The organism is Alterirhizorhabdus solaris, from assembly GCF_007785815.1.
In the GTDB taxonomy this organism is placed as follows: Bacteria; Pseudomonadota; Alphaproteobacteria; order Sphingomonadales; family Sphingomonadaceae; genus Alterirhizorhabdus; species Alterirhizorhabdus solaris.
Window position 1 is genome coordinate 1 of the sequence record NZ_VNIM01000002.1, and the last position, 55,654, is coordinate 55,654.

The 55,654-nt window shown below is 64.8% G+C and carries 53 protein-coding genes, 1 tRNA gene and 3 pseudogenes (1 of these 57 cut by a window edge); 26 read left to right on the forward strand and 31 right to left on the reverse strand.

Annotation, left to right across the window (positions count from 1 at the left end; genetic code table 11):
• Nucleotides 1-333: 333 nt before the first annotated feature.
• A complete protein-coding gene (locus tag FOY91_RS00695; protein ID WP_145147102.1) occupies nucleotides 334-1,878 on the forward strand; it encodes a 2-isopropylmalate synthase in 1,545 nt (514 codons plus the stop codon).
• Nucleotides 1,879-2,018: 140 nt separating this feature from the next.
• Nucleotides 2,019-2,675: an energy transducer TonB gene (locus FOY91_RS00700; RefSeq protein ID WP_162527089.1), complete on the forward strand. Its 657-nt coding sequence runs from the start codon at nucleotides 2,019-2,021 to the stop codon at nucleotides 2,673-2,675.
• A 127-nt stretch (nucleotides 2,676-2,802) separates the two neighbouring features.
• Here the strand turns inward: FOY91_RS00700 and FOY91_RS00705 are convergent, their stop codons facing one another.
• Complete coding sequence (locus tag FOY91_RS00705) at nucleotides 2,803-3,087, reverse strand: hypothetical protein (RefSeq protein WP_145147106.1); 285 nt, start codon at nucleotides 3,085-3,087, stop codon at nucleotides 2,803-2,805.
• A gap of 168 nt (nucleotides 3,088-3,255) precedes the next feature.
• Here FOY91_RS00705 and FOY91_RS00710 point away from each other — a divergent pair, with 168 nt between their 5' ends.
• The gene (locus FOY91_RS00710) at nucleotides 3,256-3,780 is read left to right on the forward strand and encodes a hypothetical protein (protein ID WP_145147108.1); all 525 of its coding nucleotides are present in this window, start codon (nucleotides 3,256-3,258) and stop codon (nucleotides 3,778-3,780) included.
• A gap of 67 nt (nucleotides 3,781-3,847) precedes the next feature.
• Here FOY91_RS00710 and mutL read toward each other — a convergent pair whose 3' ends face one another.
• Nucleotides 3,848-5,638 carry a DNA mismatch repair endonuclease MutL gene (gene mutL, locus FOY91_RS00715; RefSeq protein WP_145147110.1) on the reverse strand — a complete coding sequence of 597 codons (1,791 nt, stop codon included), beginning with the start codon at nucleotides 5,636-5,638 and terminating at the stop codon, nucleotides 3,848-3,850.
• Between the two features lie 110 nt (nucleotides 5,639-5,748).
• Between mutL and FOY91_RS00720 the strand changes: the two genes are divergently transcribed.
• The 6 genes from FOY91_RS00720 (at nucleotide 5,749) to FOY91_RS00745 (ending at nucleotide 11,522) form a co-directional block, all read left to right on the forward strand.
• Nucleotides 5,749-6,789, forward strand: a complete 1,041-nt coding sequence (locus FOY91_RS00720; protein WP_145147295.1) for a rod shape-determining protein — start codon at nucleotides 5,749-5,751, stop codon at nucleotides 6,787-6,789.
• Between the two features lie 20 nt (nucleotides 6,790-6,809).
• A complete protein-coding gene (locus tag FOY91_RS00725) occupies nucleotides 6,810-7,688 on the forward strand; it encodes a rod shape-determining protein MreC (RefSeq protein WP_145147111.1) in 879 nt (292 codons plus the stop codon).
• Nucleotides 7,685-8,194, forward strand: a complete 510-nt coding sequence (locus FOY91_RS00730; RefSeq protein ID WP_145147113.1) for a rod shape-determining protein MreD — start codon at nucleotides 7,685-7,687, stop codon at nucleotides 8,192-8,194. The genes FOY91_RS00725 and FOY91_RS00730 overlap by 4 nt, the downstream gene beginning before the upstream one ends.
• A 10-nt stretch (nucleotides 8,195-8,204) precedes the next feature.
• The gene (gene mrdA / locus FOY91_RS00735) at nucleotides 8,205-10,247 is read left to right on the forward strand and encodes a penicillin-binding protein 2 (RefSeq protein ID WP_145147115.1); all 2,043 of its coding nucleotides are present in this window, start codon (nucleotides 8,205-8,207) and stop codon (nucleotides 10,245-10,247) included.
• Nucleotides 10,247-11,350, forward strand: coding sequence for a rod shape-determining protein RodA (gene rodA / locus FOY91_RS00740; protein WP_203234449.1), 1,104 nt, complete (start codon nucleotides 10,247-10,249; stop codon nucleotides 11,348-11,350). The genes mrdA and rodA overlap by 1 nt, the downstream gene beginning before the upstream one ends.
• A gap of 96 nt (nucleotides 11,351-11,446) precedes the next feature.
• A tRNA-Lys gene (locus FOY91_RS00745) sits at nucleotides 11,447-11,522 on the forward strand.
• 616 nt (nucleotides 11,523-12,138) lie between these two features.
• Here the strand turns inward: FOY91_RS00745 and FOY91_RS00750 are convergent.
• A pseudogene (locus FOY91_RS00750) lies at nucleotides 12,139-12,456 on the reverse strand (integrase core domain-containing protein); the annotation flags it as partial.
• A 154-nt stretch (nucleotides 12,457-12,610) separates the two neighbouring features.
• On the opposite strand from FOY91_RS00750, the pseudogene FOY91_RS00755 reads away from it, so the two are divergent.
• Nucleotides 12,611-13,907 (forward strand): annotated as a pseudogene (locus FOY91_RS00755) (IS110 family RNA-guided transposase).
• A gap of 213 nt (nucleotides 13,908-14,120) precedes the next feature.
• On the opposite strand, the pseudogene FOY91_RS00760 reads toward FOY91_RS00755, so the two are convergent.
• Nucleotides 14,121-14,932, reverse strand: a pseudogene (locus FOY91_RS00760) (IS3 family transposase); the annotation flags it as partial.
• 146 nt (nucleotides 14,933-15,078) lie between these two features.
• The gene (locus FOY91_RS00765; protein WP_145147119.1) at nucleotides 15,079-16,338 is read right to left on the reverse strand and encodes a cation:proton antiporter; all 1,260 of its coding nucleotides are present in this window, start codon (nucleotides 16,336-16,338) and stop codon (nucleotides 15,079-15,081) included.
• 200 nt (nucleotides 16,339-16,538) lie between these two features.
• Here FOY91_RS00765 and FOY91_RS00770 point away from each other — a divergent pair, with 200 nt between their 5' ends.
• Nucleotides 16,539-17,294, forward strand: coding sequence for an alpha/beta hydrolase family protein (locus tag FOY91_RS00770; protein ID WP_145147121.1), 756 nt, complete (start codon nucleotides 16,539-16,541; stop codon nucleotides 17,292-17,294).
• Nucleotides 17,295-17,298: 4 nt separating this feature from the next.
• On the opposite strand, the gene FOY91_RS00775 is transcribed toward FOY91_RS00770, so the two are convergent.
• Genes FOY91_RS00775 through coxB form a run of 6 tightly spaced genes read right to left on the reverse strand, consistent with a single transcriptional unit; the run spans nucleotide 17,299 to nucleotide 24,190 of the window.
• The gene (locus FOY91_RS00775; protein ID WP_238995151.1) at nucleotides 17,299-18,714 is read right to left on the reverse strand and encodes a mechanosensitive ion channel domain-containing protein; all 1,416 of its coding nucleotides are present in this window, start codon (nucleotides 18,712-18,714) and stop codon (nucleotides 17,299-17,301) included.
• Nucleotides 18,711-19,763, reverse strand: a complete 1,053-nt coding sequence (locus tag FOY91_RS00780; RefSeq protein ID WP_145147123.1) for a c-type cytochrome — start codon at nucleotides 19,761-19,763, stop codon at nucleotides 18,711-18,713. The genes FOY91_RS00775 and FOY91_RS00780 overlap by 4 nt, the downstream gene beginning before the upstream one ends.
• Complete coding sequence (locus FOY91_RS00785) at nucleotides 19,760-20,356, reverse strand: cytochrome c oxidase assembly protein (RefSeq protein WP_145147125.1); 597 nt, start codon at nucleotides 20,354-20,356, stop codon at nucleotides 19,760-19,762. Before FOY91_RS00785 ends, FOY91_RS00780 begins: the two co-directional genes overlap by 4 nt.
• On the reverse strand, nucleotides 20,353-20,733 hold the full coding sequence (locus tag FOY91_RS00790; RefSeq protein WP_203234450.1) for a hypothetical protein: 381 nt from the start codon (nucleotides 20,731-20,733) through the stop codon (nucleotides 20,353-20,355). The genes FOY91_RS00785 and FOY91_RS00790 overlap by 4 nt, the downstream gene beginning before the upstream one ends.
• The gene (locus FOY91_RS00795) at nucleotides 20,730-23,246 is read right to left on the reverse strand and encodes a cbb3-type cytochrome c oxidase subunit I (RefSeq protein WP_145147303.1); all 2,517 of its coding nucleotides are present in this window, start codon (nucleotides 23,244-23,246) and stop codon (nucleotides 20,730-20,732) included. The genes FOY91_RS00790 and FOY91_RS00795 overlap by 4 nt, the downstream gene beginning before the upstream one ends.
• Nucleotides 23,243-24,190 (reverse strand): cytochrome c oxidase subunit II, encoded by a 948-nt coding sequence (gene coxB, locus FOY91_RS00800; protein ID WP_145147127.1) that lies wholly within the window; start codon nucleotides 24,188-24,190, stop codon nucleotides 23,243-23,245. Before coxB ends, FOY91_RS00795 begins: the two co-directional genes overlap by 4 nt.
• Before the next feature lie 553 nt (nucleotides 24,191-24,743).
• On the opposite strand from coxB, the gene FOY91_RS00805 reads away from it, so the two are divergent.
• A complete protein-coding gene (locus FOY91_RS00805) occupies nucleotides 24,744-25,556 on the forward strand; it encodes a YihY/virulence factor BrkB family protein (protein ID WP_162527090.1) in 813 nt (270 codons plus the stop codon).
• 4 nt (nucleotides 25,557-25,560) lie between these two features.
• Complete coding sequence (locus tag FOY91_RS00810; RefSeq protein WP_145147132.1) at nucleotides 25,561-26,574, forward strand: AI-2E family transporter; 1,014 nt, start codon at nucleotides 25,561-25,563, stop codon at nucleotides 26,572-26,574.
• A gap of 7 nt (nucleotides 26,575-26,581) precedes the next feature.
• Here the strand turns inward: FOY91_RS00810 and FOY91_RS00815 are convergent, their stop codons facing one another.
• From FOY91_RS00815 to FOY91_RS00870, 12 genes are all read right to left on the reverse strand, one after another.
• Nucleotides 26,582-27,865: a carbohydrate porin gene (locus FOY91_RS00815; RefSeq protein WP_145147134.1), complete on the reverse strand. Its 1,284-nt coding sequence runs from the start codon at nucleotides 27,863-27,865 to the stop codon at nucleotides 26,582-26,584.
• Nucleotides 27,862-30,303, reverse strand: coding sequence for a membrane-bound PQQ-dependent dehydrogenase, glucose/quinate/shikimate family (locus FOY91_RS00820; protein ID WP_145147136.1), 2,442 nt, complete (start codon nucleotides 30,301-30,303; stop codon nucleotides 27,862-27,864). Before FOY91_RS00820 ends, FOY91_RS00815 begins: the two co-directional genes overlap by 4 nt.
• Before the next feature lie 57 nt (nucleotides 30,304-30,360).
• Nucleotides 30,361-30,909, reverse strand: coding sequence for a hypothetical protein (locus tag FOY91_RS00825; RefSeq protein WP_145147138.1), 549 nt, complete (start codon nucleotides 30,907-30,909; stop codon nucleotides 30,361-30,363).
• A 114-nt stretch (nucleotides 30,910-31,023) separates the two neighbouring features.
• A complete protein-coding gene (locus FOY91_RS00830; protein ID WP_238995152.1) occupies nucleotides 31,024-32,535 on the reverse strand; it encodes a L,D-transpeptidase family protein in 1,512 nt (503 codons plus the stop codon).
• Nucleotides 32,536-32,655: 120 nt separating this feature from the next.
• Nucleotides 32,656-33,843, reverse strand: a complete 1,188-nt coding sequence (locus FOY91_RS00835; RefSeq protein WP_145147140.1) for a zinc metalloprotease — start codon at nucleotides 33,841-33,843, stop codon at nucleotides 32,656-32,658.
• 100 nt (nucleotides 33,844-33,943) lie between these two features.
• Nucleotides 33,944-34,207, reverse strand: coding sequence for a hypothetical protein (locus FOY91_RS00840; protein WP_145147142.1), 264 nt, complete (start codon nucleotides 34,205-34,207; stop codon nucleotides 33,944-33,946).
• 150 nt (nucleotides 34,208-34,357) lie between these two features.
• Nucleotides 34,358-34,861 (reverse strand): YciE/YciF ferroxidase family protein, encoded by a 504-nt coding sequence (locus tag FOY91_RS00845; RefSeq protein ID WP_145147144.1) that lies wholly within the window; start codon nucleotides 34,859-34,861, stop codon nucleotides 34,358-34,360.
• Nucleotides 34,862-34,949: 88 nt separating this feature from the next.
• Nucleotides 34,950-35,477, reverse strand: coding sequence for a DUF421 domain-containing protein (locus FOY91_RS00850; protein WP_145147146.1), 528 nt, complete (start codon nucleotides 35,475-35,477; stop codon nucleotides 34,950-34,952).
• Nucleotides 35,478-36,539: an endonuclease/exonuclease/phosphatase family protein gene (locus FOY91_RS00855; RefSeq protein WP_145147148.1), complete on the reverse strand. Its 1,062-nt coding sequence runs from the start codon at nucleotides 36,537-36,539 to the stop codon at nucleotides 35,478-35,480.
• A gap of 30 nt (nucleotides 36,540-36,569) precedes the next feature.
• Complete coding sequence (locus FOY91_RS00860; RefSeq protein WP_145147150.1) at nucleotides 36,570-36,989, reverse strand: YsnF/AvaK domain-containing protein; 420 nt, start codon at nucleotides 36,987-36,989, stop codon at nucleotides 36,570-36,572.
• 69 nt (nucleotides 36,990-37,058) lie between these two features.
• Nucleotides 37,059-37,721: a PRC and DUF2382 domain-containing protein gene (locus FOY91_RS00865; protein WP_162527091.1), complete on the reverse strand. Its 663-nt coding sequence runs from the start codon at nucleotides 37,719-37,721 to the stop codon at nucleotides 37,059-37,061.
• 474 nt (nucleotides 37,722-38,195) lie between these two features.
• On the reverse strand, nucleotides 38,196-38,495 hold the full coding sequence (locus FOY91_RS00870) for a hypothetical protein (RefSeq protein WP_145147154.1): 300 nt from the start codon (nucleotides 38,493-38,495) through the stop codon (nucleotides 38,196-38,198).
• Nucleotides 38,496-38,676: 181 nt separating this feature from the next.
• Between FOY91_RS00870 and FOY91_RS00875 the strand changes: the two genes are divergently transcribed.
• The 6 genes from FOY91_RS00875 (at nucleotide 38,677) to FOY91_RS00900 (ending at nucleotide 41,694) form a co-directional block, all read left to right on the forward strand.
• Nucleotides 38,677-39,399 (forward strand): Crp/Fnr family transcriptional regulator, encoded by a 723-nt coding sequence (locus tag FOY91_RS00875; RefSeq protein WP_145147156.1) that lies wholly within the window; start codon nucleotides 38,677-38,679, stop codon nucleotides 39,397-39,399.
• Between the two features lie 277 nt (nucleotides 39,400-39,676).
• Complete coding sequence (locus tag FOY91_RS00880) at nucleotides 39,677-40,084, forward strand: glycine zipper 2TM domain-containing protein (protein WP_145147158.1); 408 nt, start codon at nucleotides 39,677-39,679, stop codon at nucleotides 40,082-40,084.
• Nucleotides 40,085-40,317: 233 nt separating this feature from the next.
• Nucleotides 40,318-40,464: a lmo0937 family membrane protein gene (locus FOY91_RS00885; RefSeq protein WP_145147160.1), complete on the forward strand. Its 147-nt coding sequence runs from the start codon at nucleotides 40,318-40,320 to the stop codon at nucleotides 40,462-40,464.
• An 84-nt stretch (nucleotides 40,465-40,548) separates the two neighbouring features.
• Nucleotides 40,549-40,752: a hypothetical protein gene (locus FOY91_RS00890; RefSeq protein WP_145147162.1), complete on the forward strand. Its 204-nt coding sequence runs from the start codon at nucleotides 40,549-40,551 to the stop codon at nucleotides 40,750-40,752.
• Nucleotides 40,753-40,908: 156 nt separating this feature from the next.
• The gene (locus tag FOY91_RS00895; protein WP_145147165.1) at nucleotides 40,909-41,151 is read left to right on the forward strand and encodes a hypothetical protein; all 243 of its coding nucleotides are present in this window, start codon (nucleotides 40,909-40,911) and stop codon (nucleotides 41,149-41,151) included.
• A 147-nt stretch (nucleotides 41,152-41,298) separates the two neighbouring features.
• A complete protein-coding gene (locus FOY91_RS00900) occupies nucleotides 41,299-41,694 on the forward strand; it encodes a host attachment family protein (protein WP_145147167.1) in 396 nt (131 codons plus the stop codon).
• Nucleotides 41,695-41,963: 269 nt separating this feature from the next.
• On the opposite strand, the gene FOY91_RS00905 is transcribed toward FOY91_RS00900, so the two are convergent.
• A complete protein-coding gene (locus FOY91_RS00905; protein ID WP_145147169.1) occupies nucleotides 41,964-43,376 on the reverse strand; it encodes a DUF2254 domain-containing protein in 1,413 nt (470 codons plus the stop codon).
• Nucleotides 43,377-43,447: 71 nt separating this feature from the next.
• On the reverse strand, nucleotides 43,448-43,744 hold the full coding sequence (locus FOY91_RS00910) for a hypothetical protein (RefSeq protein WP_203234451.1): 297 nt from the start codon (nucleotides 43,742-43,744) through the stop codon (nucleotides 43,448-43,450).
• Nucleotides 43,745-43,963: 219 nt separating this feature from the next.
• On the opposite strand from FOY91_RS00910, the gene FOY91_RS00915 reads away from it, so the two are divergent.
• Nucleotides 43,964-44,179 carry a hypothetical protein gene (locus tag FOY91_RS00915; protein WP_145147171.1) on the forward strand — a complete coding sequence of 72 codons (216 nt, stop codon included), beginning with the start codon at nucleotides 43,964-43,966 and terminating at the stop codon, nucleotides 44,177-44,179.
• Nucleotides 44,180-44,262: 83 nt separating this feature from the next.
• Here the strand turns inward: FOY91_RS00915 and FOY91_RS00920 are convergent, their stop codons facing one another.
• Nucleotides 44,263-45,285 (reverse strand): zinc transporter ZntB, encoded by a 1,023-nt coding sequence (locus tag FOY91_RS00920; RefSeq protein ID WP_145147173.1) that lies wholly within the window; start codon nucleotides 45,283-45,285, stop codon nucleotides 44,263-44,265.
• Here FOY91_RS00920 and FOY91_RS00925 point away from each other — a divergent pair.
• Entirely contained in the window at nucleotides 45,284-47,296 is a 2,013-nt protein-coding gene (locus FOY91_RS00925) for a glycoside hydrolase family 97 protein (protein ID WP_238995163.1), read from the forward strand. The two genes, FOY91_RS00920 and FOY91_RS00925, sit on opposite strands and share 2 nt — an antisense overlap.
• A 35-nt stretch (nucleotides 47,297-47,331) precedes the next feature.
• Here the strand turns inward: FOY91_RS00925 and FOY91_RS00930 are convergent, their stop codons facing one another.
• The 4 genes from FOY91_RS00930 to FOY91_RS00945 all read right to left on the reverse strand — a co-directional run bounded on the left by FOY91_RS00930 (nucleotide 47,332) and on the right by FOY91_RS00945 (nucleotide 52,034).
• The gene (locus FOY91_RS00930) at nucleotides 47,332-48,225 is read right to left on the reverse strand and encodes a mechanosensitive ion channel family protein (RefSeq protein WP_145147179.1); all 894 of its coding nucleotides are present in this window, start codon (nucleotides 48,223-48,225) and stop codon (nucleotides 47,332-47,334) included.
• Nucleotides 48,226-48,374: 149 nt separating this feature from the next.
• Nucleotides 48,375-49,586, reverse strand: coding sequence for a hypothetical protein (locus tag FOY91_RS00935; protein WP_145147181.1), 1,212 nt, complete (start codon nucleotides 49,584-49,586; stop codon nucleotides 48,375-48,377).
• Nucleotides 49,587-49,807: 221 nt separating this feature from the next.
• The gene (locus FOY91_RS00940) at nucleotides 49,808-51,604 is read right to left on the reverse strand and encodes an SLC13 family permease (protein ID WP_238995153.1); all 1,797 of its coding nucleotides are present in this window, start codon (nucleotides 51,602-51,604) and stop codon (nucleotides 49,808-49,810) included.
• A gap of 49 nt (nucleotides 51,605-51,653) precedes the next feature.
• Nucleotides 51,654-52,034, reverse strand: a complete 381-nt coding sequence (locus tag FOY91_RS00945) for a YidH family protein (protein ID WP_145147183.1) — start codon at nucleotides 52,032-52,034, stop codon at nucleotides 51,654-51,656.
• A 296-nt stretch (nucleotides 52,035-52,330) separates the two neighbouring features.
• Between FOY91_RS00945 and FOY91_RS00950 the strand changes: the two genes are divergently transcribed.
• The 4 genes from FOY91_RS00950 to FOY91_RS00965 all read left to right on the forward strand — a co-directional run bounded on the left by FOY91_RS00950 (nucleotide 52,331) and on the right by FOY91_RS00965 (nucleotide 54,703).
• Nucleotides 52,331-52,696, forward strand: a complete 366-nt coding sequence (locus tag FOY91_RS00950; RefSeq protein ID WP_145147185.1) for a PRC-barrel domain-containing protein — start codon at nucleotides 52,331-52,333, stop codon at nucleotides 52,694-52,696.
• 407 nt (nucleotides 52,697-53,103) lie between these two features.
• Nucleotides 53,104-53,379 carry a hypothetical protein gene (locus tag FOY91_RS00955; protein ID WP_145147188.1) on the forward strand — a complete coding sequence of 92 codons (276 nt, stop codon included), beginning with the start codon at nucleotides 53,104-53,106 and terminating at the stop codon, nucleotides 53,377-53,379.
• Between the two features lie 59 nt (nucleotides 53,380-53,438).
• Complete coding sequence (locus FOY91_RS00960; RefSeq protein WP_238995154.1) at nucleotides 53,439-54,365, forward strand: exonuclease domain-containing protein; 927 nt, start codon at nucleotides 53,439-53,441, stop codon at nucleotides 54,363-54,365.
• Nucleotides 54,362-54,703 carry a TfoX/Sxy family protein gene (locus FOY91_RS00965; protein WP_145147190.1) on the forward strand — a complete coding sequence of 114 codons (342 nt, stop codon included), beginning with the start codon at nucleotides 54,362-54,364 and terminating at the stop codon, nucleotides 54,701-54,703. The genes FOY91_RS00960 and FOY91_RS00965 overlap by 4 nt, the downstream gene beginning before the upstream one ends.
• A 25-nt stretch (nucleotides 54,704-54,728) precedes the next feature.
• Here FOY91_RS00965 and FOY91_RS00970 read toward each other — a convergent pair whose 3' ends face one another.
• Nucleotides 54,729-54,992, reverse strand: a complete 264-nt coding sequence (locus tag FOY91_RS00970; protein ID WP_145147192.1) for a DksA/TraR family C4-type zinc finger protein — start codon at nucleotides 54,990-54,992, stop codon at nucleotides 54,729-54,731.
• A 128-nt stretch (nucleotides 54,993-55,120) separates the two neighbouring features.
• Between FOY91_RS00970 and FOY91_RS00975 the strand changes: the two genes are divergently transcribed.
• Nucleotides 55,121-55,654, forward strand: partial view of an aldo/keto reductase gene (locus tag FOY91_RS00975; protein WP_145147194.1) — the 5' portion only. It continues 297 nt past the right edge of the window; 534 of the gene's 831 nt are visible here — the first part of the coding sequence; its start codon is at nucleotides 55,121-55,123; its stop codon lies off the right edge, out of view.

Genomic DNA, 55,654 nt, shown 5'->3' on the forward strand with positions numbered 1-55,654 from the left:
ATCCCGCATCGCGACCATGCGGTCAGGGATTTCGTGCTCGCACCGCTCGGCAAGGTCGCTCCCGGCTGGCGGATACCGGGCGGGCCGACCGTGCGACAGGCGCGCTTCCGCCTCACCCGACGCCGCCCGCGCGTCGATTGACGCAAATCGGATGGACGCCGCCCCGCGATTCGCGCTATAGGCGGGGCATGACGTCGTTCCGTGGCCTTCTCCTGCTTCGACTTACGCGCCCTTAGGCGCGTACCTCCGCTCGCGGCCGTCGGCCGTTCGAGCCATGACGCCTAAGGGTCGATCCGCACAGAACAGACCACCCTGCACGGGAGCAGGCCTACCATGACCGACAATACCATTCTGATCTTCGACACCACCTTGCGCGACGGCGAGCAGTCGCCCGGCTGCTCGATGAATCTGGAAGAGAAACTCCAGGTCGCCGCCCAGCTGGAAACGCTGGGCGTCGATATCATCGAGGCCGGCTTCGCCATCGCCAGCCAAGGCGATTTCGAGGCGGTGAGCGAGGTATCGCGCCAGTGCCAGCGCGCCACCGTCGCCAGCCTGGCACGCGCGGCCATCGCCGACATCGAGCGCGCGTGGGAAGCGGTGCGCCACGCCCGCGCGCCGCGCATCCACACCTTCATCGCCACCTCGCCGCTGCACATGCGGGTAAAGCTGAACAAGACCCCCGAGGAGGTGATCGAGGCGATCGAGCGGACGGTGCGCCATGCGCGCAACCTGTGCCCGGATGTGGAATGGTCGGCCGAGGACGCGACGCGCACCGAGTCGGATTTCCTCGCCCGCGCGATCGAGACGGCGATCCGCGCCGGCGCGCGCACGATCAACCTGCCCGATACGGTCGGCTACGCCACGCCGGAGACCTACGGCGCGCTGTTCCGTGACATGATCGCGCGGGTGCCGAACGCGGATCAGGCGATCTTCTCCACCCATTGCCACAACGATCTGGGTCTCGGCGTCGCCAACACGCTGGCGGCGGTGATGGGCGGCGCGCGGCAGGTGGAATCGACGATCAACGGCATCGGCGAACGCGCCGGCAACGCCGCCGTCGAGGAGATCGCGATGGCGCTGAAGGTGCGCGGCGACGTGATGCCGTTCCGTACCAACGTCGTCTCCACCGAGATCACCCGCGCCAGCCGGCTCGTGTCCGGCATCACCGGCTTTCAGGTGCAGCCCAACAAGGCGATCGTGGGCGCCAACGCCTTCGCGCACGAAAGCGGCATCCATCAGGACGGGATGATCAAGGATTCATCCACCTACGAGATCATGACGCCCGAGAGCGTCGGCGTCGCCACCTCCAGCTTGGTGATGGGCAAGCATTCGGGGCGCGCCGCGTTCAAGGCCAAGCTGATCGAGCTTGGCTATGATCTGGGCGACAACGCGTTTCAGGATGCGTTCGTGCGGTTCAAGGCGCTGGCCGATGCCAAGAAGGCTGTGTTCGACGAGGATATCGTCGCGCTGGTGGACGACGAGGTGCTGCGCGGCCACGACTCGATCAAGGTGAAGGAGGTCGAGATCTACTGTGGCACCGGCCCGGCCCGCGCGATCCTGACGCTGGAAGTGGACGGCGCGGAGCATGTCGCCGCCACGCGCGGCAGCGGCCCGGTCGACGCGCTGTTCGCCGCCATCCGCCAGATCGTGCCGCACGATCGCTCCGTGCTGGAACGCTACGAGGTCCACGCCGTCACCGGCGGCACCGACGCGCAGGCCGAGGTGTCCGTGCTGCTCGCCGAGGACGGCCGCACCACGCGCGGGCGCGGTGCCAGCCACGATACGATGGTGGCCAGCGCGCGCGCCTATGTGAACGCGCTGAACAAGCTGATGGTGAAGCGCGGCAAGCAGCCCGTGGGCAACGCCATCGCCGGCTGACAGCGGGTGGCGGGGTGTCCCTTCCCGGGGCATTCCCGCTACTTGACGCCAAATCGGCGCAGGCGCAGCTTCCCGGTTGGAGATGCACCGGCAGACGGGTTTCCCCCGCCACCGCGATGCACCCGAACGGAGGATGCATCGTGGCCTATGCGGACAACCAGCGTCGTCTCAACCTGAAGCCGGTCGCCGGGGTGGCGATCGTCCACCTCGCGATCGGGTACGCCTTCATCAGCGGCCTTGCCTCCGATGTGATGCGGCAGGTGCCCACGGTATTCCGGCTGATCGACATTCCGGCGATCGCGCCGCCCCCGCCCGATGTTCCCCAGCCACCCGTTGCCCGGCCGGCCTCTCCCGCCACGCCGACCGTGGCACGGCAGGAGGTGGCGCTGCCACCCCGACCCGCCGTCGATCCGGTGCTGGTGTCGGAGATCCAGCCCCTGCCGGTCCCGGGCGTGGAAACCGTGCGGGTCGCGCCACCCGCGCCGCCGGCCACCACCTCGCGCGCCAGCGGGGCACGCGCGCGCGGCGACCGCGCCGGCTGGATCACCACCGATGACTATCCGGCGCGCGCGCTGCGCAACGGCGAGGAAGGCAGCGTCGGCATCAGCCTGCGCATCGGTGCGGACGGGCGGGTGAGCGACTGCGCGGTCACGGCCTCCAGCGGCTCGCCCCAGCTCGACGAGGCGACGTGCCGCCTCTACCAACGTCGCGCCCGCTTCACCCCCGCGCAGGACGAGGAAGGGCGGGTGATCGCGACGACGTACCTCGACCGCATCCGCTGGACCATTCCTCACTGACGATCGGCTTCCGCCTGCCCGATACCGTGCGCCGATGCCGCGCGGTATCGGCGAAAGCGCCGCATTCACCGCCGTTTCCCGAGTGAGAGCAGCGGCCACGCCGGCGACAAAGCCGCGCGGCAGGCACCTAGACGGGCGGGTTCAGCGCCAGCACCACCACCGAGCCGAGCAGCGCCACCAGCCCCGCCAGAAAGATCCGGTCCGCCAGTACCTCGGCCCGCCCGCCCTCCGGCGACCGGATCGCCAGATAGGAGAGCAGGCAGCTGGCGCCGAACATCAGACACGCCACCCACGCGACCTCGTCCGCCATCGTGCCGCCGGCCGTCTTGGAAATGTTCAGGCCGGTGATGATGAGCAGCGCGATGCCCAGCAGGTTGGACGAGGCGTTGAGGATATGCGGCGGACGTTCCATTCCCGCCGGTAGCGCCCAAAAGGCTGAACCGGGGCGGAACGCAGGTGTAGCTTTCGGCGATACGGGTGGGAACCGCTGCACGCTTGGCTTCGGATCGATTACTTAGGAGGCGGAAAGTGGTGGTTAGCGGACATTGACGCATGGCGTGGTGTGTCCGATCCTCTCCTCATGCGTCGCCTGATCCTTTGCCTCACGGTCATCTGTACTGCGTGTGGCGTCGCCGAGCAGCCGAAGTGGACGGAAACAATCGCTGCATACGAGGTGCCGCTATCAACCGACACGGATAAGGCACGCTTCATTCGGCTTCTGCGTGAGGAGGGTGCATCGCAGGGCTTTCATGTTGATGCGGCGTCCCGAGGCGCGTTGGCGATTCAGTCTGAGGTCTCCCCGATGACGTTCAATGCGGCGGTCTGGCGAGGAGAGGAAGACGAAGAGTTGATGGCTTCAGCTATGGACTTCGAAGATCGGATTGGGCGCGTATGGATTTCGTTTCCACTTGGCCAAGACCCAGCGCGTTCCGCTCGCTTCCGAGAAAAGCTTGTTCCTAAGATCAAGGAATTTTGGCCCGCGACGGCGTCTCTCCCGATTATGCCTAGTGGAGCCATACCGCTGACCAGAGACTTGGTGCGTACGGCTGCTGGTTATTCCGTCAATCCATCCGCAGCGGCTAAATACAACGACGCTCGCCGGTAGCATCGGGCGAATGTCCGCAATGGGCGTTAGCCGTCATCGTCATCACCGACAATTTCTCGCACCCCCCTCACTTGCGCCCGAACAGCTTCTCCACGTCCTTGAGGTCCAGATTAACCCATGTCGGGCGGCCGTGGTTGCACTGGCCGGAGTGGGGCGTCACCTCCATCTCGCGCAGCAGGGCGTTCATCTCGGCGACCGAGAGAATGCGGCCAGCGCGAACGGAGCCGTGGCAGGCCATGGTCGCGGCGACATGGTCGAGCCGTTCCTTCAGCGACAGTGCCTCGTCATAGGCGGCCAGTTCGTCGGCGAGGTCGGTGACGAGGCCTTTCGCCTCGCCGCTGCCCAGCATCGCCGGCATCGCGCGCACCAGCACCGCCTTCGGGCCGAACCGCTCCAGCTCCAGCCCGAAATCGGCCAGTTCGGCGGCGCGCGCCTCCAGCCGGTCGCAGGCCGGCTCATCCAGCTCCACCACCTCGGGCAGCAGCAGCGACTGGGCGGGCACGCCGCCGCCGGCGATGGCGCGGCGCATCCGCTCCAGCACCAGCCGCTCGTGCGCGGCGTGCTGATCGACGAGGACGAGGCCGTCCTCCGCCTCGGCGACGATGTAGGTGGCCGCCACCTGCCCGCGCGCCACGCCCAGCGGGTAGCGCCCCGGCGCGGGCGGGGCTGCGTCGGCCGGCTCGGCCCGTGCCATCGGCGGGGCGGTGAAGTCGGCGCGGTGATCGAACACGCTGCCCTGTGCGGGGCCGGGCGGCGGCGGGGCCGGGATGATCGGGCGACCGTAAGCCCCCGGCCCCGCCGCCGATGACGCCCCCGCTGAACCTCCCGGCTGCCACATCCCCAGCGCGGCGGGCGAGACGTGCCGCACGCTGCGGTGGCCGGCGGCATCGAGTGCGGCGCGCAGGCCACCGACGATCAGCCCACGCACCATGCCCGCGTCGCGGAAACGCACCTCGGTCTTGGCCGGGTGCACGTTGACGTCCACCTCGCTGCCCGGCAGATCGATGAACAGCGCCACGACCGGATGGCGATCACGCGCCAGCATGTCCTGATAGGCGCCGCGCACCGCCCCCACCAGCAGCCGATCCCGCACCGGGCGGCCGTTGACGAACAGATACTGGTGATCGGCCACGCCCCGGTTGAACGTGGGCAGCCCGGCCACCCCGCCCAGCCGCACGCCCTCGCGCTCGTGATCCAGCGGCACGCTGTTCTCGATCAGCGCGCGGTCCGTGAGCGCCGCCACCCGCTCGGCGCGATGCGCGGCCGGCTGCACGGCCATCGCGCGCCGGCCGTCATGCTCCAGCGTGAAGCCGATCTCGGGCCGCGCCATCGCCAGCCGCTTCACCACATCCACGCAGGCGGCATATTCGGCGCGGGGGGAGCGCAGGAACTTGCGCCGCGCCGGCACGCGGGCGAACAGATCCTCGATGCGGATGCGGGTGCCGGGGGGCAGCGCGGCCGGCCCCTCGCCGGCCAGCACGCCGTTGTCCACCGTGCGCTGCCAGCCGTCGTGCCCGCGCACCCGGCTTTCGATCGTCATGCGCGAGACGCTGGCGATCGAGGGCAGCGCCTCGCCGCGAAAGCCGAGCGTCTCGACCGCCTCGATCAGCTCGTCGGGCAGCTTGGAGGTGGCGTGCCGTTCCAGCGCGAGCGCGATCTCGTCGCGCGCCATGCCGCAACCGTCGTCCGCCACCGCGATGCGGGCGAGGCCGCCATCGGACAGGATGATGGCGATGCGGGTCGCCCCCGCGTCGATCGCATTCTCGACCAACTCCTTGAGCGCGCTGGCCGGCCTTTCCACCACTTCACCGGCGGCGATGCGGTTGACCAGATGCTCGGGAAGGCGGCGTATTGACATGGCGCAGGCTGTAGCCCAAGCGACGGCCTCCCGCGACCGGCATTCACCTTGTTTATAGCGCGACGCCCGGGCGTGGGGCCGCGATGCTGCTTCACAAGACGGGCGATTCGATGTTCTTCACGCGCTGGTTCAAATTCATGTCGCACGACATGGCGATCGATCTCGGCACGGCCAACACGGTGGTCTATGTGCGCGGTCGCGGCATCGTGCTGAACGAGCCGTCCGTCGTGGCGATCGAGACGATCGACGGGGTGAAGCGCGTGCGCGCGGTGGGCGCCGATGCCAAGCTGATGCTGGGCAAGACCCCCGGCTCGATCGAGGCGATCCGCCCGCTGCGTGACGGCGTGATCGCCGACATCGACGTGGCCGAACAGATGATAAAGCACTTCATCCAGAAGGTGCACGGCCAGCGCCGCTTCCCGCGCTGGCCCGAGATCGTGATCTGCGTCCCCTCCGGTTCCACCAAGGTGGAGCGCCGCGCCATCCGCGACGCCGCCAGCAACGCCGGGGCCAGCCAGGTCTGGCTGATCGAGGAGCCGATGGCCGCCGCGATCGGCGCGGGGATGCCCGTGACCGAGCCGATCGGCTCGATGGTGGTCGATATCGGCGGCGGCACCACCGAAGTGGCCGTGCTCTCGCTGCGCGGTCTGGCCTACACCACCTCCGTGCGGGTGGGCGGCGACAAGATGGACGAGGCGATCTCCTCCTACGTACGCCGCAACCACAACCTGCTGATCGGCGAGGCCACGGCCGAGCGGATCAAGAAGGAGATGGGGATCGCCAAGATGCCCGCCGACGGGCGCGGCCAGACGATCCACATCAAGGGCCGCGATCTCGTGAACGGCGTGCCCAAGGAAATCACGATCAACCAGGCGCAGGTCGCCGAGGCGCTGAGCGAGCCGGTGTCGGCGATCGTCGAGGGCGTGCGCATCGCGCTGGAGAATACCGCGCCGGAACTGGCCGCCGACATCGTCGATCAGGGCATCGTGCTGACCGGCGGCGGCGCGCTGTTGCAGGGGCTGGACGAGGTGCTACGCGAGGAGACCGGCCTGCCCGTCACCGTCGCCGACGAGCCGCTGACCTGCGTCGCGCTGGGCACCGGGCGTGCGCTGGAAGAGCCGATCTTCCGCGGCGTGCTGCAAACCGCCTGAACTGAGGCCACGCTCCACCCATGGCGCCGCCCCCCAACCGGCGTCCCGGCTTTTCACGGCGCGCCCAGCTCGGCCTGTTCACCGGCTATGTCGTGGCGGTCGCCGGCCTGCTCGCCGGGCTGGGGCTGATCCTGTCGGCCCGGCTCGACCCGCAGGGGTTCGCCGCGATCCGCGGAGTCGCCATCGACGCCACCGCGCCGGTCTCCGCCATCGGGCGTGACATGGTGCGGGGGGTCGACGTGGTGGGGGAAACCATCACCGCCTATCTCGACGCCGCCGGCCAGAACCGCGCGCTGCGGGCGGAGATGAAGGCCGCGCGCGGCCGGCTGGTGGAGGCGCGCGCGCTGGATTTCGAGAACCGGCGGCTGAAGCGCCTGCTGCACCTGATCGAGGATGCGCCCGCCACCGTGGCGGTCGCGCGGATCGTCTCGTCCACCGCCACCTCCCCGCGCCGGCTGGCCATCCTCCACGCGGGCACCAACGACGGTGTGGCCGAGGGTCAGCCGGTGCGCTCGCCCGAGGGGCTGGTCGGCACCGTCGTCGCCACCGGGCGGATCGCGGCGCAAGTGCTGCTGCTCACCGATAGCGGCAGCGCCGTGCCGGTTCGGCTCGCGCGCAGCGGCGTACCCGCGCTGGCCGCCGGCAAGGGCGACGGGCGGATCGAGTTGCGCGCACTGGTGGCCGGCGCCACCCCGTTCCGCCGGGGGGATATCGCGCTGTCCTCCGGCACCGGCGGCGTGTTCCCGCCCGATATCCCGGTGGCGGTGGTGACGGCGGTGAACGGCGACCTTGCCACTGCCTGGCCGCTGGCGGACCCGGCGCGGCTCGATTTCGCCACCGTGCTGAAGGTGTTCCAGCCCGATATTCCCCCGCCACCCCCGCCGCCGGCGAAGAAATGATCCGCACCGCAGCCGATCGCACCCGTCTGCTGCCGCCGCGCGCGCGGCTGGTGCCGGTCGCCTCCACGATGGCGGGATCGCTGTTGCATGCGCTGCCGGTGGTGGCGACCGCGCCGGTGATGCCGCCGTTCGGCCTGCTGGTGCTGCTCGGCTGGCGTCTGCTGCGACCCGAGCTGTGGCATGCCTGGGTGGCGCTGCCGCTGGGCCTGTTCGACGATCTGGCCGCCGGCCACCCGCCCGGCAGCGCGATGACGCTGTGGACCTTCGGCTTCCTGCTGCTGGACATGCTGGACGACCGGTTGCTCTGGCGCGACTACTGGATCGAGTGGCTGGTCGCCGCCGCGCTGATCGCGCTGTGCATGACCGGCACCTGGGCGGTGGCCGCCTTCACCACCGGCGAGCGCGCCATCGGCGCGATCCTGCCACAGATAATGGTGACGATTTTCTGCTTCCCCGCCGTGGTCCGCGTCTGCGCGGTCCTCGACCGCTGGCGCCTGAGGCGCTAAGGCGTCAGCCATGAGGCGGCCCACCCGCATCGTTACCGAACATGCCCAGAGCTTCACCTTCACGCGCCGCGCGCTCGTGCTCGGTGGGGCGCAATTCGCCGTGGGCGGCGTTCTGGCGGGGCGGATGGGCTGGCTGGCGATCGCACAGAACGAACGCTACCGGCTCATGGCAGAGAGCAACCGGGTGCAGTTGCTGCTGATCCCGCCGCGCCGGGGCTGGATCGTCGACCGCTACGGCAAGCCGATCGCGATCAACCGCACCGACTTCCGCGTCGACCTGATCCCGGACCAGCTCCACGACCCTGACCACGTCCTCGCCGAGCTCCAGAAGATCCTGTCGCTGCCCGACGAGGAGATGGCGCGCATCCGCGAGGAGCTGGAGAAGGCGGCGGGGTATCAGCCGGTGCCCGTCGCCGAGAAGCTGGATTACGATCGCTTCGCCGCCGTCAGCGTCCGCCTGCCCGATCTGGCCGGGGTGGCGCCGGCGCGCGGCTATTCGCGCTATTACCCCACCGGCGCGGCGGTGGGGCAGTTATGCGGCTATGTCGGCGCAGCCTCCGCCAAGGATTATGAGGAGACGCACGACCCTTTGCTCATCACCCCCGGCTTCAAGGTGGGCAAGGAGGGGCTCGAGAAGACGATGGAGCCGCTGCTGCGCGGCAAGCCCGGCGCCAAGCGCAGCGAGGTGACCGCACGCGGCCGGCTGGTGCGCGATCTGGAAACCCGCCCCGACGTCGCCGGGCGCGCGCTGCACCTGACGATCGACATCGGCCTGCAGGATTACGCCGCCCGCCGGCTCGGCCCCGAAAGCGGATCGGTGGTGGTGATGGACTGCCGCACCGGCGACCTGCTGGCGATGGCCTCGATGCCGTCCTACGATCCGAACAGCTTTTCGGACGGGATCAGCCACAGCGAGTGGGACATGCTCTCGGCCAACGATCACCACCCGCTCATCAACAAGGTGTTGAGCGGTCTGTATCCCCCGGGATCGACGGTGAAGCCGATGAACGCGCTGGCGCTGCTCAACGCCGGCATCAGTGCTGACGAGCGCGTGGTGTGCACCGGCCAGTATCGCCTCGGGAACACGGTGTTCCACTGCCACAAGCGGCGAGGGCACGGCGCGCTCGATATGAAGCACGCCATCATGCAGAGCTGCGACATCTATTTCTATACGATGATCCGCCGCATCGGCATCGATGCGCTGGCCACGATGATGCGCGACATGGGGCTGGGCGAGGAATATGCGCTGCCGGTCGCCTCGCAACGCTATGGCACCGTGCCGGACAGCGCGTGGAAGCAGCGCAAGTACAAGACCGGCTGGACGGTGGCCGACACGATCAACGCCAGCATCGGCCAGGGCTATACGCTGACCAACCCGTTGCAACTGGCGGTGATGGCGGCGCGGCTCGCCTCAGGCCGGCAGGTATCGCCCCGGCTGATCGCGGGCGGCGCGCAGGCCCCCGCCCCCCCGCTCGACATCCCGCCCGAGCATTTCGCGATCGTGCGCGATGCGATGAGCGGCGTCGTCAACGGCGGCGGCACCGGCGGCTCGGCGCGAATGTACGTGCCGGGCGTGATGCTGGCGGGCAAGACCGGCACCGCGCAGGTGCGGCGGATCAGCATGGCCGAGCGCCGGCGCGGCGTGCTGAGCGATTCGGCGACGCCGTGGCGGCTGCGCGATCACTCGCTGTTCGTCTGCTTCGCGCCGGTGGAGAACCCGCGCTACGCCTGCGCCACCATCCTCGAACACAGCGGCCACATCGTCACCGCCGCGCCGATCGCGCGCGATACGCTGACGTACCTGTTTGATCCCAAGCGGGCGATGGCGCAGCTCGCTCCGCTGGAGGAGAAATGGGGCGGCGACATCCTGACCCGCACCGCCGCGCAAGGGGTGGCGTGGCGCACGCGCAACGATCCGCCGCCGGCTGTCGTGCCGCCGGCGGCCGCGCCTGTCGCATCCTCGCCTGCTGCACCCTCGCCTGCTGCCACGCCCCCTGCCACGCCGGCCCCGGCGCCGATCGGGACGCCCCCCGCCGACGAGGAACCGGACTGATGCGCGATTCCGTCGTCCCCGCCGCGCTTGCCCGCCTGCCGTGGGTTCTGATCCTGCTCGTCGTGGCGATCGGCAGCTTCGGGCTGGTGGTGCTCTATTCGGCGGCGGGCGGCAGCATCCGGCCGTGGGCGATCTCGCAGGGGACGCGGTTCTTCGTCTTCCTTGGCGGCGCGCTGGTGCTGTCACGCGTGCGGGAGGATCAGATCAAGGCGATGGCCTTTCCCGCCTACGCCGTCCTTGTGCTGCTGCTGCTGGTGGTGGAGCTGTTCGGTTTCGTCGGCGGCGGCAGCCAGCGATGGCTCGATCTCGGCTTCATCCGGCTCCAGCCGTCCGAACTGATGAAGCCGGCGATCGTGTTGGTGCTCGCCCGCTTCTACGATCTGCTGCCGGCTGGCGAGATCCGCCGCTGGCATGCGATCTGGCCGGCGGCGCTGCTGATCGGCGTGCCGGCGGCGCTGGTGATGCTTCAGCCCGATCTGGGCACCGCGCTGATGATCGTGGCGGGTGGCCTCACCGTCACCTTCCTGGCCGGGGTGCCGTTGCGGCTGTTCATCGGCGGCGGGCTGGGCGTGGCGGCGGCCGCCCCGCTCGCGTGGTTTTTCGCGATGCACGATTATCAGCGCAACCGCGTGCTGATCTTCCTCGATCCCGAGAGCGATCCGCTGGGTACCGGCTACCACATCAGCCAGTCGAAGATTGCGATCGGATCGGGCGGGATCTTCGGCAAGGGTTTCCTCAACGGCACGCAGAGCCACCTCGATTACCTGCCCGAAGGCCACACCGATTTCGTGTTCGCCACCATGGCCGAGGAATGGGGCATGATGGGTGGGCTGTTCCTGATCGCCGCATTCCTGGCGGTAGTGAACTGGGGCATCCGCGTGGCCCTGCGGCAGGAGGGCAAGTTCGCCCGGCTGGCGGCGGCCGGGCTGGCGACGACGATCTTCTTCTACGTGGCGATCAACCTGATGATGGTGATGGGCCTGGCCCCCGTGGTGGGCATCCCGCTGCCGCTGGTGTCGTTCGGCGGCTCGGCGATGATGACGGTGCTGCTGTGCCTGGGCCTGCTGATGGCGATCGACCGAAACGCGCCCACCGCCCGCTGAGATTTTTCGCACATGCCTGTTTACACCGCGCGACCCCACTGCTAATCGCGCCGCTCGCAACGCAGCGAGGCTCTTCGGACCAAGCGGCAGCGGTGTGGACGCATAGCTCAGTTGGTAGAGCAGCTGACTCTTAATCAGCGGGTCCTTGGTTCGAGCCCAAGTGCGTCCACCATACTTTCAATAACTTAGTCCCTTCTTTCCGACCGCGGGATCGGTGCTAGGTATCGCGCTAGGTAACAGCATTCCGAAATTGCGGTGCGCAGCGCGTTTTTAACCTATGATCCGTATCGCCGCGGTCGTGTTGAGAGCGGATGCCGGCGCCGCTGGCCGCGCGGCCTGCGGTCAGCGCAATTCATCGAGCCCTCGGAAGTGAGAGGATGCTCCTGTTCGACTCGGCACTCAGGCGTGATCGCCTGGGAACCTAGTCCCGATTCGCTCGACGCAAACACTTCAACATCTCGTCGAGGAGGCTGAGCGACCGATCGCAGGCCGATCACCGCGCAACCTCAACCGTGACCTACCTTTCGAATTCGGCCCAGATGGGACCGGTGGTGAGCGCGACGGCGCTGCGCTTAAGGGAGCGCGCGAGGCACGCACGGTCGCCGAGCGATGGCCTGGCTAGACGAGTTGCGGCACGCAGAAGACGGACACCGATGTTAGGCAATGGTAGGGCAGCTCCGTCTCTGGCCTGAAAAGCGCGAGCGGAATTGGCAGGCGATGTTGAGTCCTACGGCATGCCGTAAGCTACCGAAGGAATGGCTATGACGTGCTCCCCAAAGCTCTACCAATCATAACTGGAGTCCGGGGTTGGTATGGTGCCCTTGGGGGCGGTGTTGCACAACCCGCCTGGCAACATCAGCGGGCGTCAGCCCGCCAACACCACTATGCGGGCGCACATGGTTGTAGTCGTCGCGCCAGAGCCGCAGCACCGAGCGGGCATGGCCAAGTGACACGAACAGCGTCTCGTTGAGGCACTCGTCGCGCAGGCGGCCGTTGAAGCTCTCGACGTAGCCGTTCTGCTGAGGCTTGCCCGGCGCGATATAGTGCCACTCGACAGGCCGCTCCTGCGTCCATCTCAGGATCGCAAGGCTGGTCAGCTCGGTGCCGTAGCACATTGGGAAGGGTCGGATCGGGAGCCGCCGAGGCCCTGATGGAGGCAAGGCCGCGGAGCGGCCGCAGGCTTCATCAGGGCAAGCCATGGCCGGCCAGCGGGTCTCTAAAGTGAGGTTGTCGAGACAACACTTTGGAGGCCGACCGACCATGACCAAGCTAACCTCTACGCCTGCCGGCGCCGTGCTGGTAGCCATCGATATGTCCAAAAACCGGCAGGAGGTCCTCATCGAGCGACCGGAAGGCGGCCGGCGCCGGCGAATGACCGTCATGGCGACCAGGCAGGACTATGACGGCTTTGCCGAGCAACTCGCTGCCATCGGGCGCCCCATCATCGTCGGCTTCGAGGCGACGGGTAATTACCATCGCACGCTGGCGCACCGGCTGCTGACGGCGGGGTTCGAGCTGCGGCTCATCTCATCGGTCGCCCTCGCCCGAACGCGCGAGGCGCTGCACAACGGCTGGGATAAAAACGATCCCAAGGACGCGCAGGTCATCCTGCATATGCTGCGGATCGGCGCGACGCAGCGTTACGTCGACCCGCTCGCCGCAGGCATCAATGACCTGCAGGAGCTCTCGAAGACCCACGAGACGATCTCCAGGATGAAGACGCAGACCTGGCACCGGATCCTGACACACTACCTGCCGCTGTATTTCCCCGAGATCGCTCGCTTCGCGGGTAACAGCCGGTCCGACTGGTTCCTCGCGCTCATCGAGCGGTTTCCGACACCGGTCACCATCACGGTGCTGGACCGCGACGCGTTCTCGGCCGCGGCCTGGCCGCTCATCGGCCGCAAGGTCTCCAAGGCACGGCTCATTAACGACATCTACGAGACGGCGTCCGCCTCGACGGCACTGCCGGTGCCGGAAGACTCAGCTGCCATCACCATGTTCCGCATGGTCATCGCGCAGGGCCGCAGCCTCATCCACCAGCGCGACGAGATCGAGCAGCTGGCCCATGCGCGGCTCGCCGATCACGTCGACTACCAGTTGCTGCGCAACATTCCGGGCATCGGTCCGATCAACGCGCTGACCATCTTGGCCGAGGCCGGTGATCTGCGCCGCTTCAACCATCATCGTCAGTTCCTGAAGTTCTGCGGCCTTGATCTCGCCACCTGCCAGTCGGGTACGTTCCGCGGCCGCACCAAGCTGTCTAAGTACGGCAACGCGCGTCTGCGCCGCACCTTCTGGATGGCTGCCCAGGTCGCCGCGCGTCAGCGCGACAACAGCTTCCGCGACAAGCTCGGACGGTACACCGCCGGGCACGCGGACGATGCCGACCGTCGCCGCAAGGCGATGACGGCACTCACCGCCAAGATGGCGCGTGTGGCTCACGCCGTCGTCAAGACGGGGACAGAGTACCGGCCGTTCCTCGAACGGTCGGATGCCAGGTGGAAGGACCCCTCTCTGCAAGTGCCGTGAGGGCGCTCGTCGAGCGACCCTGTAGATAATGTTCGGGCCTTCCACCTGGGTGCGTATCTCGTCTTAAGGATGGTGAGGACCACGGCCGCCTCGGCGCCGCTGGATCCTATGTTTGCTATGGCAGGGAGCGATCCCGTTGACGGTGGGAGCCATCTGGCTCAGATTGCATGCCGCGCCGATGGTTGTCGGCGCCAGGAGACCTGCGGGCCAAACCCGCCAACGCTTCCCGACATAGGACGTTGTCGCTGACAATCATCAACGGCGACACCCCGCGGGCAGCGATGATGGCGTCCAACTCGCGGGCGACCCGCGCACCTGACAGCGAGGTGTCGACCACCAGTGCCAGGCATTCCCGCGTGAAGTCGTCGACCACCGCCAGGATGCGAATGCGCCGGCCGCTGATCAGCGTGTCGCTGACGAAGTCGAGGCTCCACCGCTGGTTCGGACCCTGCGGCAGCGCCATGGGCGCTCGCGTGCCCATGGCTCGTTTGCGGCCACGCCGGCGCCTCACGCGCAGGTTCTCCTCGCGGTAGAGCCGCAGCAGCTTCTTGTGGTTCATGACCAGCCCTTCGCGGGCGAGCATGATCCCCAGCCGCCGGTAGCCGAACCGACGCCGCTCGGCCGCGATCTCGCGCAGCCGCGACCGCAGGTCGCCATCATCACTACGCCGGGGCGCGTAGCGCACCGACGTCCTGTCCACGCCGAAGATGGTACACGCCCGACGCTCGCTGATGCCGAACAGCTGCCGAGCATGTTCGACAGCCTTCCGCTGAGCGGCGGGCTTCACCAGTTTTTTCCCGCCACCTCCTTCAGCACGGCGTTGTCGAGCATTGCATCGGCCAGCAACCGTTTGAGCCGGCCGTTCTCCTCCTCGAGCACCTTCAGCTTGCGCGCCTGCGACACGTCCATGCCGCCGTACTTGGCCTTCCAGGCGTACAACGTCGCGCTGCTGATGCCGTGCTTGCGACACACGTCGGCGGTCTTCATCCCAGCCTCCTGCTCGCGCAGCACCGCGATGATCTGCTCCTCGCTGAACCTGCTCTTCTTCACGTCCGTCTCCTCACGAAGGCGGACTCTAGCTCAAACTGGCGGAGTTTCAGGGGAGCACGTCAGCTATCATCCGGTACCGTAGGCATGACGAAAGTGGCAGCGTGGTCACTTCGGTGCAGGTCGGTTGTCGTCCGATCTGGTTGGCATCAGTTCGAGGTATTGGCTTTCATCCGCTGGATTAGCCAACCCACGCTCCCGCCCTGCACGATGACGGCGAACAGGACAACGACGTAAGTTGTTGCCAAGATTAGCGTTCTGGTCGTGCTTTCCGGCAGCGAAAGAGCCAACGCGACCGAGATACCCCCTCGCAACCCTCCCCAGACAAGAATGGGGCGTGCCATTGGTCCCAGGAACAGGATCGGACGAAGTGCGATCAGCGGTATCGACACGGCAATGGTGCGCGCCAGCAGTACTAAGGGAATCACAAGCGCGCCGAGCAGCAGCATCTGAGGGTTCGGCGCGATGGCGATTACCTCAAGCCCGATCAGCAAGAAGAGTACGGCGTTCAAAATTTCGTCGATCAGTGCCCAGAATTTGAGCAAATAATCTTTGGTAAGATCGCTCATGGCGCGTGCGACGCCGGCATTGCCGATCAGCAGGCCGGCAACGGCCATCGCCACTGGGCCGCTGACATGGATCCAGTGCGCAAGGCTGTAGCCGCCCATGACGACGGCCAAACTGATCATGACCTCGACGTTATAGTCGTCGATGCTCCGCATAGCACGAAACGCGACCCAGCCGGTGATCAAGCCTAGGAACGCGCCACCAACAGCCTCCTGCAAGAACGCTGTGGCGGCATGGCCGAACGAAAGTGCCTCCGCACCGCTAGCGGCGGAAAGCAGGATCGCGAACACGACAACGCCAACACCATCGTTAAACAGGCTCTCACCCGCGACCGTCGCCTGCAATGTCGGCGGCACTGCCGCACGCTTCAGGACTCCCATGACAGCGACCGGGTCCGTAGGGCTGATCAATGCGCCAAATACGAAACACCAGATCGGCGGAACCGAGATACCGAACATGCTGGAAAGTAGCAGGAACCCCGACCCCACGATTGCCGTCGATAGCAAAACGCCGAGGGTACTGAGGACCAGGATGGGCCAGCGCCCCTTTCGCATCTCCGTCCAGTCGACGTGGAGTGCGCCTGCGAACAACAGGAACGACAGCATGCCGTCCATCAATGTGGTGTGGAAATCGATCCCCTCCAGGAAGCCTACGACGATCGCCGAAAGGCTTTCGCCCGGAAGTGTCTGATCGACCAGGATGACGAGCAGCGATGCGACCGCCCCCATGACCGTTAGGCCCACTGACGAGGGAAGCTTGAATACTCGGGTATTTAGATAGCCAAGGGCTGCAGCGATAACGATCAGGATTGCTGCAGCATCGAATGGACTGAGGCTCGTCATGGGTCAGGCGTCCTTCAGATCCACAAACTTTGAAAATACACTATAGCGACATCCTGCCCTCGCGCCCAATCAGACCGGGGCGGCAGGCAGCATCACGTTGTCCCCGTGCCCTTGCATGGACGCCCAGTTGGGGGGCATGACCGGTTGAGATCGGCACCTGCGGTTGGGGTTCGAACCGTACCTGATGGGAGACGATCTGCATGACAGAATCATTCGACTTCATCGGCGCAAGCGGCGGGCAGCTTACTGGCCGTCTCGAGCGGCCCTCCGGTGAAACGATTGGCTGGGCGATCTTTGCGCATTGCTTTACCTGCGGGAAGGACAGTCTGGCCGCGGTCCGCATCTCGCGGGCTCTTGCCCGGCGCGCGATCGGCGTCCTTCGTTTCGACTTCGCCGGCATCGGTGCCAGCGCGGGGGAGTTTGCGCGCACCACTTTCGCCGGGAACGTAGCCGACATCGCGGCGGCTGGAGAGGCGATGGCTGAGGTCGGTATTCGCCCTGCTCTGCTTGTTGGTCACAGCCTCGGCGGCGCCGCCGTGCTGTCAGCGGCAGGAGCGATGCAGAATGTGAGAGCTGTGGGCACGATCGCAGCGCCCGCCGATGTCGACCATGTGCTCAAGCACTTGGGTCCGGAGGCGCTGGCGGCGATCGAACGCGATGGCGACGGTGAAATCCGGCTGGGCAACCGATCCTTTGCGGTGCGGAAGTCGTTCATCGACGCGCTCCGCCGACAGGATCTGACCGCATGCGTAGCGTCGTTGCGAACCTCTCTTCTCTTCATGCATAGTCCACGCGACGAAACGGTAGACATTGGCAATGCGGAACGGCTGTTCCGAGTGGCAATGCACCCTAAAAGCTTCGTGTCGCTCGGCGACGCGGATCATCTGTTGACGGACAAGGATGACGCCGTTTTTGCAGCTGACCTCATCGCCTCGTGGGCACGCCGCTACTTGTAGCCCGTCACTCGATCGGACGGTCGCTGTCGAGCAGGTCGCCCTTGTCAGTCGCCGACCGCTCATCCGCCACCAGCTTCTCGATGTGCAGATCGGGACTGGTGTCTTGGTCGAGCGCAGGAGCTTGCACCGGCTTCGCAGGCTTTGCGCTTGGTTGCGGTGCCGCATCCATGCTCTTGAGGGGTAGCGGAGCGCCTTCGTCGAAACGCAAGCGGTAAATCGGCTCGGGCAACGCGAAGCCTGCATTCGTGAGAGCGCGGGCGACGGTGTTGATGGCGAGACTTCTACCCTTAAGGAAGTCGGTGTCCTTTTGGTCAAGCCATCCGAAAAACCTCAGTACGATGTTCGAGTCGCCAACGTCCTGGATGATCGCCGTCGCCTTTGGGGTATCGAGCACGAATTTGAGGGCGTTCAATGCCGCCAGCCCGACCGCCATACCCTCGATCGGATCGTCATCGGCGTCCACGCCGAGTTCGAAGACGAAGCGGCGTTCTGAATTGCGAGTGTAGTTCAGGATGACCGACTTGAAGACAATCGAGTTGGGAATGCGCAGGTGATTGCCGTCCAAGGTCATCAGCACGGTCGCACGGGAGGTCAGGCGGACGACGCGGCCCTCGTTGCCTTCGATTACGACATGATCGTTGGCGCGGAATGGCTGACGCAGGCTCAGCATCAGGCTGGAGACATAATTATCGACGGTGTCTCGCACGGCGAAGCCCAGCGCGATGCCGATCACCCCTGCCCCACCCAGCACGCCCCCCAGCAGCGCGGTCGCTCCCAGTACCTCCAGCGCCGCGATCAGCCCAAGGATGACGAATACGAACCGGACGAACGTCGCGGCGAGTTCGGCCAGGAACGGGTTGGGTGCGATCCAGCGCCACAGTCGGTCGATTGACGCGAGCATGTAGCCGAAAAAGCCGATAGTAAGGCCGATTGCCAAGGCGACCCCCAGCAGCGGGAGAGCGCGGACGAGATCGCGCAGATCACCCCCGAACTGCCCAAACGCCGGCGACAGGTTCGTGTTCACGTCGAGATCGCGGGTCAGTTCATTCTGGACGGTTACGACGCCGGCAACCCGCCCGGCGATCGCTTCCGCACGCTGGATGTCGGCTGGCGCCGGCACGGTGCCGCTCAACGTTACCACGCCCGCCGAAACTCGCACTTGAACCGCGCGCAGCGCCTGAATTTCGGAGAAGATGCTCCGAATCCGAAGAGTTATATCGGTGTTCTCGGTGGCGGCAGTCTTAGTGGCGATCGCCGCGGCAGGGGGCGCGGGATCCGCGGCCGGAGCGGCTTCCTGCGCTAACCCGGCCGGCGCGCATAACAGCAAGCACAGGGCCATCAGAACTCGCGTAAGCGAGACCATAGCTGAAAATTGTTCAGGGCGAGACGAACCACTGTAGCATTTGATCTTGGTGATCACCGCGGCACATCTCCTTCAACGCCGGCGAGGTGGCGAGCTAAACGATCGATCATGTCGTCCGGGATCCGCCGGGCGATGACCGGCATGGTCGCCTGCGATTGCCGCGCGTCTACCTGCTTGCCATCTCCGCGCATCTGCCTCAGCCGGGCCGCGATATACGACGCTTTCTGCCCGACGAGCACCGGATAAGGCTTGCCCGGGCGATGGCAGCTTAAACAGGCCGGCAGTTGTCGCTCCGGCAATCCCTGCGCCACGATGCGCTCGGCCGCCCGATCCCCTGAACCCGATAGGCCGCCCAAGCCAGTCATGCCCGCAAAACGCTCTGCCAGTACACGGATGTCGTCATCTGACAGCTGAGCGGCTGCATTGCCCATGACAGCGCTTGCCCGATCGCCGCTCCGATAGGCCCGCAGCGAGCCGAGCAGATATTCGGGCCGCTGCCCACCCAGAATCGGGATGTCGCCCGCCCCGCGTCCGCGACCGTCCGCGCCGTGACAGCCCGCGCACGCCTCGAAGCGCGGCGAACCGGCGACCCCGGCCGCCCCGCCCGTTAGCGCACGAAACTGCGCGGGCGACATGCTTGGCTGGCGGCGGACGAAGGTGACCATCCGTCGAACCTCGTCCTCGCGCCCGCGCGCCGGCCACGCCGGCATCCCGCTGAACTTCACACCGTGATCCAGAATCCAGTAGAGTTGGCGATCGGTCCAAGCTGGTGCCGTTTCCGCGAGGTTCGGTGCGGCCGGCGTCGCCGCTTGGAAGACCGGCGATGGCCGGATGCCGGGTGCGCCGTGACACGCCATGCATGACCCCGCGAAATGACCTGCCGCGCTGATCAGCCCCGTCGAGTCGGCGACTTCATCGGGGCTGTTCAGCGCGCTGCGCGTCTCGACCGAGTTGCGCATGACCCAGTGCAGGAACCATTGGGTGACCGGCCAGTGGCCACTCGACGCAGCGACGTTGATCGCACCGGACCAGCCCACTCCAAGCGCGAGCACGATGGCGCCCGCCAGCGCCAGGCCGATGCGCGACCAGGTGACCCGGGCCGTCATGTCATAGTCTCCTGCCGTAACAGCCCGCCGAGCACCGCCAGGCCTCCGACAAGATAGGCAGCACCGCCGATCAGCAGCATCACGACACCGGCCAGTTGCTGGTCCTGAAGCGCGCTCATGCCGAACGGCGACGCATGCGACATGGCTCGATAGAGCGGACGCGGGGCAAGACCGATCAAGGCGCCCAGCAGCGTCATGTGCATGGAGGTGAGGAACAGCGCGCCCACGCCGCTCGCCCGCGCGGCCTGCGGTCGCGCGAGCACCGCGGACCATAGCAGCACGCCGACGCCAAGGAAGCAGAGCTGCTCCACCATCAGCAGCGCGGGCGCGTGCCCGGCAGCAGCACGCAATGCAGGCAGGTGCCATATCCAGACCACCGCGAGTTCGATCAGGCTCATGGCGAGCGGCGTAACCATGGCCGGCCAGCGGTGCGCCGGGTCGGCACCGCTGCCGCCCAGAGCGAGCGCGAGCAGCGGAGCAGCGAGTGCTACTGCGATCATGTGCGCGGCCATGTGCCCGGTCATGCCGAGCCCCGCCAGGCCCCAGCCAATGCCGAGAAGCGCGAGCGCGGCCGGCAGGTACGTGGTCTTCACCGGCAATTGTCGATGAACAGCACGGGCAACGCCGTGAACGCCACGCCCACAACGCTCAGCCCGGCTAGCAGCAACGTCGCATAAGCGAGGAAGCGGAGCCGGTCGATTTCGGTGCCCTCGTTGTGCGGGGGATGATCGCCCGGCTTGCGCGCCTGCACGAGCGCGATCCAGCCCGAGGCGACGATGACGATGGCGGCGAGGCCGGTTCCTGTCCAGAACACGGCCGGCTCGTCCGCGAAATGCCCGGTCTTGGCGCAGTGAACGGCCGCCCAGAGATAGGAGAAGAGGAAGTGCGAAGCCCATGTGGCGGGCGGCACAATCAGCGTCCACAAGGTGACGTGGAGCGCCCGAATGCGCTGGTGCAGGCCGTCGATCACGCAACCCCCGGGAAGAAGCCAAGCGTCAGCCAGGTGACCAGCGCGGTGAACAGCAGGAAGTGCTGGTACAGCGTCACGTTACGGATGTCCGCATCATGCGTCGGCGTCGCCCGCCCGGCGAGGCTGCGCGCGAGCGCGTAAAGCTGGCCGATCGCGCCGACGGCAGCGTGCGCGGTCGTCCAGCAGGCGATGACCCAGACGATCGCGCCGTAGCTGTGAACGGCTGGATCAAGACCGGACAGCCACGGCCCCGCCAGCCCCGCCCCTATCGACACGATCGCCGACAGAGCGCCGCCGGACAGGAGCAGCCGGGCGGTCGTCACCAGTCCCCGCCGGTTCGCCGCGCGCGCGCCCACGGTCGCCGCCCAGCTCGCGGCCGTCAGCGCCAACGCTGCCATCGGCCAGTGGCTGCCCGGTCCTGTCATGCCAGGTGGCGGAAAAGCCTCGTGCACCGTCCAGAAGAAGTAATAGCCGAACACCAGCCCGGAGAACGCGGTCGCATCGGCCATCATGGTGATGAACATTGCCCACCAGCCCGGCGCCTGCGTTCCGGAAATGTAGAGCGGCAGCTCGATTCCGTGGCCGATCGGCTTGCACGGCTTTTCCGGGATCTCGGCGGTGGTCCACAGCCAGCGCAACACCAGTGCGAGCGTCAGCGCGCCGCTCGCCAACGCGGGCCAGTACAGGTGGTAGGTGGTCAGGATGAACACGCCGCCGAGCGCGAAGGCGGCGAACATCGGCAGGAACGACGGCGTCCCCAGCCGGACCACCGCGACCGGACGCGCGTCGAGCACCGTCGTGATGATCGTCTCGCGCCGCCCTTCCTCCGCATCGGGAAGGAAGAAGCGTCCCTCGTCGACCTTGCGCATGAAATCGGGCTGATCCCAGATCGGATACCGCGTTTCGATCAGCGGGATGGAGCGGATACCCCAATGCTCGCTCTCAGGCATGGCAAGCCATTCGAGCGTGCCGGCATTCCAGGGATTGCGCCGACCCTTGGGTCGAGTGGGCGAGAGAGCAAGGTCGATGCAGACGATCAGCACGCCGGCCGCGAACAGGTAGGCGCCGATGGTCGAGGCGAGGTTCAACCCACCCAGGCCAAGCTCCGCCGGATAGGTAAACACGCGACGCGGCATTCCCATCAGCCCGGACAGGTGCATCGGGAAGAAGGTGAGGTTAGCGCCTGCGAACAGCACCCAAAACGCCGTTCGACCGAGACGGTCGCTCAGCTTTTTCCCTGTGACCAGCGGCCAATAGTAATAAAGCCCTGCGAAAAGCGGCATTAGTGTGCCGCCCATCAGCACGTAGTGGAGGTGCGCGACCACGAAATAGGTGTCGTGCGCCTGCCAGTCGAACGGCACGATCGCGACCATTACGCCGGTCAGCCCGCCGATGACGAAGATGGCGAGGCTGCCGGTCGCGAACAGCAACGGCGTCGAGAAGATTACCCGGCCCGCCGCCAGCGTCGCGATGAAGGCGAAGATCTGAACGCCCGTCGGGATCACCACCGCCTGGCTTGCCGCCGAGAAGAAGGCGAGGCTGATCTTCGGCAGCCCGGTCGCGAACATGTGGTGGACCCACAGGCCGAACGACAGGAATGCCGTGCCGACCGCCGCCAGCACTATATACGGATACCCCAGCAGGTGACGCTGCGAGAATGTCGGGATCAGCATCGCGAACAGCGCGATCGACGGCAGGAAGATAATGTAGCCCTCCGGATGACCGAAGATCCAGAACAGGTGCTGCCAGAGCAGCGGATCGCCGCCGCGGCTTGCATAAAAGAACGACCAGCCGAGCAGTCGCTCCATCTCGAACAGCAGGTCGCCGGCGATCAGCGGCGGAAAGGCGAACAGGATCATCACCGCCACGACCAGAATATACCAGGCGTATAGCGGCATCAGGTTCAGGCGCATGCCGGGCGGGCGGCATTTAAGTACGCCGACGATCAGCTCCACCGCCGCAGCGACCGAGGACACCTCGATGAACGACAGGCCAAGCATCCAGATATCGGCGCCGAGCCCCGACAGGTCCGTGCGCGTGGTGAGCGGCGGGTACATGAACCAGCCGCCGTCGGGCGCCACGTTGAAGAAGATCGAGCCGAGCACGAAAACGCCGCCGAGCAGGAAGCTCCAGTAGCCAAAGGCGGACAGGCGCGGAAATGGCAGGTCGCGCGCGCCGAGCAGCTGCGGCAGGATGACGATCGACACCGCCTCGAACATCGGGACGGCGAACAGGAACATCATTGCCGAGCCGTGCAGGGTGAACAGCTGGTTGTAGGTCGATGCGGAGACCAGATCGTTGTCGGGCACCGCGAGCTGAGTGCGCATGATCAGCGCGAGCACGCCGGCAAACAGCATGAAGCAGAAGGCGGTCAGCGTGTACCAGACCCCCACGGCATCGTTGTTGACGTCGGTCCAGCGACGCAGCCAGCCGGTGGGCGAGGCCCAGGCGGCACGCAGCCGTTCCTCCTGTGCATGGCGCAGGTCGGGATCATCCTGGGCGTGCAGGCTCAGCGGAGGTCTCCCAGATAGCGGGCGATCGCATGGGCGTCGGCTTCGCTCATGTGCGGAAAAGCAGGCATCCGCACGCCTGGCTTGGTCCTCGCGGGATAACGGATGAAGTGCGCGATGGCCTCCTCTCCATTTGGCAGAGCGCCGGCCGCAATCGTCCGCCGCCCTCCGACATGGGTGAGATCGGGGCCGATCGCGCCATCTTGTCCGGTGCCGCGTACGGTGTGACAGCCACCGCATCCATAGCGGGAGAACAAGGCCGCGCCCACATGCGCCGTCGCCGGCGCCGTCGCCGCCGCCGGCTGGCGCTGGCTCGCCAGCCAGCGCTCGAATGCGTCAGGCTCCATGGCGACGACATCGAATGCCATCAGCGCATGGGACAGCCCGCAAAATTCGGTACACTGTCCGCGAAAGAGCCCCGGCCGGACCGCACGGACCACAAGCTCGTTCGTGCGGCCGGGGATCATGTCCATCTTGCCTGCGAGCCCAGGAATCCAAAAACTATGGATCACGTCGGCCCCGCGCAGTCGGAACAGTACCGTGCGCCCAACAGGAACACGGATCTCGTTCGCGGTCGTGACCGGATTTCCGCCGGGCGGCGCATAGCCGACGCGCCACCAGAACTGCTCGCCCGTGACGTCGATCCGCATGTCGGCGGGAGCCACTGCGCGCGGGCGCATGACGGGCAGGCTGTAGCCGAGCAGAACCAGCAGCAGCAGCACCGGCAGGAGTCCACCTGCGATCAGGATCAGGCGTTCGCCGCCGCGCAGGCTCAAGGCACCGGGCCGCGCGCGCATCGCCCAGATCATCAGCGCGGCGACACCGATCGCGACCGCAACCGCGCCGATGGTCATCACCAGCGCGAGATGGTCGATAGCCGCGGCTTCCTCGCCGAACGTCGCAAAGGTGGATTGGCGACGATTGCAGCCGGAAAGCGCCAAAGCCATCGCCGCTGGTAGACAGCTTGGGAGAAGAGTGCGGCCAGACGACATGGACAATGCTTATGGGCAAGGCCTGCCACCGTCCACGACAGCTTGACGAACCGGGTTGATTCTCCGGCTTCGCGGGGTCCGCGGTGCACCTACCGTCAGGGTGACCTGCCAGGCGCTGAGCTGAATGGTCCTGCCCGGTCGTTACCTGATGACAGCGGCAGATTGTACGGTAGCAACGCACCTGCGCCATAGGCATGAGCAAGCCCACAGCATCTATTGGGCAAGGACTAGGGCAGAGACTAACGTTCCCCACTCTGGAGGCTAGGCAGCCGTACTCTGATATGCGACGAGTGCCCCGGCGTAATCTCCTCGGGCGTCGTCCTGCCCGCAACTCGTTTGAATCCGACAAGGATCTCCGATCGGCATAGTGGCTGCCCTTTACAACAATCGCGCCACGCGTTGGTGGACACACGTCACGCGCGCGCCGGAAGGCCAAGATCTTTCGAAACCATGGCAGATTAGCTTGCCGGATTGGGCACGCATCTTGGCTCGCGCGGCCGACGGTGCAATGCGCGACGATTACGGGATTATGGCGAGTTCGATCGCATTCGCCGCCTTCCTATCTATCCTGCCTCTTTTGAGCCTTGTCGCTCTTGTCTACGGTATTGCGGTGCCGGCAGAGGTGGTCACCGCCAACATCGCAACGCTTGTCGACGTGCTGCCCGGTAGCGCTCAGAACCTTGTTCGCCGATGGCTCACCGAAAGCCTTGCGCGGCAAGAGGCAAGCGGACTGGCGCTTCTCCTCTCGGCCGCGATCACCCTGTTTGGGGCGCGACGGGCGGGTCGATCGTTGCTCCACGGGATCAATGTCGCCAGCGAGGTCGAGCAGGACCGTGGACCGATCATGAGTCAGCTCGTTGCGCTGGCGGTCGTCCTCGCGTCGGCGGCCATGCTGTTGACCGCGCTGGTGTCGATCTCCGCGCTGGCGCTGATCCAGGGTTGGCTGCCGCAAGACCTTCCGGCCGCAGCCCAGCTTTTCCGGCTGCTCCTGTGGGGATCACTGACATTTGGACCCGCGGCGGCGCTCCTGTTGACCTACCGATATGCCGCTGCTCGCAAGCCTGTAGCTTGGGCTTGGGCTGTTCCCGGCGCCCTCATCGGGGTGGCGTTGTGGCTTGGGGCGACGCTGGCCTTTCGCTGGTACGTCAGCAGCGTCGCGCGTTATGCTAGCACCTATGGCTCACTCGCGGCCGTGGTGGTGCTGCTGCTGTGGCTGATGCTTTCGGCGTGGATCCTGCTGTTTGGGGCTAAGGTCAACGCGGAGGCGCTACGGACCGCAGCACGGGACGATCGCCGGACGAGATTGGGCGAGCTAACGTGATCCTATGACCGGAACTCCACCTGCAGATCGCTACCGCAACCAATTGCTGACGCTGATCGCATTCGTGCTGGCTGTGGCAGCGCTTCGCGCAAGCTATTCCGTCACCATGCCCATCCTGTTCGCCGGGGTGATCGTTGCCGCGCTCTGGCCGCTCAAGCTTTGGCTGGACCGGTGGCTTCCGTCGTGGCTGAGCTACATCCTGACGATCCTCGCGCTCCTAGCGGTGCTGGGTGGCTTCGCGGCGTCGGTGTACCTGTCACTCGGCCAAGTCGTCTCGGTGGTCGGCGCGCAATGGCCGAAGTTCGAAGGCCTCTATGCTTCGATGGCGGAGCGCGCGAGCCGGTGGGGTGTTCCGATAAATGGAGTTGCCGACCGGGCGCGGGTCATCGGCTTCATCCAGATGATGGCGTCCAGCGTCTACAGCGTCGCAACATATACCGGGTTCATTGGCCTGCTCGTCATCCTGGGGCTTCCCGAGGTGCCTCGAATGCAGTCCAAGATGAAGGAGGAACTAGATGGCAGCACGCGAGGTGAGCTGCGCGCCACGGCGGTCAAGATCTCCGAACAGGTGCGTCGCTATTTTGGCACCACTCTCGCAACCAGCGTTCTGACCGGTGTCGCCTCTGCCCTGTGGGCGCTGGTGACGGGGCTCGATCTCGCGCTCGTCTGGGGATTGCTGAATTTCTTGCTGAACTTCATTCCCGTAATCGGCAATATCATCGGAATCATTCCGCCCGTGCTCTATGCCTTTGTCCAGTTCGGCGGTTGGGGCATGCCGCTGTTGGTGTTCGCCGGTTTCGCCGCATTGCAGATTGCGATCAGCAACTTCGTCTATCCGATTCTCCAAGGGCGGCAGCTGGCGCTCTCACCGCTGGCGATCATCATCGCAATGACGTTCTGGAGCTGGGTGTGGGGGATCGCCGGAGCGCTTATCGCGGTGCCGCTGACGGCAACGGCGGTGATCGTCTGCCGCCAATTCGACCGAAGCCGCTGGATCGCGAAACTGCTTTCTGCCTGAGCCTAGGCTACAGCGTGAACGCACTCTTGAGCCCCAGCACGACGGCGTCAGAGCGGTGCTTAAGTCCGCCGGGATGAAGGATATACTGGACGTTGGGACGGAGCACGAGGCCCGTAGCCGGGTGCAGGCTGTAGAAGACCTCACCCGTCCACTCGGCGCCCTGGATCGCCTCGCCCCGGATCCGCTGCGCTGCCTCGACCCGGTGGTTGACATGCGTCCGCCCTAGTGCTGCGCCGAGCACGTCGTCCGAGGCCAGGCCGGGGAGCCCCTCATAGAACAGCCCGACAGTGACCTGGCTGTCGATGCGCGCGGTGCGACGGTCGGCTTGCGTCACCCGCCCGAACAGGGTGAGGCCGCGGACCGCGCCGTCCTCGTCGGCGGCCCCCGTCACCTGTTGCCGCACGATTGCCCAGCCGCCCCAACGCCCTTCGCGCCGCAGCGGACCGAGCCCGCCCGCCGCTGCCAGCCCACCGGCGCGGTCGAGCGCCACGTCGTCTGCATGCGACGTGTCGTACCAGGCTCCGGCCCGCCAAGTTCCCGGCAGGCCGCCCACCTTCGGCTTCCAGACGCCCTCCACAGGCAAAAGCACCCCCGTCGCGCCGTGCAGATAGCCGATCGTGAATGTCTTGCGGAGATTGCGCGGGTTGACCTCATAGGCGCCGAGCTGGACGTATCCCTGTCCGATGGAGAGCTTCGCCCGCGCCATCCACTGGCTGACCGGCCAATTGTACCAATAGTCGCCCACGATGTTGCCCGGCTGCGCGCCGCAGAAGCTCAGGTTCATGAAATCGCAGGAGAAGGTGGCGAAGTCCTCGCCAACGTTGCTCCTCCCGGCCTTCAGAGCGACGGGACCCAGCGCCTGCTCGTACCAGAGCCGGGTCAGCCGCCATGTCTGACCGCGTCCGTAGACCTCCTGCGTCTGCTGCAGGGTGCCGAGGTTCGCGGTGCTGTCGAGCAGGTGGCCCCGGCGCCAGGTCACCACGGCATTAAGCGTCCCGCCCTGCAGCCCCGCAACCTGCCCCATGTCGAGCTTCGCGCCGACATCGGCCTGCCCCGTCTCGGTCACCCGCTCTGCGTCCCCACCTGCGACATTGAAGCCCAGTTCCGAGGTATAGCGCGCTGACAGCGTCACACCGGCCTTGGTTGCGCGCCCGCGCAGACGGTCAAATGGTGCGATCAAGCCGGCCGGCGGCGACTCCTGCGCGTCGGCCTCGCCCTTCTGAACGCTCTGCGCGAACGCAGGTGGCGCCGCTCCCGCCAGCGCCAGCGCGAGAAGGGCACTGCGTGTCATGACCCTTTGGGCAGCGCGAAGGCGACGATGCTGTCCCCCTGCTTGGTGCCGAGACTGCCGTGCCCACCGGCCGCGATGACGACGAACTGCCGGCCGCTGGCGTTGGACCAGTAGCTCATCGGCGTCGCCTGCCCGCCCGCGGGAAGCCTACCACGCCACAGCACGTCGCCTGTGGTCACATCATAGGCTCGCAGGTAATAATCGAGCGCCGAGCCCATGAAGGCGACCCCGCCCGCAGTAACGATCGGCCCGCCCAGCGATGGCACGCCCAGCTTGAACGGCAGCGGTATCGGCGTCTGATCGCGCGACGTGCCGTTGCGATGCTGCCAGACCACCTTGCCGGTGGTGAGGTCTAGGCCCGCGACATAGCCCCAAGGCGGCGACTGGCAGGGCAGTCCGAGCGGCGACAGGAAGGGATTGAGTGCGACCGCGAAGGGTGCGCCGTAGTTTGGATTGTAGCCTTTGGTGTCCGATCCCTTGAAGTCGGACCCACCCGCCGGGCCCTGGTCGGTATTTGGCGACTCCTGCGGACCAACCGATGGGTCATAGCGCGCGGAGGTCGGCTCACGGGGGATCAGTCGGTCGACAAAGGCCATGTAGTTGGGATGCGCGAACGCGATCTGGCGCACGGGATCGATCGCCATCCCGCCCCAGTCCATCACGCCGAAATTGCCTGGAAAGACCAGGCTGCCCTGCGTGGACGGCGGCGTGAACGGCCCATCATAGCGCAACCCGGCAAACTTGATCCGGCAGGCGAGTTGGTCGAACATCGTGGCGCCCCACATGTCGGCGCCCGTAACGCGCTTCGTCGGCATCATGCTGACGGCGGAGAAGGGCTGGGTCGGCGAAAGCCGGTCGCCGGGCGCAGCGTTACCCGGCACCGGACGCTCGCTCACGGGGAAGAGCGGTTTACCGGTACGGCGATCGAGAACGAAGATGTTACCCGTCTTGGTGGACTGGACCAGCGCGGGCACGCGCCCGCGGCCGGGCAGGTCGAGATCGACCAGCGCCGGTTGGGCGGGGACGTCCATGTCCCACAGGTCATGGTGGACCGTCTGGAAGCTCCAGCGCAGCTGCCCGGTCGCCGCGTCGAGCGCTAGGATCGCTGCAGAGAAGCGCTCAGTCTCCGGCGTGCGCCGTCCACCCCATTGGTCGATCGCCGCCATGCCGGTCGGCACATAGACGAGCCCCAGTTGCTCGTCGGCGGCCGAAATCGTCCAGCTGTTGGGCGAGGACGGAACATAGCGACCTACACCCGGCGCCTTCGGGCTGGTATCGCCCGGGTTGCCCGGATCGAAGCCCCAAACCTGGCGGCCGGTTGTCACGTCGTAGGCGCGGATCACGCCCGAGGGCATGAAGTTCGACTTGTTGTCGTAAACCGCGCCGCCAATCACCGCGAGGTTGCGGACGATCACCGGCGGGGAGGTGATCTGCCACCAGCCGCGCTGATACGCGGGCGCATTTGGCCAGACGTCGACCTCGCCCTTGTTGCCGAAGCTGGGGCATGGCCGACCGGTCTTTGCGTCAAGCGCTATCAGGCGAGCGTCGTTCGTGCCCATGATGATCCGGTCGGGGCAGTCGCCGCCGGCCGAACGGGCCGATCCGGACTGTGCGGCACTATGGTACGATACGCCGCGACAGGTCAGGTGCTGCATCTGTTTGGAGGCGCGAATGTTCGGATTGTAGCGCCACACCTCGCGCCCGGTTTCCGCATCGAGCGCGAAAACGATGTTGTGAGGGGAGCAGAGATAAACGAGCCCGCCGACCTTGATCGGCGTCACTTCATAGGTGAATTCGTCCGGGTCACTCTCGCGCTGCAGGTCGCCGGTGTGAAACTCCCAAGCTTTCTCGAGCTTGCCGGCGTTTGTCGGCGTGATCTGATTGACCGGCGACCAGCGGTCTCCTCGCCAGGAGCGGCCATAGGCTGTCCAGTCCTGCTGTGGCACGCCCGCGTAGAGCGCCGCCGAGGCCTGCCCGCGCGCGCCGGGCAGTTCACCCTGAAGGTCGTGCGGGCGATTTATCGCGGCCCCGAGCGCGACGACGCCTGCCAGCACCAGGCCGGCAACCAGCGGCCATGCCGGTCCCGGCCAGCGTTCCGAACCGAGCCGGCGCACCACCCACGGCAACGCCAGCACGATGCCGAGGACGGCCAGAACGTCCCCGCGTGGCGCCAGTGACCAGAAGTCGAAGCCGACCTCCCACAGAGCCCAGGCCATCGTGCATATCAGTAGGGCCGCGTAAATCCATAACGCGGCCGGATTTCGCCGGGTCAGCAAAACAGCCGTAGCGATCAGCGCGGATCCGGCGACGAGATAATACCAGGAACCGCCGAGTACCGCGAGCCAGACGCCGGCGAGGGCAAGTCCCACTCCGATCAGCCCAACAATGCCGCCCAGCACGATGAGCAGCCTCGATCGGTTCCCGCGCGCTTCCGCCATCACCTGCACCCCATATGCTGGTCCGGAGCGCTGGCACGTCAGCGCTCCGGCTTCCAGTTACTGCGTTTTGGTAACGCTTTCAGCGTCGATGTAGTGCTTTACCCCGTCCGGCAACGGCGCGGTGGGACCGGGAATCGCCGCATCCTTTGGCACGCCTTCGGAGGCGGACCGCACCGTGCCAGTTATGTCGAGGCGATCGCCCTTGTTGACGTCGATCTTGCCCTCGATCGGGGTATTCGGCGTTCGAACCTCATGCAGGATCACATATTCGCGGGCACCGTTCTCGCCGGTTATCCAGAAGCCCGCATCTGCCGGCACATCGCCCGCCGGCACGTTCGTTAGCTGGACCTGACGCCCGACCACTGCATCGTCAGTTCCGGTCAGCAACGTGCCGAGGTCTGTGATCGGCTCCGCAGCGGCCTGTTCTCCACCCGTCGGCACCACCGCAGTCTGGGAAACGGCAGCCGGCGCCTGAGGCTGCGCGACCCCGTCATCGTCACGACCGGCTAACAGCCACCACAGGATCGCTGCGATCAGCAACGCAATCAGCAGCCAAACCCACCAGGCTATACCTTTTGTTTTTCTCTCGATCGGGATTTCCGCCACAGCCATTCTCCTTCTTAGCGATTACGCAATTCACTTGGCGTCGAGCGCCGCACACGAGGTGACCTCGCTCGCATCGCCCGGGCCTTCATCTGCCCCGAGACTCGCGGGCATCAATCAGGGACCGAGATCAATGTTCTTGGCGGCCGCCTTCTTGCCAGAGGATCCGCCGAAACCCAGCCCCTTGGCAACGGCGTCGTTCCAGCCGTAAGGATCGGTGCGGAAAGTCACGTCGCCATCACCGTTAATGAAAGCGTTGTGATATAGTAGTCGGACCGGGATCGGCTTCGGAAGATCGACGAAGGTCTGATCACTCGACTGACGCGCTTGCTGCCATTCGCTTGCGATGCCTTCTTGCTCTGCGATCATTTTTGCGAAACCCAGCGCGTCTTGTACGCGAACGCAGCCGTGGCTGAGACTGCGCTGGGTGCGATCGAACAGCGCGTGGTCGCTGGTATCGTGCAGATAGATCTGCTGATCGTTCTGCATGTCGAACTTGACCAGGCCAAGCGCATTGTCCGGCCCCGAAGGTTGAACGAGATAGCCGTTCTCGCGATGCATATTCTTTGCGCGGATGGTGGATTGCGACACTGAAATCGATTTGGGCACCGTCCAGGTCGGGTTGGCCACCAGCCGGTACAGCGGCGAGCGCAGTGGCGGCGTCTCGCGCCCGGGCTCGCCAACGATGACCCGGCGCTGGTCGATCAGCTTGCCGTCTCGATGATATTCGAGCGTCGCAGCCGCCGCGTTGACATCGATCCGCGTCGCGGGCGGCGTTCGCGACAGCCAGCGTCGCCGTTCCAGCGCGACAGCCAGCGCCCGTGCCTTGTCGGCAGGACCGATGTTGATGACCGCCAGCGTGTCGCTGCCGACCAAGCCATCGGTCTTGATGCCGTAATCCAGTTGCAGCTTTTTGACCGCCTCAGCCAGCGCTGCCGTGTACTGCGGACCTTGATCATTGTCTGCCGCGGGCACGTCGGCCTTAGGAAGATAGCCATTAGCAGCGAGTTCCGTCGCGATCTCCACGAGCCGGGGATCGCGGTCACCGGGATGGATCGTGTCGTCCGCTGCGATCTTCCCTGACGAGGTATTCGATCCCGCATACTTCACATAGGCTTGGGAAAGCCTCTTGTAGTCATCATCCTGCGGCGCCAGTCCGGCGAAGAAGGCCGCGACGCGGTTCTCTTGCAGCGCCTGAGCGAGCCCCGATGCGACGTCGGCATCGGCCTTTGGTATAGTATAGACGTCGTGCAGCTTGGCCGGATCGAGGGCGCCGTTCGCCAGCGCTGTGGCATAGGCAAGCGCCGCCTTGGTCCGGGCCACATCCTTCTCCGCCGGGCTCATCGACGCGTCGATGCTGCCGAACTCAACGCGATCAAGCCCGTTCTGCTTGCGCGAGGCGATCGCTTGGTCGAGGGCGGACGCGCCCGCCGCGGACCAGAGGCCCCGCCATCCGGTCTGCTCGTAAAAATCCTTAACCTGGGCATCAGACGCGCTAGCCTTCAGCGCATCGGCGGCGATCGACGGCGAAGTCGTGTCGAGTTGCGACTCCCCGGAGACGGCGGTCTGGTTCATCTGTGTGTCGCTCGCCGTTGCGCCGTTCGAACATCCGGCGAGGGCGATCAGCATGGTAAAGGAGCTTGTACGCTTGAATCTCATCGATCGGCAGCCTTTCGCGAATGTTGCGAATCTAGCAGGTCCCTCGCCCAGCAGCTAAATCATGATCAACATCGCAAGCGGGTCCGCTCATCATGTGTCTTCCGTGATGAACAGCACACCGCGAACGAGGTCGCGGCTGTCGGAGCGTCCGCCAAGCGATCCCGCCAGCACGCCCATCGCCGCCAGGAAGAGGCTGAGCTTCAAATGGTCGAGCGTCGTCGTCGCCGCGCCGTTGGTTGGCCAGCTCTCCATCAGCGGGTGGGGGAACACCGAAATGATGACGACGTACATCAACGCGCCGAAGAAGACGAACATCGCCAGCAGCGTCAGCAACAGGCACAGGATCGTGGTTGCCGTGGTGACGATGCTCGACTGCGTGATGCGCCGGTCACGGCTGAGCAGTGCGTCGAAGGCGAACGCGCGGTAGAGGACGAACGCCGCGGCCGCGAGGCACATCACGGAGAACAGCGCAATCTGCGGGATCGACACGGCGGTCGCCACGTCCCAGGTCTCGGCGCCGAACAGCAGGACGACGATCACCGACAGCGCGGTGGCAAGCATCGTCGGCATCTTCGACAGCAGACGGAGCGGGTTGGCACGGCGGATCGCGCGCATGATCGCCGGGGCGTCACCGAGCAGCGTCCGGGCGATAAAGCGCACGCGGTGCGTGCGCGTCGACTTTTCGCGCGCCTCGATCGGCAGCACGCGAGCGATGGTATCGAGTTGCCGATCGGACAGCTCGATCATCCGGTCCAAGTCCTCGACGCCCTCCAGAGAATACATGACGTTGTCGCGGTCGACCTCGTGGCTCAGGTCAACGAGATGCCCGAACGAGTGCAGCATGAGCGCGGTGAGGCGCCGGGCGGCCACGTCGTGATCGGGCCTGTCGCCCCAAAATTCCGGACTGAGACGCCGCGTCGAGAGGATCGCGATGTTGGTCAACTGGCTGGGCAGCGCCAGGGTGTAGGCAAGCGAGGAGGACGACAGGTCCACCTCGGTGACGATCAGCAGAAACGGCAGATCGCGCTCAATCTTCTCGGCCAGCCCGATCTCCAAGAAATCGAGCGGCGCATAGTTGCCGGCGCCAGGGGTAAGATGCGGGCCGGCAAACGCCATCGATCTGACGGTGAGCCGGGGCTCGCGGCAGAATGCCTGGTCGAGGGCGACGACAGCCTTGGCGACGATATTCTCGAAGGCCGAAGAGTCGCGCCCCTCGACCTCCATTCGCATCACGCCAACGGCGTAGCGGTCGCCGCCCACCAACTGATCGACCTTCATCAGGTCTCGACTTCAGCCCGCGCCGAAACGCGAAGGTCGAATTCGCCGGAGGCTTCTACCCCTCCGTGATCCTTGCCACTACGCTGCGACGGCACCCCGCTCAACGAACGGCAGCCGCCTCGTTGGCCACAATGGCATTCTTCTGCTCGGCACTCATCGCTTCCGCGTTGAGATCGGCAGCATCGATCGCATCGGCACGTTGTTCGCCGGTGTCGCGCACCTGATCCGCACGTTCCTCAAGCGCGTCAGCCCGATTTTCCGCTTGATCCTCGACCCGCTCGGCGAGCTTGTCGTCACCGTTGCCGCCGCATGCCGCCAGAGGCGCTACGAACAGCACCATCGCTGCCGCCGTGATAAACCGCATGAGATTACCCTTTTAACATGTTGTTACTGCCGCGTGGTGCTGCATCACGCGATAACGCCACACCAAGCCATTCGACTCTGGAGCACAATGCTGCGCCGAACTTGACCGTGGTTAAGATCGGCGCGATCGCATTTGCCGAGGTTACGGCAGTTAGGCGTCGACGGCGTCGATGTTGACCGTCGTTTCCGCGAGCTTGGTCATGTACTCATCGCCATTGTAGATTTCCTTGGTGGCAACATCGAGCTTCTTGATGTCGTCCTTCAGGCCCAAGGCCTTCGCGTAGGCTGCCGCCGTGCCGAAACCAGCGATGCCATAGTGAGACATGCGCTGATATTGCGCGATCATCAGCGCATCCATCACAGGACCTTTCTCAGGTGCTTCGTCGACGAGGTGCTTGGTCGCCTCGGCAACGAGCCCTTCCATGCCCTTGCAATGCTCTTTAGACACCTTCTCGTCCTGCGCGGCGATGAGCTCCTTCAGAACGTCGGTGTGCTTTTCGATGCCGGTCTGCGACTTCGCCAGCATGTCCTTCAGCTTGTCGTCGCTCGCCTTCGAGGCAACCTTCTTGAGAAGGCGCTTCATCTGGTCATTCGCCGACCAGAGGTCTTTCAGTTCGTCGGTGTAGAGATCCTTGAGATCTTCGGGAGCGGACATGGAAAGTTCCTTTCGAGAGGGGGCAAGGTGATCGCCGCGCAAAAGGTTGAGCGAAGCGCGCCAACGTATGTTCCGGGAACGAAGCGAGTTAACGCGGGTCAGGCGTGTTGCCGCGTCGGTCACCCGGCAAAGCGGAGCGGTCACCGGCCGTGTCGGCAGGAATGACACTGAAGCTGCCATCGGTTTCGAGGACCACCGCCGCGACCCGGTCGAGGGTGCCCAGGCCCCCCTTGCGGACGGCGGACCTGATTTCGTCTTCCGTCACCCGTTCGTCGAGCAGGGCGGCCTGGTCCACACGGCCGTCGAGCAGGAGGATGCGTGGCTCCGCCTTGATCGCCGCTTCGACGGGCTTGGCGCGCTGAGCCACCCAGGCGATAATGAACTGGAGAATGGCGAGGACTGAGAAGCCGAGCACTCCTTCGAGCAGCGGCACGTCCTTCGACAGCAACACGGTAGCAAGCGTCGATCCCAGCGCCACGGTGACGACGAAGTCAAAGGCATTCAGCTTGGCCAGCGTTCGCTTGCCGCTCACCCGCAGGATCGCGATCAGGATCAAGTAGGCGAGCGGGCCGACAACGATGATACGGAGCAGGCCGTAGAGACTTCCGGTGATCATCTAGTGCCTCGTCATAGTTCGGGCCGCCCTGAAGGCTTGGGGGCCGGTAGTGTCGGGGGCAGCGTTGGCAGGACGCGCCGCCTCAGGCGTAAGGCACAGCTCCGCCATCAACGGGCGATGGTCCGCGCCGACATTTTCCAGGATGTGCAACGAGCGGATCGCAAAGTCGCGGGATACAAACATCTGATCCAGCGGCCAGCCGACTGGCGCGTACTTGGCCGGGAAGCTGGGATAGCTGCCGCGTCCGATCCGCGGGTCGAGATAGCCGCCGACCTGCTTGAACAGCTGTGTCGTCCTGGACCATGCGACGTCGTTGAAGTCGCCCATCGCCATCGCGGGCAGGCGATGACCGGCGATCCGGAGCGCCGCATGCTCGATCTTGCGATCGCGCAGGTCCGTGTCCTGTCCCGGTAGCGGCGGACGCGGATGCAGGCCGATATAGTCGAACGGCTGCCCGTCTCTGGTGGTGAGCTCGGCATAGACGGTCGGGGTGTTCTGGTCGGTGACGTTTTCCGTGCGCGCCGACCGTACAGGCAACTTGCTGGCGAAAACGAGCCCGTAGGTATTGTCGATCGGTCGCAAGAGACGATGGGGATAGCGCTTCAGCACGGGTGCGAGCGCCTTAACCCACCGACCGTCGGTTTCCATCAGCAACAGGATGTCGGGCTGCTCGCGCTCGATCAGCCTGATCGTGCGACCATATTGGCGGTTGTCCTGGAAGACATTGAGGCCGAGCGCCTTGAAGCAGGAGCCCGCCTGGATATTCGACAAGGCGCTCGCCTCGACCACCTCGATCGCCGCCAACGGAACATAGGGGTAGATGCGCCAGAATTGCAGGCCGGCGGCGATTGCCAGCACAGGCACCAGCACGGCTCCCCATCGCTGGGCTCGCGCAAACGCGGCACAGCCTAAGGCGATCACGCCGATCACTATCAGGGTAAGCAGCCGTGGGAAGTTGAGGATCTGAATCCACCACTGGTTGGAGTGGATCAGGCTGACCAGCGTCTCGGCGAGTGCCAGCACCGCCAGGGTGGCAAAGAACCAGCCCAGCACCTTGCGCATCAACGATCTCCGTTCGTGTCGCCGCATGTCTCAGGACGCCTGACCATCTTTCGATCCGGCAGGCTGGTCCACGTCGATCCGTGCCACAGCGATGTCCTGCCGCCGAAGGGAGACATCTTCCTTGTAGCGGTCGATGGTCATCTCCCTGATGAGGTGCACCTCCTCGATAATGCGGAAGCGCTTGACCATCACCTCTTCTACGACAGGCATGATCGTGCGGTCACCCTCGGTGCGGATTTGCGGGGCAACATCGACGAGGATATCCACTGGTACCCGTTCCACGCATACCGATGTGCTGGTCAGCTCCTCATCGACCGCGACCTGCTCGGTGCGGACCGTCGATGATATTCTCACCCGCCCCGTTTCGACGCGTTCCCGGGTTAGGTGGAGCCGCTCTTCCATGGTCGGGATGCGGACGGATTGATCCTCATCCGTTTGTTCGCCTGCCATCTGCCCGTCCTGTAAAAAAAGGGGTGCATCGCTGCACCCCAGGGAGCCTGATCGCAATGCGTGCGACGATCAGCGGTTTGGCGGCGTGTCCCGGTCGACGTCGACCTCGGTACGCCGGACCGTTCCTTCGACCCGCTCGACGCGCGTGTCGACATTCTTGTCGACCACGACCTCACCGGTGATCACGGCGTCTTTGCTGACGACGACACGCTCGCCGGTCTCGGTCATCTCGATGGTGCCCTCCTGGAAGAGCGCGTCGGCATCTGCTGCACTGACCCGCTCGTTCATCACCCGGCGATCAACATTGACATGCTCCTCGCGGAGCGAAACGTCCTCGCTGACGTCCTCGGACACCACGCGAGTGCGGACCCGTACTGTGCCGAGCTCGACCTGCCGCTTGCCGATGTTCATCCGCTCTTCGACGATCGGAATATGCTCGCTGGTGACCTCACCGCGGCCTACGGCGGGAGCCGCTGGAACATTGGCGGTATCGACCAGCAGCACCGGGCAGCCGTCACGGATGTCGACCGAGTCGACGTTCACCACTCGGCCGTCGTCAAGCCGCAGCCCGACGATGCGCTCCGCGTCCGTGTCCGCGAGCATGTCGTCGATCCGGCCGACCTCGCGCCCATCGGCAGTCATCAGCGTTTTGCCGCGCAGATCCTGGTCGGAATCTTCCAGCTGCCAGTCGTCAAGGCCAGCCAGCTTGCGGACGTCATGTTGCCTGTTCATCGTCATTCTCCAATTTCAACGTTCCGAAGCTCAGCTGACGACTTTTGCCGACTGAGCGTAGATGGATTGGGCGATGCCGGCCGGGAGCGGATCGGCCTGCGCTCCCTTTACTGCGCCCTCGGGCGCGCCGTTGCTGGCCGAGCGGATCGTGCCGACCAGATTGACGTTGTTGCCTTTATCGACGTCGACACGACCCTCGGCCGGCGTGTCAGGCGTCCTGACCTCGTCGAGGACAACGTAAACCCGCTTGCCGTGTCGGCCATACCAGTCGTTTTCCTATCCAAATGAAATGGTCCTGCTGGTGCTGCCATCTCACCTGAACGACCGGCCGAGACGGGAAACGACTACGAGTGGGTGGCAGTCCATCGTGCCGGGCAGTTTACCCGCGGCAGCGACACCGAAGTTAACTGCGATCAAGATATTCAAGTCACAGCGAATGTGGGAAACCTAGTGGTGATCAGCGTCACCGTCCGCCTAATCGCGGAAACCGTTTGCGGCTGGCCGGTCGAACTCCAAACTCGCGATGATCCTGGCAATCATCTGGAGCGAACGCTGCGCGGTAGCTCTCGTTTCCGTGACATCGTCCATGATCGCTTCCTTCACCTCCAACGCGCCGGTCGCGATCTCGAGTGCATCCTCGGTCGACAGCGTGCCCTTCTGGATCAACCCGTGGATCAGGCTCTCTACCAACAGGAGGGCCGCCTGCCCGTGCGCATCCGGGTCGGCTCGGCCGTCCGGATCGGATCGCACCGTGTTTGCTGGATCTTCCGCCATCGGTTCGCCTTTGCTGCAGGCGGGAGAAGGGCTTCTCTCGAACGCAAGCTGCCTGGGAAACCGATGCCGACGCTATCCTTCGATAAACCCAATCCGAGGCGGCAATCTCGATTGAGATCAAGCTGGCCGGTCCTACTGTAAGCTGCTACGCCTCGAGCTATCGCCTGGGGGAGTTTGGCGCATGCCGAATGCCTTCGTCCAGAAGTTGAATGCACGGGCTGCCTTACCGGCTGACGCTATTGCAGCACTTGAAGCAGCATGCGGGACCGCCCGGCAATACCCGGCCAAACACGACCTGATCCGCGAAGGCGATGATCCTGGGCCGGTGTTCGTGTTTCTCGAGGGGTGGGGCTGCCGCTACAAAATTCTTCCCGAGGGCGGACGACAGATCCTCGCCTTCTTGCTACCCGGCGACTTCTGCGATCTGCACACCAATGTCCTTAATGAAATGGATCACACCATCGCCACGGTGACCCCGTCGCTGGTCGCGACCGTCCCGCGGGCACGCATGAGGGAGCTGGTCGATCTGTGCCCGATCGTCACGCGGGCCTTCTGGTGGGCGCAACTGGTCGACTTAGGCGTGGCGCGCTCATGGATCGCTAGCCTTGGTCGCCGCGGGAGCGCAGAACGGGTGGCCCACCTGATGTGCGAACTCTACGTGCAGGCGAGCGTCCATGGCCTAACCAACGGCGACCGTTGCACGATGCCGCTCAGCCAGATCATGCTCGCAGACGCGCTGGGGCTGACTCCGGTGCACGTCAATCGCGTTCTTCGAGCGTTCAAGGCTCAAGGTATCATGCAGCTGACACGTGGCGCACTCGTCGTCTCGAAGATTGCCGAACTGGTGCGGATTGCCGGCTTCGACGACAGCTATCTCCAGCAAAGATTGCGGTCGGCCAAATAACGCGTTTGGCACTCGATAGATGACGCTGGACACCAGTCCCGATTTGCGCCGAACGGGGAGCGGAAGATCGAGTATGCCCGCCGTGCCGATCGTGGTATTTTCCATGGCTGTATAAGCGTTGCTCATGCCGCGGATCGGCGCGGCATGGGCGCACCGGGTAAAAGGAGAGCCTGCCCTGCTCACCCGGCTAATGCGCTCGCCGGGTTCGATCTTAACCATGGTCAACCATTCGCCCGTTTGGTCCAGCTACGACCGTTGAGAAAAGTTGGAGAGAGACATGCGCGCCCAAACCCTGATCACGCTCGCCGCAGCGACATTGGTTGCCGGTTGCGTCGGCGACGGCGGAGCCCGCTATGAGGTCGATCCGGGCTACAGGAACTATGACTATAATCGGCCTGATCCCTCCTACGGTGCTTATGACGCGAGCCGCTACTATCGGGACGACCGTAGATACCGTGAACGGCGCCTGTCTCGGAACGACCGCGTCTATCGGGGCCAGGACGGCCGCTACTATTGCCGCCGCAACGACGGAACGACCGGCCTGCTGGTTGGCGGTGTCGCAGGCGGGGTGTTGGGCAACATCATTGCTCCGGGCGGCTCGGAAACGCTCGGCACGCTATTAGGGGCTGCGGGTGGAGCAGTTGCAGGGCGCGCTGTCGATCGAAATCGTACTCGCTGTAAATGAGGAAAGAATGCGAAGAGCGGTAGCGGCGATCTCTTGCATGACCCGAATGAGTTCAACTTTCCCTTCCGGCACCATTCTGCGGGTTGCCTCGTGTCTTTTGCCACGGCGCGTCGCGCATAAACGATCTGTGGTATCGCAAGATCTATTAGTACATCTTAGTTTTACGTTCTATCGTACAGTAGTATGCTAATCGGTCTCATCTCGGCTTTTGATAATTGCAAGAGGAACTATGTATGATATGGACCATAGCTGTCATACTCATCATACTGTGGGTTCTTGGCTTTGCGGTTTTTCATGTTGCCGGCGGACTGATCCACATTCTGCTTGTAGTTGCCGCGATTGTTGCCGTTTATCAGTTTGTTACTGGTCGTAAAGGTTAGTCGTGCGTCACGCTAATGCTGCAGCACCGGCCAATCTCGGCCTAGAGCCCGATTAAGTTTTTCATCTCTGATGAGGAGTTCTTGATGACTGACAGCAATGACAGGACCGAGGATGCGCGCCGTCATGATGATAGCGAGATGATCGAGTCCATCGAGCCGACTCCTGCGCAAGGCGGCCGGTCAGGTGGTGCCCTGCAAAGAGATATCGCAACTCAAGCAGAAAAAGAGCATCTCGTGGACGGCAAAACCGGGATCACGAGTGTTCGAAAGGAAGATGAACAGGACTGAGGCTCTTAGCTCCTGTCATGCCATCAGATTGGACGTGGCCGCAGTATACGAGATCTCGGGTCGTGGTTATCACTTCGGGATCATGCCTTCTCAGCCCGCGATGCGGTGCTCTTTCGCGGTCGAACGGTTGAGGCTTTCAGCGTCGGCTTTAAGGCAATGAGCGACACGAAACGGGCGCAAGCGGCGGGAACCAACGATCCGCTGATCGTCACACAGCGCCTTGACAACGACGCGGTGAGCGCGGGGACGTTCTCAACTGGTCTGATTATGCCCGTCGACATCTTGCTGCGTGGTTTCTGGACGACGGCTCAAGCCGTCATCGTAGCCTCGGCCGCGGACGGCGTTGAAAATGGGCGACACCTCGCCTTCGGCTACGCTGTCACGCGTTCGCAGGGCTAGAGTGGCAATTCGGCGCGGCGGCGGAGTTCTTCATCGAGCGTGATCACGGCGCGAGCGGACGCAGCGCGCTGACGACGGCCGATCTCTTGCTCGCCTCAGCGGCTTCACCGGACGCCTTCAAGGCGCCTAACATGAGAGGAAATTGACATGGCCAACCTAAACTACCCGGAGAACACCTTCGTTGTCGTCGCGACCGGCGAAGGTGCAAAAACCTTCCGGGTCTGCAACGGCTCCCTCGAGCACCAAGGCGACTGGTCACCCGGGCACCTCGCCGACGACGGCCCCGCCGGGAAAACGCCGCCCGACATGCCGCCGCACGAATTGAACGAGGCAACCTTCGCCAAGCTCATCGCCCAGCGCCTCTATCCAATGGCGCATGCCGGCGAGTTCGACGCGCTGATCCTCGCCGCCGATCCCGATACGCTGGGCCAGATCAGGCCGTCGCTGCATCAGGAGGTAACGAGCAAGATCGTCCTCGAACTGGCAAAAACGCTGACCAATTCGTCGGTAGACGATATCGAGCGATCGATCGCGAACGGTTGAACCGTTTCAACGGCGGCTGACCGGGGGTCATGCTTCACGAGGACGACGCGGAAAACGCGCCGAGCGCGGCATGGCGGATATGTCGGTCACGACTATCGGCACAAGGTCGACGCTTACCGCCGGCTCGCCGGGCGCCACCACGCCGACGAGGTGATCGTGCTGCCGAGGCGCAGCTGTCAGGCCGCGCGCATCGCGTTCACGTGCGTGCCTGCCCGATCGAGCCATGCCCCACGGAATCGAAACGCGCCTAGAGACATGCTGCTCGCCGCTTAGGCCGTTCCGGCTAGCCAGGCTGTGCCGTCGCGGAGGCGTCGCTTGTAGTCCGGCTCCGACAGTGCGCGGCGCAGCTCTCCGGCGCGCTCCTGAACGCGGGACCGGTTAAACCCGTCCAGCTTGCCTACCGCCAGTGCTTCCAGATGGTCGAGGTATCGACCGAGCGTTGCCACCCGGTTGGGTTCGTCGCAGTCGAGCGACACCTCGCCCAGCGCACGGATGAAGCGAAGGGCGGCCAGCATGTCGGTCGCGCAGTACTGAACCAGCGCGCCGAACGAACGATCGACGATGCTCTCAAAGGTGATTGGATGCGCGATGACCCTGAGAGCGCCATCTTCGTCGAGCCGCAGCCGCGACGGAAGCCGGCGCTTGGCGAGCGTCGACACGGCCGCACTAAGCCAATCGAGGCAGGTGATAGCCGTGAATGGATCATTCACGCCGGGCGAGAGCGCACGGGCGGCGATCTCCACCAGCTCATCGACGAGGAATCTCAGATCCTGCAAGGCGGAACGGCGTGCGCCCACCGAAAAGGCGGACCGGATTTCGCGCGCAAGATCGTCATCGCACCGGCCGGGCGGCCATGCCTCTACGAGCGCGCGACCGGCATGAACGAAGTCGCCAGGTTGATATTGCAACCGCAAGACGAGGTCGCGGCGTCGCGCCTGCTCCATCAGCACATCGTCATCGACGATCTGAACGTACCCGGTCCGTTTCGCCTTGACGAGCTGCCGCTGCTCCGCGTCGGCCGACGTCGCGTCGTCGCGGAAGGTGGCGGGTATGCGGGCGAGGTCTCCTGGCGCATCGCCCTCGCCGGGTGCGGTGCCGATGAAGCTCGGGAAGCGGTGGTCGATCTCCTTCAGCAGGCGGTCGCCGACATCCTCGATGACGCTGTTGATATGGATCTTGCTCGGCACGTGGTGGATGAAGAAGATCAGCACCGCAATCGAACAGACCGCGAGCAGCACGCCGATTAGCAAAGCCATGTTCGGCACGAACCCTACGCCCCCGGACTCCTCGGGAGAGCGGACGGTGCGCAGCACGATGAGGCAGTAGAGGAACGTCGCGATGAAGGTGCCCAGGGTCACCTGATTGCCGCGGTCCGACATGAAGTTGCTGAGCAGCCGCGGACCGTACTGCCCCGAGGCGTAGACCACGGCGGCGATGGTCACGGAGAAGACCGTGCCGGCGACGGTGATCATCGACCCGCCGATCGATGACAGCACCTGACGCGCGCCGCTCGGCCGCGACGCATACAGCCACGCGAACTGGTCCATCCAGGCCGACCCCTCGTAGGAGTCGAGCCAGATCATGCCGCCCGCCAGCAGAACCGCCGCGAACGCCATGATAGTGGGCAAGAACCAGTAGCTCTGCCGAAGGTCGTCGCCGAACTTAAGCAGTCGGCCTTTCACGAGCTTTCGCCCGCGAAAGACGTCGGCCTGCTCAGCGGGATGGCCCTCCGCCCGCTCCTCGGCCTATTCATCTAGCGGACAGCCGGGGCCTGATTTGCGACGATTGCGTCGCGCTGCTCCTGGCTCATCGCTGCGACGTTGCGGTCCGCTGCTTCGATCGCGTCGGAGCGCTCTTCGCCCGCCTGACGCACCCTGTCCGCACGATTGTCGAGCATGTCGGCCTGAGCTTCCAGGTTATCGGCTCGCGCATCCGCCGCATTCTCGACGCGGTCGGCAAGCTTGTCGGACGGGCTCTTGCTGCATCCTGCGAGCGGCACGGCCACGAACGCGATCGCCACGAGGAATGTCCGGCTCAGGTCTTTTTTCATGTTGGGCTCCCTTGAGCGACCATCGACGGCCAAGTTCTAACGTTCGTTAAGAAAGCGTCGTAGGCACGGGAATGTTCCGGATTCGGAACGTCGCCAGCATCTATCGAACGGAATGCCGTGCGGGTTGTTCGCAAGCCATGATCATCCCGATACCCTGACCGAATGATCGGTCTTGGGGCACCCGGGTCGAGCGCGGCGCGAAGCTGACGCTGGCGTTTTTTGGCCTCGGGGCATCGTATCTTCTACAAGCTGGCCTATGCGCTCAACCGGCCGACTTCGCCCGCCGATGACCGGCTATGGGGCGTCGTCGGCGCGATCGTATTGGTCTCGATCGTGCTGCACGGCCTGACGGTGACTCTGGCCATACGGCTGTTCGACCGCGTCAGCGGTCGAGACCCGGATGCGCTCGATGCCGCGCACGCAAGCCCCCGCTGAGACTGGATCGGCGAGCACATAGGATAACCCGGTCAGCGTTCGAGATTCTCGTCACGGAGGCGTACGAGAACGCTACGTGAGGCTCACAACCACTTCAACTTTCGGAATACGATGATCTGAACCACGAGCACAGCCGCGAGAGCGCCGACCGTGACCGAGAAGCCGCGGGCCGAATCGGCGCCCGGGATACCACCGACATTGATCCCCAGCAGACCGGTGACGAAGGTCAGCGGTAGGAAGATCGCAGCGACGATCGACAACATGTAGATCGTGCGATTAGCCTTGGCGGCCTCGCGACTGTTGATCTCGTCCTGCAGAACGATCGCGCTCTCCTGCGAGACGGTCAGGTCCTCTATATAGCGGCGCAGGCGATCGATCGTCTCGCGGATATCCCGCCGGTTCGCCTCGTTCATCCAGGTGGGCGCGTCGCGCCCGATCTGGATCAGCGCCTCGTGCTGGGGAGACATATAGCGCTTGAGCGCCAGGCAGTTGCGGCGAATGTCCGCAATCACGTCCAACGTCTCGTCGGGCGATGCGGTCTTCTGCTCGTCCGCTGCCTCCAACTCGTCGATCTTGTCGTTCATGTCGACAATCGAGCGGTTCATCTTGGCGACCGTCTGCTCGACAAGCTCGGTGACGAGATCGCCGGCGGTGCGGGGACCACGCCCGCGTTCGATCGTGGCGAGCACATCGGAGGGCGTCTGCAGATGCTGGCGTCGCAAGGTGACGACGCGCTGAGCATCAGCCCAAATCTGCATCGCGACCATGTCCTCGGGCGCGGCATCCGGGTTGAAATTGATGCCGCGCAGCACGGTGACGAGTGCCCCATCCTCGCTGAAGGCCCGCGGGCGGTTTTCATCGGAGGTAAGAACTTCCACGGTCGCCTCGGGCACGCCAAGGCCCGTAGCGAGCCAGTCGACGACATCGGGGTGGCCCCGATCTAGGTGAAGCCAGAGCGTTTGATCGGCAGTATCGGGGCGCCAGCTCTTTGCAGAGTTCCAATCGATCGATTGCAGGCCTCCGTGGCCGTCCAGGACGCGGGCGAAGATTGATGGTCCATCGAGTGTGCTGTCGCCGAACAATGTTGCACTATCGCTCTTGACCATGTCTCAGGCTACAGCGCGCGTCAGCGGCGATCAAACTCTCGATCCCGAACGGGGAAAGTGGATCGTGCGTTGTAGCCTGTGGGTAATCTGCTTTCTGGTGCTGGGCAGCTGTCAGCGAACACCACATGACAACCCCCTGGCGGTTGCCTCGCCGGACGGTCGCGTCGAGGTCGTCGCAGGACGGCTTCCCGGCGGCAAGCTTGCAATTCGCGTCCGCCATGATGGGATGGACGTGATCGCACCGTCGACCGTAGGCTGGCGGCTCGCAGCCGATGAGTTCGGGCCACTGGTGATCACCTCCGTCCAGCCCCGGCCCTCCGTGGCGGCGCCCGACCGCACTGCCCTTCCCTATCGCGAACTGATCGTGGCAACGCGCGAGGGCGGCGGTGCCCGCCGGCAGGTCAACCTGCGGCTGCGCGCCTACGATACGGGTGCCGCGTTCCGGCTGGAGCTTCCGCGGCAGCCTGCATTCGGCAGAGTCAGCATCGCAGCGGAGACGACCGAGCTGCGCTTTCCGCGGGATTATGCCTGCCTGGCGGTGCGGCACAGCGAATATCTGAACAGCCATGAAGGCGACTACGCCGCCGTGAGCGCCAGTGCGCTACGGCGTGGCGCCCTGTACGATCTGCCGCTCAGTTGCCGCACGGGCCGCGGCGGAGAGACGGTGGCGATCGCGGAAAGCGGCGTCGAGCGCTATCCCGGCGCCTATCTCGTCAGGGCCGGCGCGCACGGCGTGGCGGTGCGCCTGACGCCGCTGCCGCAGAACGACGCCATCGCGGTCAGCGCCACCCTCCCCTCGACCGGTCTCCTTGCGCCGTGGCGCGTTGTCATGGTCGCCGATCGTCCCGAGCAGCTGATCGAGAACAGCCTGGTGGCCGAACTCGCGCCACCCTCGCGCATCGGCGACGAACGCTGGGTGCGTCCGGGCAAGGCGGCTTGGGCGTGGTGGGCGGGGCTCGACGCCTCGGGCGTACCGAACGCGGGATACAATGACGCGACCTATCGCCGGTACATCGACTTCGCAGCGCGATTAGGCCTGCCCTATTTCGTAATCGACTGGGGCTGGGCGGCGCGGCCGAACGGCGATGACGAGCTGGCAGATATCACGCGCTTCCGTCCCGACGTCGATATTCCCGCGCTCTCACGCTACGCCGCTGCCCGCGGTGTCCGGCTGTGGCTGTGGACTAACTGGAAGACGGTGAACGGGCAGATGGACGAGGTCTTCGCGCTGTATCAGCGCTGGGGCATCGCCGGCATCAAGGTCGATTACGTGTACCGCCAGGATCAGGTCGCGATCGGCTGGTACCACAGGTTGCTGGCGGCAGCAGCTCGACACAAGCTGATGGTCAATATCCACGGGTCGCCCGTGCCGCGCGGACTTGAGCGGACCTATCCCAATTTCCTGACCGAGGAAGGCGTGATGGGCACCGAGTACAACAAGTGGAGCCGCAAGGTCACCGCCGGCTACAATGTCCGCCTCGCCTACACGCGCGCCGCAATCGGACCAATGGATTATGCCCCTGGCGCTTTTCGCAACGTCGCGCCCGCCGCGTTCGTCGCTCGAAAGAAGCTGCCGGAGGTGATGACGACACGCGCCCACCAGCTGGCGATGTTCGTAGTCTATCCAAGCCCATTGCAATCGCTTGCCGATGCGCCTGCCGCCTATCTCGACGACCGCAATCGGCCGCTGCCCGAAACGGGTTTCCTGCGGCTCGTCCCCGCCACCTGGGACGAAACTCGCGGGGTCGCGGGAGCCTGGGGCAAGTGGATCGCCGTGGCGCGCCGCAGCGGAAAGCGATGGTTCGTCGGCGTGATGAACGACGGCGACGTCCGGAGCGTCAGTGTGCCGCTGCGTTTCCTCGCGCCTGGACGATGGCATGCGACGGCCTTGATCGACGGCGATCGTCCGACAGTTGTCGCCGGCCATGAAGGGCCGGTAAGCCCTGCCACGTCCTTGCGCATTCCCTTGCACGCGACCGGAGGCGCCGTGCTGGTGCTCGACCCCGCCTAGGTCCGCCATCCAGGCATGACGGATCGGCGAGGACTTCAGCTGCCTGCTTCTTCGTGCGGAGCGGCCTGTGTTCCTTGCGCGCGAACCAGCGGTAGGGGCTCCTTGAAGGTCAGCGTGCGATACGGGAACGGGATCTCAAGCCCGGCATCGTCCAAGGCTCGCTTGATCGCGCGGACGACCTCGTCTCGCGACTGGTGCATTTCTACAGGCTTCGATCCTGCCCACCAGCGTACAAGGAAGTTGATCGAGCTGTCGCCGAACTCCTTGGCGTATACTTCGACGGGACGGTCGTCGTGGACCACCCCGATCCCGGAAACCGCTTCGAGAATGACCTTGCGAGCGACCTCCAGATCGACGTCATAGGCAACGCCCACCTCGATCTCGTGTCGGCGCAGCTGGCTCTGCGTCACGACCTCGACCGGATTCTTGAACAGATACGCGTTCGGCACGACGACCAGTTCGTTGCTCAGGTGCCGCAGGTGCGTGTCGCGCAGGCTGATCATCTCGATCCGGCCCTCCACATCCTGGCACCGGATGAAGTCGCCGATCCGCATCTGCTTGCGCAGCATGATGAGCACACCCGCAAGGAAGTTCTCGAAGATGTCCTTGAAGGCGAAGCCGACCGCCACCGAACCGAGGCCGAGAACCGCCAGGATGTTGGCGGGCGTGACGCCCGGCAGCACGACCGACATCGCGATCAGCAGGCCGAGTACCCAGATCGCCACGCCGACCAGCGTCTCGACGAGATTGACCAGCGAGCCGCGCAGGTCGGTGTGCGAGAGCAGCCGCTCCGCGATCCGCCTGGCCGACCTCGCGGCGAAGTAGGTCACGACGAGCAGCAGCAGCGCGATGCCGAGCTGAGGGAGAATGCGAACGAGTTCGGTTCCCATGTCTCGTATGCGGCGCAGAAGAATAGTGGCGATGTCCATTGCCCACCGTAGCTCGACATCCGCTGCGGGAGCAAAGGATTGCCGCGCAACGGGCCCGTCGGCGGTCACGTTCACCGCGACTAGGGGATCAGCCGAATTTAAGCTGCTTGTCGTTTTAACTCGGGGCTGGCGGGGGCGCGTCCACCCTGTCAGCTTTCCGCCGGTGCACCGGCTGCCGCAGCGATGATGCAGATGACCCCAACGAGTGCAAAGCCCACGCGCGTTGCCGGACTGCCCTTCCCAGTACGGAGAGACACCCACAAGGCCAGACCGGCCTGCATCGCGTAGAACAGGGCGAATGCGCGGGACGACAGCGCGATCACGGAGAACGGATCCGTCAGCCACACGACCGCGATCGCCAGCACGGCCGCCGCGATGAACGCCTGACGCACGCTGAGCTTCCGGCGTGACACCTCTACCAGTAGGCCGCCGGAGCCGATTGAGTCCGCGATCGCAGCGCTCAGCTGGCTCGACACCGCGCCGATCAGCACGAAAATGCCGAGCAGCGGCGCGACCAGCTCCATGATGTCGAGGATGCCGGCCACCCCCTCGGCATGCTGCGCCTCTGCCAGGAAGGGCGTCAGCAGCGCAAGGAATGCGAGATAGATCGCCGATGACAGCCACTGTGCATAGCGCATCGTCCGCACGCGCGTGGCCTGATCGTAATGATCGCCCATGTAGCGCGAGGTTTCGAACCCCTGTACGGTAATGAGTAGCCCGAGCAGCAGCGGGATACTGTTCCAGGACACCTTGGAGGCGGGCACGTCGAGCGGAGCGCCGGTTCGTGTTACCCACCAAAGACCCAGTGCCGCCAACAACCCGGCGATGATGCCGAGCTTGACCGACACGCTGGCATGCGCGGCATGCTCGATCTTGCGGATGTCGCCGGAAAAGGTGAGCGCCGTCAGCCCGATGATGATCGCGGTCACAGCCCCGTTTGCCACCAGATCGTGATATGCTTCGGATACCGCGATCGGCTTCAACGAGAACTCGGCGAGCAGTTTGAGATAATAGGCGACGGAGACGGCGTAGGCGATCGCCAGCATGACCTGGGCCGCCCGCATCGCCCATGCCATCGGATCGTTCAGCGACAGCTTGGGTGCAGCATTTTCGACATGCACGATGTTGAACCGGATCACCGCCCCGACCGCATAGGCCAAGGCAAGCAGGGCAGCCATCGCCAGGATGGCGGCCGAGCCGAACTCCTTGGCAAGGAGCGGCCCGCAGATCAGGAACCCGGAGCCGATGATGGAGGCGAGCGGCGTTACCGTCGCGCGCCAGTCGGTCGACCGGGCGAAGCGCCCGAAACTCAACAGCGCTGCGACGAGCACCGCCGAGAGGATGGCGACGGCTACAATCATCTAGAGTTCTCTTTCGGAAGCACGGGCATGACAGCTGCAAGCGGCGGCAGGACCGTCGAACAACACGAGCACCGTTCGCAGGAGATGTGCAGTCGCAAAGCTTTCAAGGGTTCATCGCGATCGGTCTTAGATGTTGATGGGTCAGGCGTCCAAATGTGTCAGTCCGTGCATCGGTTACCTGTAGGAAGACGATCGCTGCTCGTGCCGCCGGCAACGGCGCTTCAGTACAGGTGATATCGGAAGACCAGAAGCGTCGACAACGTCACGACCATGATAAGCACTAGCGGCAGGCCCGTGCGCGTATAGTCGCCGAAGCGGTAATCTCCTGCCGACATGATCAGCATGTTCGTCTGGTAGGCGACCGGCGTGGCATAGCACAGGTTGCACCCGAACAGCACCGCCAGCACCAGCGGTTCGGTCGGGATTCCCAGCTTTTGCGCGAGGCTGAAGGCGATCGGCGTGCCCACGGCTGCGGCGGTGGGGTTCGAAGCGAAATTTGTTAGCACGGTGTTGAACAGCATAACCGCAGCCAGCACGCCGCCAGCCGGCAGGTCGTACAACCCTAGCGCGATCAGCTGGCTCAGCCATTCTGCAGCACCGGTTTCCAGAATCACACGACCTACCGCGATGCTGGCGGCTACGAGCACGATCACTTTGGCCGACAGGGCACGGCCGACCTTGTCGAAATGGACGCATCCGGTCACGAACATCACGATCGCGCCCGCCAAGGCGCTGATCGCAATCGGCAATATGCCAACCCTGGCGAGACCCACAGACACCGCCATGACCGCAAGCGCCAGCGGCGCCTTGGCGGTCCGTGGCACCTCCTTCGCACCATCAAGCATCAACAGGCTCTCGGCGCGCGCAAGAGCGGTGACGGCCGTCATCGAGCCTTTCACCAAAAGGATGTCGCCTTCGGCCATCGTCGCTTCCGCCGTCGCCAGCTCATTATCGCTCCAGGACCGCCGACTTTGATGGATGCCGATCACTGCCACGTCATGCGCCTCGGCGATCCCGGACGTGGCGATGCGCGTGCCAGTCAGTCCTGAATCCGGCGCAATGGCCAGTTCGGCAATGGCAAGGTCTTCCCCGATGTTCTTGGCGGCTCGTGCAATCCGCTCCTCAAGTGCTGCCGGCGCGGTCGTCGCACCCATCGCGCGCATGACGTCCTCCAGCACCGAGTGGGACGTAACCACCCGGACCCTATCGTCCGTTGCCAGCGCACCGTCGGGATAATCGACGAGGCGGACCTCATTGCCGAACGGACGCAGCGCCTCTGCGGCATTACGCCCAAGTGTCGAAGACTGCGTGCCGATGCGCAGCTCGGCAAGGAACTGCCGTGGTAGGTGACCGCCCTCTGGCGAGTTGTCCGGCAGGAGCCGGGGCATGATGAGCCAGATGAACGGCAGTGCGACGGCCGCGGCAGCGAGCACAACCGGCGTGAAGTGGAACACGCTCATCGGCGGCAAGCCCATGTCGGTCGCGATCGATACGACCAGGAGATTGGTGGACGTGCCGATCGTCGTCGCCATGCCTCCGATCAGCACCGCGCTGTTGATCGGGATGAGGGTCTTGGACGCAGGCATGCCGCCGCTGGTGGCGAGTGCCGCCATGATCGGCAGGAGCAGCACGAGCACGGGTGTGTCGTTCACCAGCATGCTCATCGTCATCGCGAGCACCAGCGTCACGAGAAGGCCAAGCGTAGCGTTCAACCGCCACACGCGGGTCAGCGCACGCGCAGCCGGCTCGAGCGCGCCGGTGGCGACCAGACCACGTCCCATCACCATCAATGCACAGATCGTGATCAGCGCATAATTGCCGAAGCCTTCGAACGCGAGCTTGAGACCGTCTGTCGCGCGCTGTCCGGTCAGTGGGAAGGTATATAGCCCGAGCGCAATGGCGCTGATGGTCAACAGCGAAATGATTTCGATCCGCAGCCGTCCCGAGACGAAACCGTAGAACATCACGGTCGTGAGGCCGATCGCCGCCATGGCGTGGCCGGAGGGAAGGCCGATCACAGAATGGCGCCCGCGAACACGGCCGTTCGCATGGCCAACCAGGCTGCACTCACGTCAGCCACCAAATGGCGACGATGAGCGACATCGCTCCGACTGAGATCACGATTGCCATGACGCGAAAGTTCATTGTCGCCAGATCATGGATTTTGTGGGCGTTCAGACGCGCCTGAAGCGCACATGCGCGCCGCTCGGCGGAAATGATCAGGAAGGCGGCGAGCAGAAAGAACAGCGTAGCGATCGCCTTAGCTACCCAGGTCGGTTCGACGGGCCGGAACAGCGCGCTGAAGCCGACGCCGATCCCGATCGATGCCATCGAGGTTCGAGCCCATCCGCTGAACGTCCGTTCGTTCGCGAGAAGCGTGCGATCCTCCGCAAGATCGGTTCGATCCTCCGCGAGTGCTCCGCGTCCCGGTTGCTCGTCCTCTGCCATACTCCATCATGGCCGCAAACCGTAACAACCGCAATTTGCCACAGCCGTCATTAGAACCGAGAACGGCTAGGTAATCCGGAAGGTAATCACCTGCACCCAACCGATCGTCGGAACGATTCGCCGGCTCACATGTTACTATTATATCACCGGATTTATGCAGTAGCCGAGCGTGTCTTTCCATCACACGCCAGCTTGCCTGCGCCGATCAGCACATCATAGGTCCAAGTGGATGTAAATCATCTGCTCACGTGCCGGCGATCTACAGCGATGGAATCGCAGAACTCAGGAGATCAGCAATGGATAATATCCAGACCATGGACCGCAACGAGACTCAGGATACCATTTCGTCAGAAAAGGTCGACGGAACGGCCGTATACGGTCGTGATGGCGAGAAGATTGGCTCTGTTCATCACCTCATGATCGGCAAGCGTGACGGCAAGGTTCGGCACGCGGTCGTGAGCTATGGTGGATTCCTGGGTATGGGCGAGGATTACTTTCCGCTGCCCTGGGGCGAGTTGACCTATAACGAGGATCACGGCGGCTATGTGGTGAACCGGGATGTCGAGCAACTGAAGGGCGGACCGCGGTACAGCCGCGGACAGGAGCCGACTTGGGATCGCTCATACGACCAGCAGGTTTCGGGCTACTACGGTAAGCTCTAAGGTCGGAACAGTGCCAAAGACGAGCGGCCCGCATTGCGGGCCGCTCTCTTTTCGCGGCGTATTCAAACCGCCTTGGGCTAACACCCAAAATGTGGCGCAATGTCTCGGTTCAGCTCTCGAAAGCTGAGAAGATTGGACACTTACCCGCTCTGCCTTCGACACAGTCATACTCAAGTTGGCTGAGCCAAGCTCGCAAGGTCTGAATATCGGTGATCCGGCGATCGAGGTCGGCGAGGCACTTGCGGGCCAGTGTTCGGGCCTGCGGGCGCTCCTCGGTAGCATTTAACTGAACGAGTTCGGCGATCTGCTCGCGCGTAAAGCTTCGTCGCCGAGCGGATGAAGCGCACGCGGCGGGGATGAATCCCGAAGACGTGGTGCGCGTCAAGACGCGCGACTTCCGTTGAGCAATGGCTGAGTTGCCGCGTCACCAGCGCGTGATCATCTCGCTTCCCGTCCACATCCTGCGCGCTGCGATGGCGCGGTCGGGCGAGGCACGGATCGACGTCGTCGAAGTGCGGCTCGCGCTGCCTTGTCTCCTGCTCCATTGCGCAGAGCGATGGCCGCTGGAGCTGTTCTGGGCTTCGGCCGCTCAAGAGAATGAGATTGGACGCGCGCAGGGGACTACTGCGGCGTTCAACTGGATTATCCGGCAGCTGCGGCTCGCCGGGCGCTACGTCGACTAGGCGCCGCTGGCGGCCCGTTTCCGTGATGGATGCAGCTGTCGAAACACGCCGGGCATGGTATGTTCCGCGTGATGAACGTCGTGGCACCCTTGAAAGCAGACGTCGCCGTGGTCCCGTGCGGTGCCGCGTCCCCGGTCGACTTCGTCGTCGTCGATGTCGAGACCGCGTGTTCGCGCGTCAGCAGCATCTGCCAGATCGGCATCGTAGGCTTCCGCGATGGCTCCGAGGTCTTCGCCTTCGAGACACTCGTCGACCCTTGCGACGAGTTCTCGCCATTCAACACGCGTATCCACGGCATCAGCTGCGATCACGTGCTTGGACAACCCACCTTCGGGCACATCCACGCGACCGTCGATGGACACCTCTCCGGTCGCACGACAGTGGCACACTCGTTTTTCGACAAGGGCGCGCTTGCAGCGGCATGTCGTGTTCATCGGCGCGAGATGATCGAGACGACCTGGCTCGACAGCGTGCGCGTCGCAAAACGCGCCTGGCCCGAACTTGCCAGCCACCGGCTGAACGTGCTCACCCGCTTCCTGGGTGTTCGACACAAGCATCACGACGCCCTGAGCGATGCACGCGCTGCAGGAATGGTGATCGTGAAGGCGATCGATCACACCGGCATCGACTTGGCGGGGTGGTTGAAGCCGACGAACCCACGCGGCGGCGCGGCACCGAAGGCGGCTGCGGCTGGACCGCTGAAGGGGCACCGCGTCGCAATCCTCGGCGCGCCGCGCGACGCGCAACTCGGGCACTGGCTTGCCGAACTGGGCGCACGCGTTGTCGCATCGGTCGGCACAACGTCCACGATGCTGGTCATCAGCAGGGATCAGCCGTTCGGAAGGTTTGCCCATGCCAGCGCCCCGTACCGCCGCGCGGAGGAATTGCGGCAGGGTGGCTCTGCAATTGAGATCGTGACCGAAGACGATCTTCGGACGCAATTTTCCCTTGATGCGCCCGTCACAAGGGACATGCTGGCCCGATGACGTCCGATAAAAACACCGTCGCATTCATCGTCGACCAGCTGTCCGCCGTAGGCGGCGTCTCGGCCAAGCCGATGTTCGGCGAGTACGGCTTATACTGCGACGGCAAGATGTTCGGGATGATCTGCGACGGTCAGCTCTTCATCAAGCCCACCGCCGGCGGCAGGACGCTGGCGGCGGATCTTGAGGAAGCGCCACCCTACCCCGGCGCGAAGCCCTGCCTGCTCGTCGATCCGGATCGGTGGGATGACAGCGACTGGCTCGCAGGGGTCGTCCGAAGCACGATCGCCGAGCTGCCGCTTCCAAAGCCCAAGGCGCGGAAGCCGAAGTCAGTGTCATAAGGCACGGCGGTTCTGCACGACGCCCTCAGCGCAGTTGGCTGTCCTTGCTGCCGCGCCGGTTAAATGCGGACCGAACAGGCCGGCTGTCGCGCTGGGACTGGCACTGCACACAGGTCCGGACACCCGCCAGCGCCTGACGGCGGGCGTCGGGGATCTCCTCGCCGCACTCCTGGCAGTGCGTTTCACTCTCGCCCCCGAGAAGGCGTGATCGCGCGAACAGGACGGCGTCGGTCACCGTGTCGTCGATCTGATCCTGGATAGCGCCGTCGCGCGTCCACCCGCCCGCCATTTTACTCACCCATCCTACTCTCGAGACATCCTAGATGGGACATGGCGGACGACATTCCAGCCGCCGTCGATGCGCCCGAGTGACCGTTGCGACGTTGATTGCTCAACGTTCCTATGTGCGAGGCTGTGATGAAGACCGTGACGCTACCCAGCGGCGAGAATGTCCCGGCGCTTGGCCAGGGCAGCTGGATGATGGGCGAGCGCCGCGAGCGCCGTTCAGACGAGATCGCAGCGCTCCGTGCGGGGGTCGAATGCGGGATGACGCTGATCGATACCGCCGAGATGTATGGCGATGGTGCGTCCGAAACCCTGATCGGCGAGGCGCTCGGCGACATGCGCGACCGGCTGTTCCTCGTCAGCAAGGCCTATCCGCAGAATGCGTCGCGCAATCGTCTGGCCAGAGCGTGCGAGGCGAGCTTGAAGCGGCTCGGCACCGATCGGCTCGACCTGTACCTGCTTCATTGGCGCGGCTCGGTGCCACTTGCTGAGACGGTCGAGGCGATGGAGGCGCTGAAAGCACAGGGCAAGGTCCGCCACTGGGGCGTCAGCAATCTCGACACCGGCGACATGGAAGAGCTTGTCGCGGCAGGTGGAGTTGCCTGCGCGACCGATCAGATCCTCTACAATCTCACGCGGCGGGGGGCGGAACACGACCTGCTGCCT

What these genes read in the sequence shown, in the direction of transcription:
- FOY91_RS00850 (WP_145147146.1), bottom strand. Translation starts at nt 35,477, where the DNA reads ATGATCACCGGAAGTCTCTACGGCCTGCTCCGTATCATCGTTGTCGGC.
- FOY91_RS00810 (WP_145147132.1), top strand. Translation starts at nt 25,561, where the DNA reads ATGACCGGAACTCCACCTGCAGATCGCTACCGCAACCAATTGCTGACG.
- FOY91_RS00895 (WP_145147165.1), top strand. Translation starts at nt 40,909, where the DNA reads ATGAGCGACACGAAACGGGCGCAAGCGGCGGGAACCAACGATCCGCTG.
- FOY91_RS00870 (WP_145147154.1), bottom strand. Translation starts at nt 38,495, where the DNA reads ATGGCGGAAGATCCAGCAAACACGGTGCGATCCGATCCGGACGGCCGA.
- FOY91_RS00695 (WP_145147102.1), top strand. Translation starts at nt 334, where the DNA reads ATGACCGACAATACCATTCTGATCTTCGACACCACCTTGCGCGACGGC.
- mutL (WP_145147110.1), bottom strand. Translation starts at nt 5,638, where the DNA reads ATGTCAATACGCCGCCTTCCCGAGCATCTGGTCAACCGCATCGCCGCC.
- FOY91_RS00950 (WP_145147185.1), top strand. Translation starts at nt 52,331, where the DNA reads ATGGATAATATCCAGACCATGGACCGCAACGAGACTCAGGATACCATT.
- FOY91_RS00880 (WP_145147158.1), top strand. Translation starts at nt 39,677, where the DNA reads ATGCGCGCCCAAACCCTGATCACGCTCGCCGCAGCGACATTGGTTGCC.
- FOY91_RS00890 (WP_145147162.1), top strand. Translation starts at nt 40,549, where the DNA reads ATGACTGACAGCAATGACAGGACCGAGGATGCGCGCCGTCATGATGAT.
- FOY91_RS00820 (WP_145147136.1), bottom strand. Translation starts at nt 30,303, where the DNA reads ATGGCGGAAGCGCGCGGGAACCGATCGAGGCTGCTCATCGTGCTGGGC.
- FOY91_RS00860 (WP_145147150.1), bottom strand. Translation starts at nt 36,989, where the DNA reads ATGGCAGGCGAACAAACGGATGAGGATCAATCCGTCCGCATCCCGACC.
- FOY91_RS00815 (WP_145147134.1), bottom strand. Translation starts at nt 27,865, where the DNA reads ATGACACGCAGTGCCCTTCTCGCGCTGGCGCTGGCGGGAGCGGCGCCA.
- FOY91_RS00865 (WP_162527091.1), bottom strand. Translation starts at nt 37,721, where the DNA reads ATGAACAGGCAACATGACGTCCGCAAGCTGGCTGGCCTTGACGACTGG.
- FOY91_RS00705 (WP_145147106.1), bottom strand. Translation starts at nt 3,087, where the DNA reads ATGGAACGTCCGCCGCATATCCTCAACGCCTCGTCCAACCTGCTGGGC.
- FOY91_RS00885 (WP_145147160.1), top strand. Translation starts at nt 40,318, where the DNA reads ATGATATGGACCATAGCTGTCATACTCATCATACTGTGGGTTCTTGGC.
- FOY91_RS00925 (WP_238995163.1), top strand. Translation starts at nt 45,284, where the DNA reads ATGTCTCAGGCTACAGCGCGCGTCAGCGGCGATCAAACTCTCGATCCC.
- FOY91_RS00955 (WP_145147188.1), top strand. Translation starts at nt 53,104, where the DNA reads ATGGCTGAGTTGCCGCGTCACCAGCGCGTGATCATCTCGCTTCCCGTC.
- FOY91_RS00720 (WP_145147295.1), top strand. Translation starts at nt 5,749, where the DNA reads ATGTTCTTCACGCGCTGGTTCAAATTCATGTCGCACGACATGGCGATC.
- FOY91_RS00935 (WP_145147181.1), bottom strand. Translation starts at nt 49,586, where the DNA reads ATGATTGTAGCCGTCGCCATCCTCTCGGCGGTGCTCGTCGCAGCGCTG.
- FOY91_RS00780 (WP_145147123.1), bottom strand. Translation starts at nt 19,763, where the DNA reads ATGACGGCCCGGGTCACCTGGTCGCGCATCGGCCTGGCGCTGGCGGGC.
- FOY91_RS00855 (WP_145147148.1), bottom strand. Translation starts at nt 36,539, where the DNA reads ATGCGCAAGGTGCTGGGCTGGTTCTTTGCCACCCTGGCGGTGCTGGCA.
- FOY91_RS00840 (WP_145147142.1), bottom strand. Translation starts at nt 34,207, where the DNA reads ATGCGGTTTATCACGGCGGCAGCGATGGTGCTGTTCGTAGCGCCTCTG.
- FOY91_RS00830 (WP_238995152.1), bottom strand. Translation starts at nt 32,535, where the DNA reads ATGCTGATCGCCCTCGCCGGATGTTCGAACGGCGCAACGGCGAGCGAC.
- FOY91_RS00835 (WP_145147140.1), bottom strand. Translation starts at nt 33,843, where the DNA reads ATGAAGGTCGATCAGTTGGTGGGCGGCGACCGCTACGCCGTTGGCGTG.
- FOY91_RS00805 (WP_162527090.1), top strand. Translation starts at nt 24,744, where the DNA reads ATGCGCGACGATTACGGGATTATGGCGAGTTCGATCGCATTCGCCGCC.
- FOY91_RS00965 (WP_145147190.1), top strand. Translation starts at nt 54,362, where the DNA reads ATGACGTCCGATAAAAACACCGTCGCATTCATCGTCGACCAGCTGTCC.
- FOY91_RS00930 (WP_145147179.1), bottom strand. Translation starts at nt 48,225, where the DNA reads ATGGACATCGCCACTATTCTTCTGCGCCGCATACGAGACATGGGAACC.
- FOY91_RS00960 (WP_238995154.1), top strand. Translation starts at nt 53,439, where the DNA reads ATGTTCCGCGTGATGAACGTCGTGGCACCCTTGAAAGCAGACGTCGCC.
- FOY91_RS00710 (WP_145147108.1), top strand. Translation starts at nt 3,256, where the DNA reads ATGCGTCGCCTGATCCTTTGCCTCACGGTCATCTGTACTGCGTGTGGC.
- FOY91_RS00900 (WP_145147167.1), top strand. Translation starts at nt 41,299, where the DNA reads ATGGCCAACCTAAACTACCCGGAGAACACCTTCGTTGTCGTCGCGACC.
- rodA (WP_203234449.1), top strand. Translation starts at nt 10,247, where the DNA reads ATGCGCGATTCCGTCGTCCCCGCCGCGCTTGCCCGCCTGCCGTGGGTT.
- FOY91_RS00945 (WP_145147183.1), bottom strand. Translation starts at nt 52,034, where the DNA reads ATGGCAGAGGACGAGCAACCGGGACGCGGAGCACTCGCGGAGGATCGA.
- FOY91_RS00970 (WP_145147192.1), bottom strand. Translation starts at nt 54,992, where the DNA reads ATGGCGGGCGGGTGGACGCGCGACGGCGCTATCCAGGATCAGATCGAC.
- FOY91_RS00875 (WP_145147156.1), top strand. Translation starts at nt 38,677, where the DNA reads ATGCCGAATGCCTTCGTCCAGAAGTTGAATGCACGGGCTGCCTTACCG.
- coxB (WP_145147127.1), bottom strand. Translation starts at nt 24,190, where the DNA reads ATGGCTTTGGCGCTTTCCGGCTGCAATCGTCGCCAATCCACCTTTGCG.
- FOY91_RS00920 (WP_145147173.1), bottom strand. Translation starts at nt 45,285, where the DNA reads ATGGTCAAGAGCGATAGTGCAACATTGTTCGGCGACAGCACACTCGAT.
- FOY91_RS00725 (WP_145147111.1), top strand. Translation starts at nt 6,810, where the DNA reads ATGGCGCCGCCCCCCAACCGGCGTCCCGGCTTTTCACGGCGCGCCCAG.
- FOY91_RS00910 (WP_203234451.1), bottom strand. Translation starts at nt 43,744, where the DNA reads ATGAAAAAAGACCTGAGCCGGACATTCCTCGTGGCGATCGCGTTCGTG.
- FOY91_RS00730 (WP_145147113.1), top strand. Translation starts at nt 7,685, where the DNA reads ATGATCCGCACCGCAGCCGATCGCACCCGTCTGCTGCCGCCGCGCGCG.
- mrdA (WP_145147115.1), top strand. Translation starts at nt 8,205, where the DNA reads ATGAGGCGGCCCACCCGCATCGTTACCGAACATGCCCAGAGCTTCACC.
- FOY91_RS00770 (WP_145147121.1), top strand. Translation starts at nt 16,539, where the DNA reads ATGACAGAATCATTCGACTTCATCGGCGCAAGCGGCGGGCAGCTTACT.
- FOY91_RS00845 (WP_145147144.1), bottom strand. Translation starts at nt 34,861, where the DNA reads ATGTCCGCTCCCGAAGATCTCAAGGATCTCTACACCGACGAACTGAAA.
- FOY91_RS00765 (WP_145147119.1), bottom strand. Translation starts at nt 16,338, where the DNA reads ATGACGAGCCTCAGTCCATTCGATGCTGCAGCAATCCTGATCGTTATC.